Annotated in this window: 53 protein-coding genes (2 of these 53 cut by a window edge); 28 read left to right on the top strand and 25 right to left on the bottom strand. The window is 66.4% G+C overall.

What is annotated here, in order from left to right; translation table 11 throughout:
• Both NX784_RS09485 and NX784_RS09480 read left to right on the top strand, forming a co-directional pair.
• Window positions 1–1,707: the 3' portion of a TonB-dependent receptor gene (locus NX784_RS09485; protein WP_258816395.1), read on the top strand. It extends 663 nt beyond the left edge of the window; only the last 1,707 of its 2,370 coding nucleotides appear in the window; its start codon lies beyond the left edge, outside the window; the stop codon is at window positions 1,705–1,707.
• A gap of 20 nt (window positions 1,708–1,727) precedes the next feature.
• Window positions 1,728–2,405, top strand: coding sequence for a Fe2+-dependent dioxygenase (locus tag NX784_RS09480; protein WP_258816394.1), 678 nt, complete (start codon window positions 1,728–1,730; stop codon window positions 2,403–2,405).
• Window positions 2,406–2,606: 201 nt separating this feature from the next.
• Here NX784_RS09480 and acnA read toward each other — a convergent pair whose 3' ends face one another.
• From acnA to NX784_RS09460, 4 genes are all read right to left on the bottom strand, one after another.
• Entirely contained in the window at window positions 2,607–5,315 is a 2,709-nt protein-coding gene (acnA, locus tag NX784_RS09475; protein WP_258816393.1) for an aconitate hydratase AcnA, read from the bottom strand.
• A gap of 63 nt (window positions 5,316–5,378) precedes the next feature.
• Complete coding sequence (locus tag NX784_RS09470) at window positions 5,379–5,939, bottom strand: hypothetical protein (protein WP_258816392.1); 561 nt, start codon at window positions 5,937–5,939, stop codon at window positions 5,379–5,381.
• Window positions 5,939–6,928, bottom strand: coding sequence for an HpcH/HpaI aldolase/citrate lyase family protein (locus NX784_RS09465; RefSeq protein WP_258816391.1), 990 nt, complete (start codon window positions 6,926–6,928; stop codon window positions 5,939–5,941). The genes NX784_RS09470 and NX784_RS09465 overlap by 1 nt, the downstream gene beginning before the upstream one ends.
• A gap of 190 nt (window positions 6,929–7,118) precedes the next feature.
• The gene (locus tag NX784_RS09460) at window positions 7,119–8,111 is read right to left on the bottom strand and encodes a malate dehydrogenase (protein ID WP_258816390.1); all 993 of its coding nucleotides are present in this window, start codon (window positions 8,109–8,111) and stop codon (window positions 7,119–7,121) included.
• A gap of 274 nt (window positions 8,112–8,385) precedes the next feature.
• Here NX784_RS09460 and NX784_RS09455 point away from each other — a divergent pair, with 274 nt between their 5' ends.
• The 7 genes from NX784_RS09455 (at window position 8,386) to gltA (ending at window position 14,704) form a co-directional block, all read left to right on the top strand.
• On the top strand, window positions 8,386–9,183 hold the full coding sequence (locus tag NX784_RS09455; protein WP_258816389.1) for a GntR family transcriptional regulator: 798 nt from the start codon (window positions 8,386–8,388) through the stop codon (window positions 9,181–9,183).
• 205 nt (window positions 9,184–9,388) lie between these two features.
• Window positions 9,389–9,811, top strand: coding sequence for a succinate dehydrogenase, cytochrome b556 subunit (gene sdhC, locus NX784_RS09450; protein ID WP_258816388.1), 423 nt, complete (start codon window positions 9,389–9,391; stop codon window positions 9,809–9,811).
• Window positions 9,812–9,816: 5 nt separating this feature from the next.
• A complete protein-coding gene (gene sdhD, locus NX784_RS09445) occupies window positions 9,817–10,188 on the top strand; it encodes a succinate dehydrogenase, hydrophobic membrane anchor protein (protein WP_166861573.1) in 372 nt (123 codons plus the stop codon).
• 2 nt (window positions 10,189–10,190) lie between these two features.
• Complete coding sequence (gene sdhA, locus NX784_RS09440) at window positions 10,191–11,969, top strand: succinate dehydrogenase flavoprotein subunit (RefSeq protein WP_166861574.1); 1,779 nt, start codon at window positions 10,191–10,193, stop codon at window positions 11,967–11,969.
• Between the two features lie 68 nt (window positions 11,970–12,037).
• Entirely contained in the window at window positions 12,038–12,748 is a 711-nt protein-coding gene (locus NX784_RS09435; RefSeq protein ID WP_056132068.1) for a succinate dehydrogenase iron-sulfur subunit, read from the top strand.
• A 297-nt stretch (window positions 12,749–13,045) separates the two neighbouring features.
• On the top strand, window positions 13,046–13,312 hold the full coding sequence (locus NX784_RS09430) for an FAD assembly factor SdhE (RefSeq protein ID WP_047823985.1): 267 nt from the start codon (window positions 13,046–13,048) through the stop codon (window positions 13,310–13,312).
• A 90-nt stretch (window positions 13,313–13,402) separates the two neighbouring features.
• Window positions 13,403–14,704 carry a citrate synthase gene (gene gltA / locus NX784_RS09425; RefSeq protein ID WP_258816387.1) on the top strand — a complete coding sequence of 434 codons (1,302 nt, stop codon included), beginning with the start codon at window positions 13,403–13,405 and terminating at the stop codon, window positions 14,702–14,704.
• 78 nt (window positions 14,705–14,782) lie between these two features.
• Here the strand turns inward: gltA and NX784_RS09420 are convergent, their stop codons facing one another.
• Both NX784_RS09420 and NX784_RS09415 read right to left on the bottom strand, forming a co-directional pair.
• Entirely contained in the window at window positions 14,783–15,049 is a 267-nt protein-coding gene (locus tag NX784_RS09420) for a hypothetical protein (RefSeq protein ID WP_258816386.1), read from the bottom strand.
• Between the two features lie 230 nt (window positions 15,050–15,279).
• On the bottom strand, window positions 15,280–15,531 hold the full coding sequence (locus NX784_RS09415; RefSeq protein ID WP_258816385.1) for a DUF3297 family protein: 252 nt from the start codon (window positions 15,529–15,531) through the stop codon (window positions 15,280–15,282).
• 137 nt (window positions 15,532–15,668) lie between these two features.
• On the opposite strand from NX784_RS09415, the gene NX784_RS09410 reads away from it, so the two are divergent.
• The gene (locus NX784_RS09410; protein WP_258816384.1) at window positions 15,669–16,646 is read left to right on the top strand and encodes a hypothetical protein; all 978 of its coding nucleotides are present in this window, start codon (window positions 15,669–15,671) and stop codon (window positions 16,644–16,646) included.
• 9 nt (window positions 16,647–16,655) lie between these two features.
• Here NX784_RS09410 and NX784_RS09405 read toward each other — a convergent pair whose 3' ends face one another.
• Window positions 16,656–17,012 (bottom strand): hypothetical protein, encoded by a 357-nt coding sequence (locus NX784_RS09405; protein ID WP_258816383.1) that lies wholly within the window; start codon window positions 17,010–17,012, stop codon window positions 16,656–16,658.
• 111 nt (window positions 17,013–17,123) lie between these two features.
• On the opposite strand from NX784_RS09405, the gene NX784_RS09400 reads away from it, so the two are divergent.
• Complete coding sequence (locus NX784_RS09400) at window positions 17,124–18,056, top strand: nuclear transport factor 2 family protein (protein WP_258816382.1); 933 nt, start codon at window positions 17,124–17,126, stop codon at window positions 18,054–18,056.
• Window positions 18,057–18,066: 10 nt separating this feature from the next.
• Here the strand turns inward: NX784_RS09400 and NX784_RS09395 are convergent, their stop codons facing one another.
• From NX784_RS09395 to NX784_RS09375, 5 genes are read right to left on the bottom strand one after another with little or no spacing between them, the layout of a single operon-like run.
• On the bottom strand, window positions 18,067–18,750 hold the full coding sequence (locus NX784_RS09395) for an SOS response-associated peptidase (protein ID WP_258816381.1): 684 nt from the start codon (window positions 18,748–18,750) through the stop codon (window positions 18,067–18,069).
• Window positions 18,751–18,762: 12 nt separating this feature from the next.
• The gene (locus NX784_RS09390; RefSeq protein ID WP_258816380.1) at window positions 18,763–19,959 is read right to left on the bottom strand and encodes a PepSY-associated TM helix domain-containing protein; all 1,197 of its coding nucleotides are present in this window, start codon (window positions 19,957–19,959) and stop codon (window positions 18,763–18,765) included.
• A 10-nt stretch (window positions 19,960–19,969) separates the two neighbouring features.
• Entirely contained in the window at window positions 19,970–22,078 is a 2,109-nt protein-coding gene (locus NX784_RS09385) for a TonB-dependent receptor (protein WP_258816379.1), read from the bottom strand.
• The gene (locus NX784_RS09380) at window positions 22,075–23,274 is read right to left on the bottom strand and encodes an MFS transporter (RefSeq protein ID WP_258816378.1); all 1,200 of its coding nucleotides are present in this window, start codon (window positions 23,272–23,274) and stop codon (window positions 22,075–22,077) included. Before NX784_RS09380 ends, NX784_RS09385 begins: the two co-directional genes overlap by 4 nt.
• Window positions 23,271–25,127 (bottom strand): IucA/IucC family protein, encoded by a 1,857-nt coding sequence (locus NX784_RS09375; protein WP_258816377.1) that lies wholly within the window; start codon window positions 25,125–25,127, stop codon window positions 23,271–23,273. Before NX784_RS09375 ends, NX784_RS09380 begins: the two co-directional genes overlap by 4 nt.
• 136 nt (window positions 25,128–25,263) lie before the next feature.
• Here NX784_RS09375 and gluQRS point away from each other — a divergent pair, with 136 nt between their 5' ends.
• Window positions 25,264–26,157 carry a tRNA glutamyl-Q(34) synthetase GluQRS gene (gene gluQRS, locus NX784_RS09370; RefSeq protein ID WP_258816376.1) on the top strand — a complete coding sequence of 298 codons (894 nt, stop codon included), beginning with the start codon at window positions 25,264–25,266 and terminating at the stop codon, window positions 26,155–26,157.
• A gap of 55 nt (window positions 26,158–26,212) precedes the next feature.
• Window positions 26,213–27,175 (top strand): hypothetical protein, encoded by a 963-nt coding sequence (locus NX784_RS09365; RefSeq protein ID WP_258816375.1) that lies wholly within the window; start codon window positions 26,213–26,215, stop codon window positions 27,173–27,175.
• An 18-nt stretch (window positions 27,176–27,193) separates the two neighbouring features.
• On the opposite strand, the gene NX784_RS09360 is transcribed toward NX784_RS09365, so the two are convergent.
• The 10 genes from NX784_RS09360 to NX784_RS09315 all read right to left on the bottom strand — a co-directional run bounded on the left by NX784_RS09360 (window position 27,194) and on the right by NX784_RS09315 (window position 34,389).
• The gene (locus NX784_RS09360) at window positions 27,194–27,700 is read right to left on the bottom strand and encodes an arsinothricin resistance N-acetyltransferase ArsN1 family B (RefSeq protein WP_258816374.1); all 507 of its coding nucleotides are present in this window, start codon (window positions 27,698–27,700) and stop codon (window positions 27,194–27,196) included.
• A 41-nt stretch (window positions 27,701–27,741) separates the two neighbouring features.
• A complete protein-coding gene (locus tag NX784_RS09355) occupies window positions 27,742–28,068 on the bottom strand; it encodes a DUF4349 domain-containing protein (protein WP_258816373.1) in 327 nt (108 codons plus the stop codon).
• 17 nt (window positions 28,069–28,085) lie between these two features.
• Entirely contained in the window at window positions 28,086–29,090 is a 1,005-nt protein-coding gene (locus NX784_RS09350) for a hypothetical protein (RefSeq protein ID WP_258816372.1), read from the bottom strand.
• Between the two features lie 93 nt (window positions 29,091–29,183).
• Complete coding sequence (locus NX784_RS09345; RefSeq protein WP_258816371.1) at window positions 29,184–29,612, bottom strand: hypothetical protein; 429 nt, start codon at window positions 29,610–29,612, stop codon at window positions 29,184–29,186.
• Window positions 29,613–29,754: 142 nt separating this feature from the next.
• Window positions 29,755–30,213: a hypothetical protein gene (locus NX784_RS09340; protein ID WP_258816370.1), complete on the bottom strand. Its 459-nt coding sequence runs from the start codon at window positions 30,211–30,213 to the stop codon at window positions 29,755–29,757.
• 209 nt (window positions 30,214–30,422) lie between these two features.
• A complete protein-coding gene (locus NX784_RS09335; RefSeq protein WP_258816369.1) occupies window positions 30,423–31,088 on the bottom strand; it encodes a thiol:disulfide interchange protein DsbA/DsbL in 666 nt (221 codons plus the stop codon).
• 271 nt (window positions 31,089–31,359) lie between these two features.
• The gene (locus NX784_RS09330) at window positions 31,360–31,566 is read right to left on the bottom strand and encodes an oxidoreductase-like domain-containing protein (protein ID WP_258816368.1); all 207 of its coding nucleotides are present in this window, start codon (window positions 31,564–31,566) and stop codon (window positions 31,360–31,362) included.
• A 54-nt stretch (window positions 31,567–31,620) separates the two neighbouring features.
• A complete protein-coding gene (locus tag NX784_RS09325) occupies window positions 31,621–32,082 on the bottom strand; it encodes a hypothetical protein (protein ID WP_258816367.1) in 462 nt (153 codons plus the stop codon).
• Window positions 32,083–32,170: 88 nt separating this feature from the next.
• Window positions 32,171–32,857, bottom strand: a complete 687-nt coding sequence (locus tag NX784_RS09320) for a response regulator (RefSeq protein WP_258816366.1) — start codon at window positions 32,855–32,857, stop codon at window positions 32,171–32,173.
• Entirely contained in the window at window positions 32,854–34,389 is a 1,536-nt protein-coding gene (locus NX784_RS09315) for an ATP-binding protein (RefSeq protein ID WP_258816365.1), read from the bottom strand. The genes NX784_RS09320 and NX784_RS09315 overlap by 4 nt, the downstream gene beginning before the upstream one ends.
• 193 nt (window positions 34,390–34,582) lie before the next feature.
• Between NX784_RS09315 and NX784_RS09310 the strand changes: the two genes are divergently transcribed.
• The gene (locus tag NX784_RS09310; RefSeq protein WP_258816364.1) at window positions 34,583–36,022 is read left to right on the top strand and encodes a methyl-accepting chemotaxis protein; all 1,440 of its coding nucleotides are present in this window, start codon (window positions 34,583–34,585) and stop codon (window positions 36,020–36,022) included.
• Window positions 36,023–36,153: 131 nt separating this feature from the next.
• Here the strand turns inward: NX784_RS09310 and NX784_RS09305 are convergent, their stop codons facing one another.
• Complete coding sequence (locus tag NX784_RS09305) at window positions 36,154–37,566, bottom strand: OmpP1/FadL family transporter (RefSeq protein ID WP_258816363.1); 1,413 nt, start codon at window positions 37,564–37,566, stop codon at window positions 36,154–36,156.
• A gap of 143 nt (window positions 37,567–37,709) precedes the next feature.
• The gene (locus NX784_RS09300; protein WP_258816362.1) at window positions 37,710–38,915 is read right to left on the bottom strand and encodes an SGNH/GDSL hydrolase family protein; all 1,206 of its coding nucleotides are present in this window, start codon (window positions 38,913–38,915) and stop codon (window positions 37,710–37,712) included.
• Window positions 38,916–39,100: 185 nt separating this feature from the next.
• Between NX784_RS09300 and NX784_RS09295 the strand changes: the two genes are divergently transcribed.
• The 7 genes from NX784_RS09295 to NX784_RS09265 all read left to right on the top strand — a co-directional run bounded on the left by NX784_RS09295 (window position 39,101) and on the right by NX784_RS09265 (window position 48,985).
• Entirely contained in the window at window positions 39,101–40,543 is a 1,443-nt protein-coding gene (locus tag NX784_RS09295; RefSeq protein ID WP_258816361.1) for a carboxylesterase/lipase family protein, read from the top strand.
• 309 nt (window positions 40,544–40,852) lie between these two features.
• Complete coding sequence (locus NX784_RS09290; protein ID WP_258816360.1) at window positions 40,853–43,708, top strand: 2-oxoglutarate dehydrogenase E1 component; 2,856 nt, start codon at window positions 40,853–40,855, stop codon at window positions 43,706–43,708.
• A 70-nt stretch (window positions 43,709–43,778) separates the two neighbouring features.
• Complete coding sequence (gene odhB, locus NX784_RS09285) at window positions 43,779–45,038, top strand: 2-oxoglutarate dehydrogenase complex dihydrolipoyllysine-residue succinyltransferase (protein WP_258816359.1); 1,260 nt, start codon at window positions 43,779–43,781, stop codon at window positions 45,036–45,038.
• 64 nt (window positions 45,039–45,102) lie between these two features.
• Window positions 45,103–45,435 carry a PspC domain-containing protein gene (locus NX784_RS09280; protein ID WP_258816497.1) on the top strand — a complete coding sequence of 111 codons (333 nt, stop codon included), beginning with the start codon at window positions 45,103–45,105 and terminating at the stop codon, window positions 45,433–45,435.
• A 149-nt stretch (window positions 45,436–45,584) separates the two neighbouring features.
• Complete coding sequence (gene lpdA / locus NX784_RS09275; RefSeq protein WP_258816358.1) at window positions 45,585–47,018, top strand: dihydrolipoyl dehydrogenase; 1,434 nt, start codon at window positions 45,585–45,587, stop codon at window positions 47,016–47,018.
• A gap of 143 nt (window positions 47,019–47,161) precedes the next feature.
• Entirely contained in the window at window positions 47,162–48,259 is a 1,098-nt protein-coding gene (zapE, locus tag NX784_RS09270) for a cell division protein ZapE (protein ID WP_258816357.1), read from the top strand.
• An 18-nt stretch (window positions 48,260–48,277) separates the two neighbouring features.
• Window positions 48,278–48,985 carry a hypothetical protein gene (locus NX784_RS09265; RefSeq protein ID WP_258816356.1) on the top strand — a complete coding sequence of 236 codons (708 nt, stop codon included), beginning with the start codon at window positions 48,278–48,280 and terminating at the stop codon, window positions 48,983–48,985.
• 71 nt (window positions 48,986–49,056) lie between these two features.
• Here the strand turns inward: NX784_RS09265 and NX784_RS09260 are convergent, their stop codons facing one another.
• Entirely contained in the window at window positions 49,057–49,827 is a 771-nt protein-coding gene (locus NX784_RS09260) for a PP2C family protein-serine/threonine phosphatase (RefSeq protein ID WP_258816355.1), read from the bottom strand.
• Window positions 49,828–49,997: 170 nt separating this feature from the next.
• Between NX784_RS09260 and NX784_RS09255 the strand changes: the two genes are divergently transcribed.
• The 7 genes from NX784_RS09255 to NX784_RS09225 form a co-directional block, all read left to right on the top strand.
• Window positions 49,998–50,198, top strand: a complete 201-nt coding sequence (locus NX784_RS09255; RefSeq protein ID WP_166865309.1) for a YdcH family protein — start codon at window positions 49,998–50,000, stop codon at window positions 50,196–50,198.
• A gap of 68 nt (window positions 50,199–50,266) precedes the next feature.
• Window positions 50,267–52,285, top strand: a complete 2,019-nt coding sequence (yoaA, locus tag NX784_RS09250) for a DNA repair helicase YoaA (protein ID WP_258816496.1) — start codon at window positions 50,267–50,269, stop codon at window positions 52,283–52,285.
• Between the two features lie 86 nt (window positions 52,286–52,371).
• Window positions 52,372–52,980, top strand: a complete 609-nt coding sequence (locus tag NX784_RS09245; RefSeq protein WP_258816354.1) for a toll/interleukin-1 receptor domain-containing protein — start codon at window positions 52,372–52,374, stop codon at window positions 52,978–52,980.
• A gap of 8 nt (window positions 52,981–52,988) precedes the next feature.
• Window positions 52,989–54,509 carry a hypothetical protein gene (locus NX784_RS09240; protein ID WP_258816353.1) on the top strand — a complete coding sequence of 507 codons (1,521 nt, stop codon included), beginning with the start codon at window positions 52,989–52,991 and terminating at the stop codon, window positions 54,507–54,509.
• Window positions 54,510–54,602: 93 nt separating this feature from the next.
• Entirely contained in the window at window positions 54,603–55,340 is a 738-nt protein-coding gene (gene surE / locus NX784_RS09235; protein WP_258816352.1) for a 5'/3'-nucleotidase SurE, read from the top strand.
• The gene (locus NX784_RS09230; protein ID WP_258816351.1) at window positions 55,337–56,206 is read left to right on the top strand and encodes a protein-L-isoaspartate(D-aspartate) O-methyltransferase; all 870 of its coding nucleotides are present in this window, start codon (window positions 55,337–55,339) and stop codon (window positions 56,204–56,206) included. The genes surE and NX784_RS09230 overlap by 4 nt, the downstream gene beginning before the upstream one ends.
• Before the next feature lie 32 nt (window positions 56,207–56,238).
• On the top strand, window positions 56,239–56,700 hold the 5' portion of the coding sequence (locus tag NX784_RS09225; RefSeq protein ID WP_258816350.1) for a peptidoglycan DD-metalloendopeptidase family protein. The gene runs 429 nt beyond the window's last position; 462 of the gene's 891 nt are visible here — the first part of the coding sequence; it begins with the start codon at window positions 56,239–56,241; its stop codon lies beyond the right edge, outside the window.

Raw genomic sequence — 56,700 nt, 5'->3', positions numbered from 1 at the left:
TCGGACAAATACCGCCGCCTCACGGGCGATTTCAACCGCAACATCGGCAGCGACAGCGCGTTCCGCCTGAACGTGATGGCGCACGAGAACGACGTGCCGGGCCGCGCCATCGTCGGCGGCAAGCGCTACGGCGTGGCGCCCACGGTCACCTTCGGCCTGTCGGGCCCGACGCGGGTCATCATCGGCGTCTACCGCCTGACGACGCACGAGATCCCGGATACGGGCATCCCGTTCAACAATCCCCTCACGACGGGACCGGACGTCGCAAAGAACGGCAACGGCCGGCCGTTCGACGTCGACCGCAGTACGTTCTACGGCCTCGCCAACCGCGACTTCCGCGACACGAAGAGCGACATCGTCAACATCGACCTGCGCCACCAGCTGGCGGGCGGCATCGTGCTGCGCAACGTCACGCGTTACGGCAAATCGAACAACGACTACGCCTGGACCCAGCCCGACGACTCGAAGGGCAACACGGTCCTGTACGGCACCGTCTGGCGCCGCGCGAACACGCGCGTGACACAGACGCGCACGGCGACGAACGTGACGAGCATCTCGGGCGAGCTGCAGGCGGCGGGCATCAAGCACACGTACAACGCGGGCATCGAGTTCGACCGCGAGACGACGGACCGCAGCAACTACGTCTTCACGCCGGGCACGAACAATCCGCTGACGGGCACGTTCACCTGCCCGACGTCGGGCAGCGCGACGCTGTACAACTGCACCACGCTGGTCGATCCGAACCCGTACGATCCGTGGGTCACTACGCGCACCGTGTCGCCCGCGCTGACGCACGTGAGCACGAAGACGAAGGCCGCGTACGCATTCGACACCATCGAATTCGATCCGCACTGGCAGCTCAACCTGGGCGCGCGCCACGACGACTTCAAGAGCGTCCTGAACACACTGACGACGGCGACCCGCGCCGCGGTCGACAGCGGTTTCTGGAGCCTGCAATCGGGCCTCGTGTATAAACCGGCGGAGAACGGCAGCGTCTATCTGGCCTATGCGACGTCCGCGACCCCGCCCGGCAACGACGGCGGCGATGGCCTGGATGCGCTGACGGTGGCCGTGCAGAACCTGCAGCCGCAGCGCAGCCGCAACGTCGAGCTGGGCACGAAGTGGGACGTGATGCCGGGCGGCCGGCTGTCGCTGACGGCGGCCGTGTTCAAGAGCACGATGAACAATGCCCGCGTGACGGCGCCGGACGGCACGACGCAGAACGTCGGCCGCAAGGGCGTGAAGGGCGCCGAGCTGGGCTTCTCGGGCAAGCTGTCGTCGCAGTGGAGCGTGTTCGGCGGCTACACGTACCTGGATGCGACCGTGGCCGACAACGGCTACCTGAACGTGGGCACGACGGCGAATCCCGTGTACGTCGTCTCGCCGTACAATGGCAACCGCTTCCCGGCGACGCCGAAGCACTCGGCCACGCTGTGGACGACGTACGCCGTCACGAAGGACTTCTCGGCCGGCTTCGGCGTGAACACGCTGTCCAAGGTCTACGGCAACGTGAACAACAACAAGTGGGCGCCGGGCTATACGCGCGTCGACGCGATGGCCAGCTATGCGCTGAACCAGGACGTCAGCCTGCAACTGAACGTGCAGAACCTGACGGACAAGTTCTACTTCGACCGCGTCTCGTCGCCGCACTATGCGGGAGTGGGCCCGGGCCGGTCGGCGACGCTGGCGGCCAACGTCAAGTTCTGACCCCGCACGAGGAGGCGACGATGATGCTGCACATTCCGGGCGTCCTGACCCCGGACCAGGTGAACGCGATGCGCGCGCGCCTGCAGGCGACGGACTGGGTCGACGGCCGGGCCAGCGTCGGTACGCAGGGCGCGCAGATCAAGCGCAACCGCCAGCTGGCGGAGGGCTCGCCGCTGGCCGTCGAACTGGGGCAGATCGTGAGCGCGGCGCTGATGGCGCACCCACTGTTCTTCTCGAGCGTGCTGCCGCTGCGCATCCTGCCGCCGTTCTTCAACGGTTACGCGGGCGGCGAGCATTACGGCCCACACGTCGACGGCGCCATCCGCGCCCGGCGGGGCGGGGCCGCGCTGCGTGCGGACGTGTCGTGCACCGTGTTCCTGTCCGACCCGGCCGACTACGACGGCGGCGAGCTGGCCGTCGTCGACACGTACGGCACGCACGAGGTCAAGCTGCCGGCGGGCGACGCGGTCGTCTACCCGTCGTCCAGTGTGCACGAGGTGAGGGCGGTGACGCGCGGCGAGCGGCTCGCGTCGTTCCTGTGGGTGCAGAGCATGGTGCGTGACGACGGGCGCCGCGCCATGTTGTTCGAACTCGATACCGCGATCCAGGCGCTGCGCGCGAAGCATGGCGACGGGGCGGAGCTCGTGGCGCTCACGGGGCATTATCACAACCTGTTGCGGATGTGGGCAGAGACGTGAGTGGTGTGCATGGTGGGCTCGGGGAGCCCACCATACGAGTGGGCGGACACGTAACGAACGGAGTAGGGTGGACGGCTCGACCGCGAACGACGATTTGACGGGACGTATGCGCCGTCCACGCGTCCAACGAACGCGAACATGTCGCGACGAATCAGGTAATGATTGAACGCGTGGACGGCATAGCCGTCCACCCTACGCAGATTACGCGGCCAGCAGCTGGCGCAGCACGAACGGCAGGATGCCGCCATGCTTGTAGTAATCGACTTCGATCGGCGTGTCGATGCGCAGCAGCACCGACGTTTCCTTGGTCGAGCCGTCGGCGCGGTGGATCACGAGCGTCGCCTGCATCTGCGGGCGGATCTCGCCTTCCAGGCCCTTCAGGTCGAAGGTCTCGTTGCCGGTAATGCCCAGCGTGTCGACGCTGTCGTCGGCCAGGAACTGCAGCGGCAGCACGCCCATGCCGACGAGGTTCGAACGGTGGATGCGCTCGAACGAACGGGCGATCACGGCCTTCACGCCCAAGAGCTGCGTGCCTTTCGCGGCCCAGTCGCGCGACGAACCGGTGCCGTACTCTTCGCCCGCGAAGATCATCGTCGGCGTGCCTTCCGCGATGTACTTCATCGCGGCGTCGTAGATCGACAGCTGTTCGCCGCTCGGCTGGTGGAGCGTGATGCCGCCTTCGACGGCGGAACCGTCGGCCTTCGGCGGGATCATCCTGTTCTTGATGCGGACGTTCGCGAACGTACCGCGCATCATGATCTCGTGATTGCCGCGGCGCGAGCCGTACGAGTTGAAGTCGGCCTTGATGACGCCGTGGTCCTTCAGCCATTTGCCGGCCGGGCCGTCTTCCTTGATCGAACCGGCCGGGGAGATGTGGTCGGTCGTGATCGAGTCGCCGAACACGCCCAGCGCGCGCGCGCCCGCGATGCCGGCGGCCGCGGCCTTCGGCGTCATCTCGAAGTCGGCGAAGAACGGCGGTTCGGCGATGTACGTCGACTCCGGCCAGTCGTAGACCTGGCCCGACACCGACGACACGGCTTCCCACAGCGCGCCCGGATTGCCCTTGACGTCCGCGTAGTTGGCCTTGAAGACGTCGGAATTCATCGCGAGCTTCATCAAGTCGTGGATCTCCTGCGAGGTCGGCCAGATGTCGCCCAGGTAGATGTCGACGCCGTCGGCGCCCTTGCCGACCGGTTCCGTCATCAGGTCGCGCGTGACGTTGCCGGAGATCGCGTAGGCGACGACCAGCGGCGGCGATGCGAGGAAGTTCGAGCGGATGTTCGGGTGGATGCGCGCCTCGAAGTTGCGGTTGCCCGACAGGACGGCGGCGGCGATGATGTCGTTCGACGTGATCGCGGCGTTCAGTTCCGGCGTCAGGTCGCCGGCGTTGCCGATGCAGGTCGTGCAGCCGTACGCAGTCACGCCGAAGCCCAGCTGCGTGAGGTACGGCAGAAGGCCGGCCGCTTCCAGGTAGTTGGTGACGACGCGCGAGCCCGGCGCGAGCGACGTCTTGATGTGCGGTGCGACTGTCAGGCCTTTTTCGACGGCCTTCTTGGCCAGCAGGCCGGCGGCCAGCATCACGCTCGGGTTCGACGTGTTCGTGCACGAGGTGATCGCGGCGATCAGGACGTCGCCGTTCTTCACGCGTAGGCCGTTCGTCGTTTCGTAGACCTTCGACAGGTCTTCCGGGGCCTTGTTGAAGCCGTTCGCGCTCGTCGGCTTCGAGAACAGGTCGGTGAAGTTGCCCTTCACGTTGCCCAGTTCGATGCGGTCCTGCGGGCGCTTCGGGCCGGCCAGCGACGGGGTGACGGTCGACAGGTCGAGCGACACGACGCGCGTGTAGTCGATCTCGCCGTCCTTCGGGATGCCGAACAGGTGCTGGGCCTTGAAGTAGTTTTCGAAGGCGGCCAGTTCCTCTTCCGTGCGGCCCGTGCCGCGGAAGTAGTCGATGGTCTTGTCGTCGACGGGGAAGAAGCCCATCGTCGCGCCGTATTCCGGCGCCATGTTGCCGATGGTGGCGCGGTCGGTGGTCGACAGCGACGCCGTGCCTTCGCCGAAGAATTCCACGAACTTGCCGACGACCTTTTCTTTACGCAGCATCTCGGTGATGGTCAGCACGAGGTCGGTCGCGGTGCAGCCTTCGCGCAGCGCGCCGGTGAGGTTGACGCCGATGACGTCCGGGGTCAGGAAGTACACGGGCTGGCCCAGCATGCCGGCTTCCGCCTCGATGCCGCCCACGCCCCAGCCCACGACGCCCACGCCGTTGATCATCGTCGTGTGCGAGTCGGTGCCGACCAGCGTGTCGGGGTAGTACGTGGAACCGTTCTTCATCACGCCGCGCGCGAGGTACTCCAGGTTCACCTGGTGCACGATGCCGAAGCCCGGGGGCACGACGCCGAACGTGTCGAACGCCTGCATGCCCCACTTCATGAACTGGTAGCGCTCGTTATTGCGCTGGAACTCGATCTTCATGTTCAGGTCGAGCGCGTCCGGCGTGCGGAAGTGGTCGATCGTGACCGAGTGGTCGACGACGAGGTCCACCGGCACGAGCGGCTCGATCTTCTTCGGATCGGCGCCCGTCTTGGCGGCCACGTTGCGCATCGCGGCCAGGTCGGCCAGCAGCGGCACGCCGGTGAAGTCCTGCAGGACGACACGGGCGACGACGAACGGGATCTCTTCGGTGCGGGCAGCGGTCGGGCCCCAGTTCGCCAGCTGGCGGACGTGTTCTTCGGTGACCTTCTTGCCGTCGCAGTTGCGCAGCACGGACTCGAGGACGATGCGGATCGACACCGGCAGGCGCGACAGGTTCACGCCCAGGGCTTCGCCCAGCGCCGGCAGCGAATAGAACTGGCCGGTCTGGCCCGCCGCGAGCGGGAAATCCTTGAGCGTGTTCAGGGTATTGCGAGACATAAAAGCTCTCCTTAGTGAGATTTTGTTGTTACCTACAACTCGGTCAGCCTTGCCGGTCAGGCATCAGCTCGTTTTGTCGCCCGGGGCGGCTGCCATGGCTGGCTTGGCCTGTTCGGCGTCCTTGCATTCGTTGGCCAGCTGGCGGTTCTGTTTCGAGTCGAGCAGGATACCCTTCGACGGGATGCCGATCCAGACCAGCCCGGTCTTCGCGCTCTCGTAGCGGCGCGCGCCCGTCGTTGTGCCCACTTTTTCCATGCGGCGCAGGTGGTTCTGCCAGCGCAGGATGATGTAGCTGTCGTCCATCAGGTTGCGGTACACGGAGACCTTGTTGTTCAACTCGCACGAGAACTCGGTCAAGGTCGTGTCCGTGACGTCCGGGATCGGCTCGTCGTCGGCGACGTCCGGCTTCGGTTCTTCCTTGTGCGTCTTCGCGTCTTTCTTGTCTTTCTTGTCTTTCTTGTTTTCCTTCTTGTGCTTGGCCGGCTTGGCCTTTTCTTTTTGTTTCAGGACCTTGCTGGCCTTGGGGTGGGTGTCGCCGGTGGCGCCGGATGCGGACGCGCACAGGCTTGCCGCCGCGAGCGCGAGGGCGCAGGCGGCGAGCGGTTGTTTCAGAGTGATGGCCATCAAATGGATTCCGGTTGATTGACGAGTGCCGCCGCGGCCTCCGGCAGCGCTAGGCCGGCCAGCTTCGCGCGCTGCAACACCGTCCAATAATATCGGTAGCTGGCGCGGTCGTGCAAGCGGCCTCCATGGGCAATCGGTCCCCAATCCTTCGCCATCGCCGCCTGCAGGATGCTCGTCGCTTCGTTCACTTCCGCGAGGCGCGGCGTGAAGGCTTTCACGATGGGCTTGATCTGGTCGGGATGGATGCTCCACATGCGGGTGAATCCGAACTCGGCGGCGGCGCGCTGGGCATCGTTGGCGACGACGGCGCTGTCCTTGATCTCGGTCGTCACATTGTGCGACGGGACTTTGTCATGCGCGTGACAAGCCGCCACCATCTCCAGTTTCGCGCGGACGACGAGCGGATGGGTGAACTGGCCGGGCGTGCGCATCGCGGCGGACGGAATCGCGCCGTGGTGCGCCGAGACGAAATCCATGATGCCGAACGACAGGCTTTCGACCTGGGGCAGGGCGGCGATGGCGTACGCGTCGTGCAGGGCGCCGTGCGTCTCGATCAGCACGTGCAGCGGCAGCACGGCGCGCCCGGCCTTGGCGGCGGCCTGGTTGACGACGTCCTGCGCGCGCAGCACGTCCTCCAGGCTGTCGGGCTTCGGGAGGACGACGTAGGCGAGCGTCTGCGCGGCGGCCCCGACGATGATCTCGACGTCCTGCGCGAAGTGCGGGCTCGTGACGTCGTGCAGGCGGGCGCCGATGCGGTGCGCGCGGTTGTCGGGGCTGTCGACGAGGGTCGCGACCAGCTCGGCGTGGGCGCGTTCGTTGCCGGCGGCGGCGCCGTCCTCGCAATCGAAGGTGATGTCGAACAGGGGGCCAAGTTCTTGTTGCAGGGCCATCGACTTGCGCATCAGCTTCTCGCTGCCGGCGTAGTGGTCGCAGGCGGGGAGGAGCAGTGGCTGGCGTTGGCCCTGGAATAAAACCTCGGAAGGGTGCATTGTCTCGCTCTGGAAGATGGAACGATGGGCTCGTAGGGTGGGCAGCTCCACCTATTATCGCAGCGCCGTCGAAACATGAGCGCTGCCCACGCGGTGATTGTTGGCGGCTCCGTGCTCGTGCGCGATATCGAAGCCGCCAACAATCACCGCGTGGACGGCAGAGCCGTCCACCCTACGTGACAGATGAGCCTTAGTTGCCCAGCAGGTGCGCGACGCCAGCGCGCTCTTCGTTCAGCTCGTTCAGCGTCAGGTTGATGCGCTCCTGCGAGAACTGGTCGATCGGCAGGCCTTGCACGATCGTGTACTCGCCGTTCTGCGTGGTCACCGGGAAGCCGAAGACGATGCCTTCCGGGATGCCGTACGAACCGTCCGACGGGACACCCATCGTGGTCCACTTGCCGTTCGTGCCCAGGACCCAGTCACGGACGTGGTCGATGGCGGCGTTGGCGGCCGAGGCAGCCGACGAGGCGCCGCGGGCGTCGATGATGGCCGCGCCGCGCTTGCCGACGGTCGGCAGGAACGTGTTGCGGTTCCAGTCGTCATCGTTGATCAGGTCCTTGACCGACTTGCCGTCGACGGTGGCGAAGCGGTAGTCGGCGTACATGGTCGGCGAGTGGTTGCCCCAGACGACCATCTTCTCGATGTCGCCGACGGCCTTGCCGGTCTTGGCAGCCACTTGCGACAGGGCGCGGTTGTGGTCCAGGCGCAGCATGGCGGTGAAGTTCTTGGCCGGCAGGTTCGGGGCCGATTTCATCGCGATGTGGGCGTTCGTGTTGGCCGGGTTGCCGACCACCAGCACCTTGACGTCACGCGAGGCGACGGCGTCCAGCGCCTTGCCCTGCACCGTGAAGATCTGGGCGTTGGCTTCCAGCAGGTCCTTGCGCTCCATGCCCGGGCCGCGCGGACGGGCGCCGACCAGCAGGGCGACGTCCGCGTCCTTGAACGCGGTCATCGGGTCGCTGTGCGCGGTCATGCCGGCCAGCAGCGGGAATGCGCAGTCGTCCAGTTCCATCATGACGCCCTTCAGCGCCTTCTGTGCCTTTTCGTTGTCGATTTCGAGCAGCTGCAGGATGACCGGCTGGTCCTTGCCCAGCATGTCGCCGTTGGCGATGCGGAACAGCAGGGAATAGCCGATCTGGCCGGCCGCACCGGTGACGGCAACGCGCTTAGGGGTTTTTGCCATGATGAATCTCCAAATAAGAGGGAAGAAGCGTACTACTGAGCGGACGACGCAGAAGGATACGCCTGTTTGGGAAAACTGCAATCATACCAAAAGCGCCATCGCCAAGCGGGCGTGCGACGCAATGCCGGCAGGCGGGCGCCCACGCTCGATCGACCGCGAGTGTAGTCCCGCGCTATTCCATCTGTCAATTCATATCATATGTCTTATATAAGACACATAATTGAAGGGTTTCTCCACTGGACGGACCCTTGGATTTATGAAAAAATCGCTGTCTATGAACCAAGCCCCGTCTAATCCGAACAGCAATGGTGCCACGACAAGCGGCGCCGGCAGCGCTGTCGGCGGCGCGGCCCCTTCGCCCACGTTCTCTCCACTGTACCAGCAGATCAAGGCGCTCATCACGCAAAGCCTGCAATCGGGCGAGTGGAAACCCGGCGAACTGATCCCCAGCGAAGTCGAGCTGGCCGGCCGCTACAAGGTCAGCCAGGGTACCGTGCGCAAGGCCATCGACGAGCTCGCCGCCGAGCACCTCGTCGTGCGCCGCCAGGGCAAAGGGACGTTCGTCGCGTCGCACAACGAGGCGCGCGCCCACTTCCGTTTCCTCAAGCTGATGCCCGACGAGGGCGTCCCCCAGCATTTCGAGCACGACTACCTCGAGGTCAAGCGCATCCGCGCCCCGGCCGAGGTGGCGCGCCTGCTCGACTTGAAGTCGGGCGACGCCGTCGTGTACATCAAGCGCCTGATGAGCGATACCGGCGCGCCGACGATCCTCGAGGAATTGTGGCTGCCGGGGCAGCTGTTCAAGGGGCTGACGGCCGAGCGCCTGGCGGAATACAAGGGGCCGATGTACGGCTTGTTCGAATCGGAATTCGGCACGCGCATGATCCGCGCGACGGAGAAGATCCGCGCGATCGCGGCGGACGCGCCCACGGCGCAGGCGCTGAAGGTGGCGGAGGGTACGCCGCTCTTGTGCGCGGACCGGGTGTCGTTCACGTATGGGGACAAAGCGGTGGAATTGCGGCGCGGTTTGTATCTCACCGCAAAGCACCATTACCAGAACGAATTGTCCTGAATAGTTTTTGCGCCGAGCCTATGCTGGGTGCAGGAATCGCTGGCAGCGATTACAATGCTTTGATTTTGGGAAAGCGTCGGAGAGGCCCGGCCGACGTGTTCCAGCAAGGATCCGGGACGATGACATCCAGGTCCGGCGCAGGTCACAAAATCGGCGAAGTGCGGGTTCCAACATAAAATCAGTCAGTTTTAAGGGAGGTGTTCCAATGTCCGAAGCCGTGAAAAACGTGCAAAAAAGAGGGCAGCCGATCCGTAATGTGAGCATTACGGACATTACGATGAATTACAAGCAGCCGCCATCGGCCATCGTGTCGATCCTGCACCGTATCAGCGGCTTCGTGCTGTTCCTCTTCCTGCCGTACCTGATCTACCTGTTCGGCGAGAGCATCCGCTCCGAGATCTCGTTCGCCCACTGGGCCGGCATCGTCAGCCACCCGTTCGTCAAGATCATCCTGCTGGGCCTGTCCTGGGCTTACCTGCACCACTTCTGCGCCGGTATCCGCCACCTGTTCATGGACAACCACATGGCCCTCGACAAGGACGCCTCGCAGCGCACCGCGCGCTACGTGCTGGCCGTCGGCCTGGTCCTGACCCTGCTGGTCGCTCTCAAACTGTTCGGAGTGTTTTAATTATCATGGCTACTACCCCCAAGAACATCGGACAGCGCCGTCTCGTCGTCGGCGCGCACTACGGCATGCGCGACTGGCTCGCGCAGCGCGTGACGGCCATCGTGATGGTCATCTTCACGGTCATCCTGCTGGTCTCGTTCCTGACCGGGCAGAACTTCACCTACGAAGGCTGGGCCGGTCTGTTCGCCCGCCAGTGGTTCAAGCTCTTCACCATGGTCACGTTCTTCGGCCTGTTCTACCACGTGTGGGTCGGTATCCGTGACATCTGGATGGACTACGTCAAACCGGTCGGCATCCGCCTGACCCTGCAGATCGCCACGGTGCTCTGGCTGCTCGCCTGCGCCGCCTGGACTGTGCAAATTCTCTGGAGCGTGTAATCGTGGCAGCAATCAACACCAATATCCCTGTCCGCCATTTCGACGTCGTCATCGTCGGTGCCGGCGGTTCCGGCCTGCGCGCCGCGCTGCAATTGTCCGAAGCGGGCCTGAACGTGGCCGTGCTGTCGAAAGTCTTCCCGACCCGTTCGCACACCGTCGCCGCACAGGGCGGCATCGGCGCGTCGCTGGGCAACATGAGCGAAGACGACTGGTACTGGCACATGTTCGACACCGTCAAGGGTTCGGACTACCTGGGCGACCAGGACGCCATCGAATTCATGTGCCGTGAAGCACCGAAGGTCGTGTACGAGCTGGAACACTTCGGCATGCCGTTCGACCGCAACCCGGACGGCACGATCTATCAACGTCCGTTCGGCGGCCACACCGCGAACTTCGGCGAGAAGCCGGTGCAGCGCGCCTGCGCCGCCGCCGACCGTACCGGCCACGCGCTGCTGCACACGCTGTACCAGCGTAACGTCCGCTCGCGCACGCACTTCTTCGTCGAGTGGCAGGCGCTGGACCTGGTGCGCAATGCCGACGGCGACGTCCTCGGCGTCGTCGCGCTGGAAATGGAAACGGGCGACGTCATGATGCTGCAGGCGAAGACCACCGTGTTCGCCACGGGCGGCGCCGGCCGTATCTTCGCCGCGTCGACCAACGCCTTCATCAACACCGGTGACGGCCTGGGCATGGCGGCACGTGCCGGCATCCCGCTGCAGGACATGGAATTCTGGCAGTTCCACCCGACCGGCGTGGCCGGCGCAGGTGTGCTGATCACGGAAGGCGTGCGCGGCGAGGGCGGTATCCTCATCAACAGCAATGGCGAACGCTTCATGGAGCGCTACGCGCCCACGTTGAAAGACCTGGCGCCGCGCGACTTCGTGTCGCGCTCGATGGACCAGGAGATCAAGGAAGGCCGCGGCGTCGGCCCGAACAAGGACCACGTGCTGCTGGACCTGCGCCACATCGGCGCGGACACGATCCGCAAGCGCCTGCCGTCGATCCTGGAAATCGGCCACAAGTTCGCCAACGTCGACGCGACGAAGGAACCGATCCCCGTCGTCCCGACCATCCACTACCAGATGGGCGGCATCCCGACCAACATCCACGGCCAGGTCGTCACCCCGGACGGCACCGGTTCGCAGAAGGTCGTCAACGGCCTGTACGCGATCGGCGAATGCTCGTGCGTGTCGGTGCACGGCGCGAACCGCCTGGGCACGAACTCGCTGCTGGACCTGGTGGTGTTCGGCCGCGCGGCCGGCAACCACATCGTCGCGCAGAACCTGAAAGAGCAGGGCAACCGCGCGCTGCCGAAGGACTTCGCCGACTACGCGCTGGGCCGCCTGAACCGTCTGGAAAATTCGACGGGCGGCGAGAAGGTGCAGGACGTCGCGAATGCCATCCGCGCCACGATGCAGAAGCACTGCGGCGTGTTCCGTACGCAGGCGCTGATGGACGAGGGCGTCAAGGAAATCATGGCACTGGACGAGCGCCGCAAGCACGTGTCGTTCAAGGACAAGTCGAAGGTGTTCAACACGGCGCGCATCGAAGCGATCGAGCTGGACAACCTGATCGAAGTGGCCAAGGCGACCGTCGTGTCGGCCGCGGCGCGCAAGGAATCGCGCGGCGCCCACGCCCACAGCGACTACGAGCAGCGCGACGACGAGAACTGGATGAAGCACACCCTGTTCTACTCGGAAGGCAACCGTCTCGACTACAAGCCGGTCGTCACGAAGCCGCTGACCGTCGACACGTTCAAACCGAAGCCCCGTACGTTCTAATCCGGCGCCGACACAACACGATATTTTGCGGACGGGGCACGGCCCCGTCCCCGACAGATAGGTAAAACATGGCACGCACAGTCCACCTGAAGATCTACCGCTACGATCCGGACAAGGATTCGAAGCCCTATATGCAAGACGTCACCGTCGAGCTGAAAGACACCGACAAGATGCTGCTGGACGCCCTGCAGCGCATCAAGTCCGACGTCGACGACTCGCTGGCGCTGCGCCGCTCCTGCCGCGAAGGCGTGTGCGGTTCGGACGCGATGAACATCAACGGCAAGAACGGCCTCGCCTGCACGACGAACCTGAACGAGCTGACCCAGCCGATCGTGCTGCGTCCGCTGCCGGGCCTGCCGGTCATCCGCGACCTGATCGTCGACATGACCAACTTCTTCAAACAATACCACTCGATCAAGCCGTACCTGATCAACGACTCGATCCCGCCGGAGAAAGAGCGCCTGCAATCGCCGGAAGAGCGCGAAGAGCTCGACGGCGTGTACGAGTGCATCCTGTGCGCATGCTGCTCGACGTCGTGCCCGTCGTTCTGGTGGAACCCGGACAAGTTCGTCGGCCCGGCCGGCCTGCTGCAGGCCTACCGCTTCATCGCCGACTCGCGCGACGAAGCGACGAACGAGCGCCTGGACAACCTGGAAGATCCGTACCGCCTGTTCCGCTGCCACTCGATCATGAACTGCACGGACGTGTGCCCGAAGGGTTTGAACCCGAACAAGGCCATCGGCAAGATCAAGGAATTGCTGGTCCGCCGCGCGATCTAAGCCAGGCTGCACGATGCGTAGGGTGGACGGCTCCGCCGTCCACGCGGTGATACGCGACGTTTGCCTAGGGGCGCTGGCTATCGAAGGTGTGATAGGGTAGGCCCGCCATAGGCGCCAACGATGTATCGGCGTCACGCGTGGACGGCGCATCCGCTGCCGGCAACGCAATATGCCCGGTTCAGCCGTCCACCCTACGCCGGTAATCCGCGCCAAGTATTGCCTTAAATACAGTAAAACTACCGTACTGTCGCGAACCGGCAGCCGGAGTATAGTGTTGACCCAACAACGGACTCTAGTGTGAAAACGCATCAATCCGACCCTGCCAACCGTGCCCGCCTGCGCTGGCGCGCGCGCCGCGGCCTGCTCGAGAACGACCTGATCCTCACGCGCTTCCTGGATGCGCATGAAGAAGAATTGACGGACGAGGAAGTCGATGCGCTGACCCGTTTGCTGGACCTGGCGGACAACCCGCTGATGGACCTGCTGCTGGGCCGCGCCGAGCCCGAAGGCGAGGTCGACCTGCCGCACGTGCGCGCCCTGGTGGCGCGGCTGCGGCAAGCCTGAGGCGCCCGCGCCGTCGCGGACGCCGGTAACGAAACCGGAAGATTTCGTTTTATTTTATCTTGTAGACCCACTCCCACAGAAGGAAGTGCCATGAACATCTCTGATACCAAAGCCACCCTGTCGTTCTCGGACGGCAGCCCGTCGGTAGACATGCCGATCTACAAGGGCACGATCGGCCCGGACGTCATCGACATCCGCAAGCTGTACGGCCAAACCGGCAAGTTCACCTACGACCCGGGCTTCATGTCGACCGCCGCCTGCCAATCGGCCATCACCTACATCGATGGCGACAAGGGCGAGCTGCTGTACCGCGGCTACCCGATCGAGCAGCTGGCCGTCAACTGCGACTTCCTGGAGACCTGCTACCTGCTGCTGAACGGCGAACTGCCGAACGCCAAGCAGAAGGAAGAGTTCGTCGGCACCGTGACCAAGCACACGATGGTCCACGAGCAGATGCAATTCTTCTTCCGCGGCTTCCGTCGTGACGCGCACCCGATGTCGGTGCTGGTGGGTACCGTCGGCGCGCTGGCGTCGTTCTACCACGACTCGCTGGACATCAACGACGCCAAGCAGCGCGAGATCTCGGCTATCCGCCTGATCGCCAAGCTGCCGACTCTCGTCGCGATGGCTTACAAATACTCGATCGGCCAGCCATTCGTGTACCCGCGCAACGACCTGTCGTACAGCGCGAACTTCATGCGCATGATGTTCGGCAATCCGTGCGAAGAGTACAAGGTCAACGACGTCCTCGTCCGCGCCCTCGACCGCATCCTGATCCTGCACGCCGACCACGAGCAGAACGCATCGACGTCGACCGTCCGCCTGGCCGGTTCGTCGGGCGCGAACCCGTTCGCGTGTATCGCAGCCGGTATCGCCTGCCTGTGGGGCCCGGCACACGGCGGCGCGAACGAAGCCGCACTGAACATGCTGAAGGAAATCGGTTCGGTCGAGAACATCCCTGGCTTCATCGAGAAGGTCAAGGACAAGAACTCGGGCGTGAAGCTGATGGGCTTCGGTCACCGCGTGTACAAGAACTTCGACCCGCGCGCCAAGCTGATGCGCGAAACCTGCCACGAAGTGCTGAACGAACTGGGCCTGCAGGACGACCCGCTGTTCAAGCTCGCGATGGAACTGGAAAAGATCGCCCTGAACGACGAATACTTCGTGTCGCGCAAGCTGTACCCGAACGTCGACTTCTACTCGGGCATCGTGCAGTCGGCACTGGGCATCCCGGTCTCGCTGTTCACCGGTATCTTCGCGATGGCCCGTACCATCGGCTGGATCGCCCAGTGGAACGAGATGATCGCCGACCCGGAACAGAAGATCGGCCGTCCGCGCCAGCTGTTCGTCGGTTCGACCGTTCGCGACGTGCCGGCGATGGACAAGCGTTAATTCGTTCTGTCGTTAAACGAAAAAGCGGGCCTGCGGGCTCGCTTTTTTTCGACGTTCGAGCCCGCTGTGCTCGCGAGATCAGAGCTCGTATTCGCTACGTTTGGCCTTGCGCTGCGCGAGGTAGACGCCCAACATCAACACCGGTGCCTGAATCAATCCGGCGGCAATCAGTAGTCCAATGTCGGGAAGCGGATGACCGGCGGAAAGCAGCATCGGCAGCACGATACTGGTCACTGCATATATCAAGAAGCTGACAGGCAAGCACAAGGCATAGATCTTCCAGCTTTTTGCGAGGAAGGTTCCGAGCGCATAGCCGCTCATCAGAGCAACCAACAAATAGATCAAAATATTCTCCACCAAGTCTGTTGTGGCAATCGGGCGCCATGGTGATTCCGCAGAGCGGGCCTACGCCGTATTTTTCGCGTACATATTACTGAACAGCACAGTAGCACATTCTAATTGCAAAAAATCATCGCTTTGTAACGCAGAGCAACTGCCGCACTTGACGGACAGACGAATGAAAACGGCCGCGGGATTGCTCCGGCGGCCGTTGCAGGGACGTTATCGGTGGATGATCAAACGGCGTAATACGCCTCGACCGTGCCTTTCAGCTTGATCAGCATCGGACGGCCCTTGCGGTCGAGGGTCTTGCCGGCGGCGACCTTGATCCAGCCTTCGCTCAGGCAGTATTCCTCGACGTCGGTGCGGTCCTTGCCGTTGAAACGGATGCCGACCGGGTGCTTGAAGACTTCCGCGTTGTGGTGCGGGCTCTTCGGGTCGATGGACAGGCGGTCGGGCAGGGGTGGGAGTTGGGTAGTGTCGTTCATGGCCAGAATTATCCACGATTCCGCGCGCGCACGCGAGCGCGGGATGATCGCGGTCATTGCTGGGTTGAACTTTCTGTATGGACGCGCCAGCGCCGTTTCGCTATGCTCGACAGAATGTGAATTCGACGGGGTGCGCCATGGCACGACAAGCGGGCAATGTCTACCGGATACCCCGGCGCTTCAACTGGCCATTCGTGATCGGCGGTTTCGCCGTGCTTGCCCTCGCCATCATGCTCGGGCGCTGGGGCGGCGCGGTCGGCGACTCGATCGCATATTCCGACACCGCCGGTTGGCTGCGCGGCGACGCGCCGCTGTCCGCGTTGCGCGCGCCGTTCGCCTACCGCCTGGCCGTGCCGGCGCTCGCGGCGGTGCTGCCCGGTGCCCTCCAGAACACGTTCGCGGCGCTGAACTGGATCTGCGTCACCGCGACGGCCAGCCTCGCGACGGCCGCCGTGCGCCGCATGGGATTCGGCGCACGGCGCGCGCTGGCGGCGGGGCTGCTCGTCGTGCTGTCGCTGCCGACGTTCTGGTACGCGCCGTGCCCGCTCGTCGATCCGGCGTCCGTGTGCATGCGCATGCTCTTCGTGTTTGCCGTGCTGACGACACAGCCCCGCCTCGCCCTCGTGGCCGCGCTCGCGGCGACGGCGGTCCTCGAGGAGAATATCCTGCTGCTGGGCTGGCTGCTCGTGACGCGCCGGGTGGCCGTCAACTTCGGATTGGCCGCGCTCGCGGCCGCGGCCGGCTGGCTCGCCGCCGTGCGCGGCGCGATCGTCCCGGGCCTGACGCAGGCCGCCTGGCTGCCCGGTATCGGGGCGATGGGCGCCCGCCTGGGCGACACGCGCGGCCTGCTGGCGCTCGCCGGTTGCGCCTGTGTCGTGCTGCCGCTGGCGCTGGCCGGCATCTGGCGCGCGCCGCCACGCATCCATGCGCTCAGGAGCCTGCTCGGATTGATGGCCTTGCCGGCGCTGTACGGTGCCGTCAATCTGCGCGTGGACGGGACCGGCGTGTGGGCGCTGTATCCGTTCCTCGTCCCGTTCGCCGTCTCGTTGGGCCTGCCGCGCCGGTCCAGGACGGTGCCCGACGTGCGCCCGCTGCGCACGTCGCGGCGCGCCTGACCCTTCAGGCTACTGGCACTTGCCCCTGACCTTCGCCACCGCGATGAAGGGCAGGGCCAGCAGCCCGCCGAGGAAGAACGTGGGCTGGCGCTTCAGGCCGTCCTCGTGGAGGCAATCGGGCACCGTGGCCTCCTCGACCTTGCGCGCGAAGATGTCGTAGTGGTTCGCGCGGAAGGTGTCGGCCTCGTGCAGGCGGGGATGGTCCGGCCTCTCGGCCAGCGTCTCGCGCACGGCGGCGCGGATCGCGTCCTCGCTGGGCAGCGCGGTGGGCTTCACCGGCGCCGGCGCGGGACGGTCCGGCAGCGGTTCCAGGGCGACGGCGGCTGCGGCGGCCGTCAGCACGCCCGCGAAGACGATGGTTCTCATGGATCATGCGTTCGTGGCAACATTAGCAAATGTACACCAACGCCACCCGCGTTGTTGAACTTGCACATTTCGTTACACAATGTGCGTCACCACCCATCCAAGGACTCAAGCATGAAATCGCTCATCCTCGCGTGCTGCCTGTTCCTCGCGCAACTCGCGCACGCCGCCACCGACCCGGTCCTCGTGCAGCAGGTGAACGCGTTCGTCGACGGCTGGCATGACGACGCCGCCCACGCGCGCATGCGCTACTTCGACAAGATGGCGCCGGACGGCGTGTACATCGGCACGGACCGCAGCGAGCTGTGGCAGCGCGACGCCTTCCGCGAGTGGGGCCGCACATACTTCGAGGGCAGGCAGGCGGCGTGGGTATTTCACCCCACGCGGCGCAACGTGTATGCGACGCCGGACGGTGCGCTGATCTGGTTCGACGAGCTGCTCGACACGGAAAACATGGGGCATTGCATGGCCAGCGGCGTCATTCGCCGGACGGCGGCCGGGTTCGAGATCGTCCATTACCAGCTGTCGCTGGCCGTGCCGAATGAAGTGGCGAAGCAGGTGCTCGGGATCGTGACGGCGGCGGAGGCGAGGGCGGCTGCGCCGGGACAGGCATCCGTACCGGCACAAACGTCCACAGTTGCACCTGTACCGGCGACTGCGTCCGCGGCAGCACCAGCGCCAGCAGCCGCACCCGCTGCGACGTCCACAGCTGCAGCTGCCCCGGTGCCTGCGTCCGCAGCTGCGCCCGCGCCACCACCCGTATTCAGGCCGGCGGCGACGCCTGCGGTGGCACCGGCGTCCGCGCCCGTACCGGCGCCCGCATCTGCACCCACCGCGACGCCCGCGGCGGCACCGGCGTCGGCGCCCGCAGCGTCACCCGCGGCAGCACCCGTACCGGCGTCCGCACCCGCAGCGACACCCACGGCTGCACCCGCACCCGCAGCGACACCCACGGCTGCACCCGCACCCGCAGCGGCACCTGCACGCGCTCCCGCTGCGCCGCCGGCAACCACGCCCGCGCCCGCGCTGGAACCCACGTCGTCGTAACGCGCCGTCCCTACCAAAGGCTCTGCTGTTCCGGCTGCGCCTTCACGACGGGCGCTTTCGGCGCCGCCCACGCCTTCATCGCCTCGGCCGGATACGCGCGCAAAAAGCTGCGCGCCAGCTCCGGATCGCGGCAGTGCAGCCAAGCGTCGACGTCTTCCGGCGGCAGCACGACGAGCGCGCGCTTTTCGTCGTCCGGCTTGTGGAAGCGCCGCATCAGCGGGTGCTCGTCCGCGTTGATCGTGATCTGCGTGAACGATGCGCCGAGCGTCCCGTCGGCCTCCGACCACTCGCGCCACAGGCCCGCGACGAAGAACACGCTGTCATCTTGCATGCCGATGCCGAAGCGCTCGGCGCGGCCGCTTTCGTAGCAGGGTTCGTAGAAACAGGTCATCGGCACGGCGCACAACTGGGCGCGGCGCCAGGCCGGCGCGAACGAGCGCTTCTCGCCCAGCGATTCGGCGCGCGCGTTCATCGTGTCGAACGGCTTGACGCCGGCCGGGATATAGCGACGCGGCACCATGCCGTAGCTCGCCAGTTGCAAGGTACGTTCGCCGTGCGCGCCCGCGCGCACGATCGGGGCCGTGTAATCCTTCCACGTCTCGGTGGGCCAATCCCAGTCGCGGTAGAGGTCGACGAGGGTGCCCAGCACCATGTCGAGTTGTTCGGGCAGCGGGGGGCGGTAGTTGACGCACATGGCGGTCGATGGTCAGTGGCAGACCGGTGAAGTTTGACATAAACGCGCAGACTGCGCGCGGCGTCTTGCCTTCCTGCGCTGCCACCACATGGCCAGTCCCGTGATGAGGAACGCGGCCGGCGCAAGGCCGACGACGGTGATGACAATTCGCCCGGCCGTGCCGAATGCCTCGCCCGTGTGCAGCGGGAATTGCCAGTCGAGGAAGGCGTCGCCCGCGCGTGCGCGCAGCGGGTCGCGCACGCGCAGGATGCGGCCCGTCGATCCGTCGACCGTGACGCGGGTATTGCCGTCGCCCTGGCGCACTTCGCCCGGCTGGCGCAGCCGGACTTCGTACGGCAGGCCCGCCCGTGCAGGCAGCACGACGCGCGATACGCGCGCGGCCGGGAACACAGCGGCGGCCGCCTGCGTCGCCTGAGCCGCGCCGATCGGACCTCGGCCCGCCGCCGCATCGGGCCTGGGCTTGTCCTTTGGCGACACCGCTGCGACGCCGGCCACGATGGGCGTGATCCACTGCGGCTGGTTGAACAGGCAGCCGGAAAAGCCCAGCACCGCGAGCACGGGCGCGACGACGGCGCCGGCCGCGCGGTGGAAGCTGTAATTGAAACGCGGCCACGAGCCCCGGTGCGCGACGGTGAACGCCTTGCGCCAGGCAGCAACGGTCGCCCTGGGCCACCACAGCACGACGCCCAGCACCGACATCGACAGCAGCGCGAGGCCCGAGACGGCGATGACGGTCTTGCCCACGTCTCCGGCGAGCAGGTAGCGGTGCAGGTGGAACAACGTGGGCATCAGGAGGGGCCGCGACAGGCCCGGCTCGCCCCACACGCGCTCGCCCGTCACGGCAAGAGTGGCCGGATCGACCATCACTTGGCGCGAGCGGTCCGTCGTGAACGGCCCGCGCCCGCCGGGCGGCGTCAGGCGGTACCACGCGACGGCCACTTCGCCGGCGCGCTCCGGCAGCGCCAGTTGCGAGGGGCGGCCGTACGCCGGATCGGCAGCGAGCCGGTCGACGATACGTCCGACGTCGGCCGCAAGCACGGGCGCGCGCGTCGTCGCCTGGAACAGCGCGGGGTTCAGCATGCCGTCGAGTTCATGCATCCACGCGAGGGCGCAGCCCGTGAGGCCGGACAGCGCGAACAGGCCGCCGAAGACGAGCGCCACGCCCAGGTGCACGCGCCGGAACAGGGCGCGGAGGGAACCGCTTACCATCGCGCGGCCGTCAGAAGCGGTAGCGCGCGCTGACCAGCACCGTGCGCGGTTCGCCCGGCATGTTGTAGTCGTTGGCGCCGCTGTGCGCGGAGACGAAATACGTCCGGTTCGCGACGTTGCGCACGGTGACCGTCACGTCGACGTTGCGGCCTTCGTAACCGACGCCCAGCTGCAGCACGCCATAGCCAGGCAAGGTGGTCAGGTCGTCCGGCGACGCGTAGCGGGCCGATTCCGCGCGCGTGCCGCCCGCGACGTAGAACCCGCCGTCCAGGCGATGCTTGATCCACGCGTTGAACGTGTGGCGCGGCGTCAGCGCGGCCGTGTTGCCCTCGAACGGCTTGCCGGCGGACGTCAGCTCCGTCGAATCCTCGATCGTGCCGCGCATGTTCGCATAGCCGGCGATCGCGTCCCAGCCGGGGGCGAGCTCGCCCGAGAAGCTCACTTCGAGGCCGCGCGTGCGCTGGCGGCCGACCGGAAGCGAGAAATTCGTATTGGTCGGATCGGCGACCTGGATGTTCGACTGCGTCATGTCGAACAGCGCGGCCGTCAGGCTCGAACGCGCCGACAGGTCGAGCTTCACGCCCGCTTCCTTGTTGACGGTCTGCGTGGGCTTCAAGGTGTCGCTGTTGGCGCGGAACGTGAACGAATCGGAGATGGGCTGGAACGACCGGTTCCACGACGCGTACACGGCCACGCGGTTCGTCGGCTGGTACACGGCGCCGAGCCGCGGCGACCACGTGTCGTCGACGCGGTGCAGGTCGAGGTTCTTCGCCGTGCGATCGTCGCGGTCCTGCTTCAGGCGGTCGTAGCGCACGCCGGCCAGCACCTTCCACTCGGGCGTGAGCGCCACGAGGTCCTGCACGTACACGCCGGCGATGTCGACGCGGTTCTGGTTGTCGGCGCTCGGCGTGACGGTATCCGGCAGCACGGGCAGGTCGACGAGCACGGGGTGGAACAGATCATAGGTCGCCACGTTGTTCTTCGAACGCAGTACCTCGCGCTTGTTCTGGCGGCCGAGCTCCAGGCCGTACAGCAGCTTGTGGTTCGTCGCGCCCCAGTCCACGGTCTGCGACAACTCGTTCTGCAGGTAGCGGCCGTCCTCGTCGCGCAGGCGGTGTGTCTGGCCGATGGAGACCGTGGGATTCGCGCCGTCCTTGATGGTGCCGATCGACGTGTAGTTGCGGTCGAGCGCGAAGTCGTAGGCGCGCAGCACCGTGTGCAGTTTCAGGTCGGGCGAGAACGCGTGGTCGAGGGTGACCGTCGCGCTTTTCACGTCGCTTTGCACGAACGCGCGCTCGGTGCCGTTCGCGGCGCCGAAATACGTGTCGATCGGGACGTCGACGGGGCGGCCGTGGTAGCTCGGCACACCCTGGTCCGCGAGGCGCTTGTCGTGCAGGTAGTCGGCCTGCAAGGTCAGGGTCGTCGCCTCGGAAAGCTTGAACGTGCCCGACGGCGCGAAGGCCTGGCGGCGCAGGAAGTAGCGGTCGCGGAATCCGGTCGAGTCCTCGACGGCGCCCGTCAGGCGGAACAGCGCGTCCTTGTCGCTGCTTGCCGTGCCGACGTCGAACTCGCCGCGGCGCTGGCCGCGCGAGCCGAGCATGATGCCCGCTTCGAGCAGCGGGTCGGCCAGCGGCTTCTTCGTGACGCGGTTGACGAGACCCCCGGCCGAGCCGCGGCCGTACAGCACGGACGCCGGGCCTTTCAGCACTTCGACGCGCTCGATATTCGAGAGGTCGCGGAAGTACATTGCGTCGTCGCGCACGCCGTCCACGAACTGGTCGCTGATGGCGGTGAAGCCGCGGATCGTCACCTGGTCGCGCTGGCCGTCGCCGACGGAAAACGACAGGCCCGGCACGTTCTGCAGCGCGTCCTGCAGCGACAGCGCGTTCTGGTCGTGCAGGACGACGGCCGGCACCACGTAGACGGTCTGCGGGATGTCGCGCAGCGGCACGTTGATCTTGGTGGCCGTCGTGCTGTCCGTGACGTCGTACGAGCGGGTGTCGATTTTCTTGTCCCTGACGATCACCTCCGGCATCGCGGGTTCTTCGGCATGGGCCTGCGCGGCGACGCTGCAGGCGAGGGCGACGAGGTACGGTAAAGGACGAAGTGCGTGATTCATGAAATCCCTGTTGGTGTTTGGAGTTGTTGGAAAAAATTCGAGTGGGTGCGGATGACGCGCAGGCCGACGGCCGCGAGCGCATACAGCAGCGCGACGGTCCAGAACATGGCGGCCAGCGGCACCCAGGCCAGCGCGAGTCCGCCCGCGCCGGCGCCGAGCAGCGCACCGGCCTTCGCGGCCGCATTGCCGGCGCCGAGCACGCGGCCTTGCTCGTCGTCCGGCGCTTCGCGCGACAGCAGGCCATAAAAGACGGGCAGCAGCGCGGCGAGGCACACGCCCCACAGCACGCGCGCGGCCACGAACAGGACGACGTTCGTGGCGAGGGCCTGCACCGCGACGATGGCGACGCACGCCCAGCAAATCCACTCGACCTGCGCCAGCACGCGCGCATGCGGCAGGCGCGCGAAGCGGCGCGCCCAGAACGGCGCGGCCGCGCACAGGCCCAGCGCGGTGCCGGCGTAGCACAGGCCCGTCACACGGTTCGATACGTGCAGGACCTCGGCGGCGTACAGGCCGAAGAACGTCTGCGGCATCATCTTCCCGGCCTGGACCAGGACGATGCCGAGCAGCAGGCCGAGCACCGTGCCGTGCAGCCCCACGGGCCGCACACGCGCCCCGGTCGGAGCGACGACGGCCAGCGGCGCGGCTGGCGGCAGGACGAGCGCTGCCAGCACGAAGCACAGCAGACAGGCGGCGCCCGCCCACACGTTCACGCTCGTGAAGCCCCACGCATCGAACAGCCAGCCGCCGAGCACGGGACCGGCGACGGAGCCGATCGCGGTCGCGGCCTGCAGCTGCGCCATCAGCGCGCCGCGTGCGTCGCGCGCGACGAGCCGGGCGCCGTAGGCCTGGGCGGCCGCGATGAAGCCGGCGAGGGCGCCCTGCAGCAGGCGCACGGCCAGCACGACGGCCACGCTGTCCGTCGCGGCGATCCACCATTGCGTAGCGGCTAGCGCGAACAGGGCGCGCAGCAGCATCGGCTTGTGGCCGGTGCGGTCGCCCAGGCGGCCCCACCATGGCGTCGTGCACATCGCCATGAACATGGGGCCCGCGTACGCGACGGCGCTGACCCACGCCAGCGTCGCCGGCGACAGGCCGCCCAGGTGGCGCAGGTGCAGGGGCCAGAACGGGCCGCTCATCTCCATGGCACCCATCGCCACGAGCTGCAGCGCGAACAGCCAGCGCGTCGTCGTCATGCGAGTGGGTTGGCCATGGTGCCGTGCACGTCGTCCTGCGTGTCGGACAGGCGCATGCGCAGGAACGCTTTCGCGGGCCAGTCGTGTTCCAGCAAGGCCGCGCGTTCGGCATGCCAGCGGCGGGCGTCGACACGTGGACGAAGTGCCGAGAAGACGCCGTCGATTTCACGCCGCAGCACGTCCCAGAAATAGTGCTCGGGATGGCCGTACGCGCGCGCCAGCAGCAGCGCCAGTTCCGCGAGGTGGCACAGCAGCACGGCGTGCAGCAGCTTGTCGCGCACGGGCGCGTCGTCGTCGTACACGGTGAAGCCGGCGCGGTAAGGTTCGATCGCGAGGCCGGCGCCAGCCAGCGTCGGGCCGTGGATGCGCAGGTCGCCGAAGTCGCGCGCCAGCAGCTGCATGGGCGCATAGCCGGCGTCCACCACGATGAAGCTGTTCTGCTGGTGCGCCTCGAACGCGATGCCGTACACGAGGTAGGCGGACAGCAGCGCCGTCAGCACCGTGCGCGCATGCTGTTCGAAATAGGCGACGGCGCCGTCGGCATGGTCGCCGTAGGCCAGCGCGACGAGCTCCGTCGCGAGCGGCCGGCCGCTGAATGGCGATTCCGCGAACAGGGCGCCGACCGGCATGGGGAACCGTGCGTGGCCGGCCTTGGCCATCGGATTGTCGCGGTACAGGATCGCGAGATGGCGCGCGCGGTCGTCATCGCCTTGCGGGTCGATGTAGTGCAGGCCGACTTCCTCGCGCACGACGTCGAGCGTGCCGCCGAAGCCGTCCTCGAGGTCGAGGACCGTGGCGAGCAGGCGCGTGATGCGCGGGCCCATCACGGCGGACTTCGGCGACACCGTGCGCTGGACACTCGTCAGCCGCAGCGACACGGGCAGCTTCAGATGCGGCAGCGACGCCGAGCCGCCCGGGACGACGGTACGGAACGACATCGTGGGCGTCGCGTCGAGGGTGGCGCCGTCCGGCAGCAGCAGGTCGCCGCGCGCGATCTCGGCCGCGAATTTTTCCGGCAGCACGCGGCGCGCCTGGAATGGATGGGCGGGTAGGGGCAGCCATTCGGCCGGGTTCTCGCCCTGTCGTTCGAGCGCGTCCTGCCAGCGACGCAGGCCGTCCGGGAAGTGGCGCGCAAACCAGGCGACGTAATCGCCGGCGCCGTCCGCGAATGTCACGCGGGCCTTGGTGGCGCGCAGCGCGGCCAGGGGCACCTGCAACGTGGGCTGGAATTCCGGCGACAGCGCGAGCACCTCGTCCGGGGACAGTCCGAGCTTCGTCTTGAACGTCGGATGCCACGGGTGGCCCAGCGTGCCCCACTGTTCCAGCAGCAGCGCCGGATTCGCGTGGCCGCCATGGCGCAGCGCCGCGATGAAGTGCTCGCCGGCCGCGCCGAATTGGGCACGCAACGCGCGCGCCCACGTCCGGCGGTAGCTCAGGCACAGGACGTCGTTCTCGAGGCTGTTGTCGAGTTCGTGCACGAGCCGCTGCAGGTCCGCGCCGCGTTTCCCGTCCGGCAGCGACGGCACCAGGCAAGCCAGCAGCGCGCAGGCATGCGATACCGGCTGCGGCCGCTCTCCCGTCGCGTAGTACGACACGCCGCCCGCGAGCCGGCAATCGCCGATGCGGCCGAAGTGCAAACCTTCGAAGCGCAGCATGCCCTGCTGCGACCATAGCGGCAGCCACGACACGGCGCCTTCCGTGATCAGTTGATCGCGGTTCAGCAGGCGTTCGCGGAACAGTGCCTGCAGCGTGCGCTGCAGGCTGCGCTTGCGCGCGTCGGACCAGGCCCGCTCCGCGGAGACGGCGTCGAGCAGGGCATCGTGGGAATCCAGCGGTTTCGGTATCGCGTTCATGTCTTGCCTCGTCAATAACGGAAACGAAGCATAACGTAAACGCGAATCATTCTCAATACGATTCTCAACTGCGCGTCAAAAATCTGCGTGGGGCGGGGTATGCTAAGGTTGCGCCTTCGACATTCGCAGTCCGTCCATGAGCACCCCATCCACCCCTGGCTACGTCGGCCGCTTCGCGCCTTCTCCGACGGGCCCGCTGCACGGCGGCTCGCTGGTCGCCGCGCTGGCCAGCTACCTCGATGCGCGCGCCCACGACGGCACGTGGCTCATCCGCATCGAAGACATCGACGAAGGCCGCAGCGTGCCCGGCGCCGCCGAGGAGATCCTCGATCTGCTGCAGCGCCTCGGCATGACGTCCGACCGCGACGTCGTGTGGCAGAGCCGTCGCAAGCATTTGTACGCGGCCGCCTACGATCGCCTGGCTGGCCACGTGTACCCGTGCGGCTGCAACCGCCGCGAGATCGCCGATTCGCGGCTTGGATTCGCGCCCGACGGCGCTGCGATCTACCCGGGCACGTGCCGCCACGGCCTCACGCCGGGCCGCAGCCCGCGCAGCCTGCGCCTGCGCGTGCCCGACGCGGGCGAGGACGTCATCACGTTCCACGACCGCATGGCGGGCACCGTCACCCAGCGGCTCGCGAGCGAATCGGGCGACTTCGTGCTGAAGCGGGCCGACGGCTATTGGGCGTACCAGCTGGCGGTCGTCGTCGACGATGCGGAGCAGGGCGTGACGGAGGTCGTGCGGGGTGCCGACCTGCTCGACTCGACGCCGCGCCAGATCTTCCTGCAGCGCCTGTTGGGCGTGCCCACGCCGCGCTATCTGCACGTGCCGGTCGTGCGCAACGCGGCCGGCGAGAAGCTGTCGAAGCAGACGGGCGCGCTCGCGGTGCGCCCGGGGGACGAGGCGGGCGCCGTGGCCGCGCTGCGCGACGCGGCGGGGTTTCTCAGGCTGGACGTGCCGCCGGCGGGCTCGCTGGCGGAATTCTGGCGGCTCGCGGTGACGGCGTGGAAGGCATCGGTCGCGTTGTAGGCGCCGCAGAATCGGAAAGCTTGGCATACTCAGCAAAAAACAAGAGGACACGACCATGCGCTCCTTCCTTGCCGTTTTGCTTTTGACATCCGCCACCGGCGTGTGCTGCGCACAGGACGCGTCCCTGCTGGCCGGCGCGATGCGCGTCGACAAAGACCACGGCGACGCCTCGTTCGCCGTCAACGTCGGCTACACGCAGCGCGTGACGCCGTGGCTCGCACTGAGCGCCGACTACCTGAACGAAGGCCACCCGCGGCTGCACCACCGGGACGGCCTCGGCGCGCAGGTGTGGCTGCACACGCGGGTGCCGGAGCGCGGCTGGTCGTTCGGCGCCGGCGTCGGGCCCTACTATTATTTCGACACGACGACCGGCAACGGCTCGCTGAGCGACTACCGCAACGAGCATGGCTGGGGCGAGCTGGCGAGCGTCAACGCCATCTATCACCTGCATTCGCGCGCCTACGTCGAAGCGCGCCTGTCGCACACGAGCGGCCTGCGCGACCGCGACACGACGGAGCTGATGGTAGGGATGGGCTACGAGCTGGGCACGGTACCGAACTGGGAGCGCCGCGAGAACGCGAACCGCGGCGACCGCATGGTGTTCGCGCTGGCCGGCCGCTCCATCGTGAACAGCTTCAAGTCGGAAAAGGCGACGTCATATGGCATCGAATACCGGGACACGATCAATCCGAATACGGAGTGGAGCGTGATCCTGATGGACGAGGGCAAGGTCGGTGTGGCAGAACGCATCGGTGTCTCGAGCCAGGTGTGGCTGCTGCGCCCGTTCACGGACCGCACCGTGCTGGAGCTGGGCTTCGGTGCCTACGGCGTGCGCGACCAGCTCGATCGAACCGACGCGGAAGCCGAGCGCGTGACGCGCCTGGCCGGACTGGCGTCGATCGGCATGCGCTACCGCATCAACGACACGTGGCGCGCGCAGCTGACGTGGAACCGTGTGATCACGGACTATCACCGCGATTCGGACGTGTTCCTGCTGGGGGCAGGCGTGGTGTTCTGAGACGCCGCCGCCGTCGGCTTAGTGCTGGCCGAGCTTGAGTTCCCAGTATCCCACGTCGAGCCAGCGCCCGAACTTCTTGCCGACTTCGGAAAAATGCGCGACCTTGCGGAAGCCGAGCGCTTCGTGCAGCCCGGCGCTGGCGTCGTTCGGCAGCGCGATGCCGCCGATGACGATGTGCAGGTCGCGTTCGCGCAGCCGGTCGAGCAGGGCGCCGTACAGCGTCCGCCCCAGGCCGCGGCCGGCGTAGGCCTGGTCGAGGTAGACCGAGCTTTCGACGGAATAGCGATACGCCGGCCGCACGCGCCACTTGGTGGCGTACGCGTAGCCGGCGAGCGCGCCGTCGACTTCCACCACGAGCCACGGCAGGCCGGCGGCGCCGACGTCGGCGATGCGTTGCGCCATCTCGGGCTCGCTCACCGCTTGTTCCTCGAAGCTTACCGTCGTCGTCGTGACGTAGTGGTTGTAGATGGCGCAGATACGGGCGGCGTCGGCGGGCGTGGCGGGGCGGATGTGAGTGGTGGACATATGTATCGTCGTGGAGGGGCGTGTCTGTCGGGGCGTTGCGATCAGCGTCGATCCGGCACGGGCTTGGCGCGGCGCCGGCCCGCGCGCACGCGCACGCGGCGCCACACAAGATAGCCGCAGATGCCTGCCACGGCAAAGGGAATCGTCGATGCGACGAAGGTGATGAGCATCGCCACGCCATGCAGGAAGTCGTCGCCGAAATCGTCGACGGCCCGCTTGATTCCGCTGGCCTGGCTGGCCGTCGCATGTTCGCGTATCTCGACCGTCAGCAGTTCGGTGTCCACGCGCCGGCGCAGCTGCGCCTGCGCCGTGGCCGCGTTGTCGATCTCGCTCTGCACCTCGGCCAGTGCGCGGTGCAGCTTGATCAAAGGAGGACTCGACCTGCTCAGGCAATCGGCAGGTTAGAGCGGGCTTGGCAAAATTGATCGTGCAGCTCTTGCACTGCGCGCGCGGCGGGTGCGCTGACGCCACTGCCGATCGACTCGATAAATTGGCACGCGGCAAACCCAGCGGCCCTACGGTCGTAGCGTTCGAGCCACGCGCGGCGCTGCGGTAGCCGCTCGGACGAAACCGGCCAGACCCCTGGCCGCGGCGTGAGCCTGTCCTCAATGCCGATGCGCCATGGTTTCGCGGACACGCGTGCCCTGAAGCAGTGCTGGTTCAAACACATGGCCACGTACACAGGATCCGTACCCAGTTCGCGGAAGCATTCGGCCACCTCGGCTTCCCGCGGATCAAACAGGCGATGCGTTGCGAGCAGGCGCAACCCGGCCGGCGTCCGATAGACATGGACAAACCAGTCGGAACGTTTACTCATGAAGCGCTGAACATTCGCGCGTGCGATTGTCTCTGGTCCGCCTGCGACCCAGACCATCATTCGCCGGATGAGGTTCGCCATGGGGGAAGCAAGCAAAAGAATCAGCAGCGCGCCAATCACACCCGTTATCCAGAACATACCGCGGTTCTGGCCGGGCGCCGCTAACAGAAACATTGCACCTGCATCGACTGCGAGCAGGAACAGCGCGGTGGCCCGCACCATGCGTGGGCTAGGAGCGTCAGGGAAATCGATATCGGCAAATAGCACTCCTGGCGTATTCAGGCACCGCGCACCGTACGAATTGCGGGTGATGACGGTTTCGTCGAAGCGGGCGATGACTTCCTCCCGGATCGGAAGTCCGTTGCCACCGTTGTACGGAACTTTGCGCTCGCGTCGAGGTAGCGTTTCGCCTGAGATAGCGCGTGCAAGCGCTTCGTCGACGCGCGCTTGCGCGTTGCCTTGCGCGTCCTCCATACTTGCGTCAGACCAGCCGAAACGCCTGATTGTGATCTGCTTCCCTTTACGGCGATATTGAGCCCTCGCTTCGGCCCAAAAACTTGGGACGATCATCATTCGCTGGCCAGTCCCATTGCTTGTAGATTGGATGTCATTTGGTAAGTCGTCATATCACCAGCCCCGTCAAAGCGCAGTGCACGCCCGTTGTTGCTAGTGAATTTTCGTTAACCGAAAATCTCCCATCTCCTCACTAAACCCGAGACCAAACGCGCGATAGGTACCAAAAATGGTGTCATCGTCAAGCTTGCCGCTCAAGAACGCATAGTCATCACATATTCTCGTCCGACCGATCGTGATGTTGCCGTTTTCGATTTCGTACGCGAGCGGTTCCGTCAATGGGAAGAATTTTTGATCGTTCACAGTCGTTGCCTCAACGACAGCGATCTTCCAATGACCTGCCATGCAGGACCTGGTTTCGGGTTCCTCCGTAAGCCGAACCGTGCCTTCGGCCTTCAACTGATGTTTCGAGTCCATGACGCGCAGTTGCCAACGCGTTCCGGAGACTTGTGCATGGCCGGTAAGCAGTACGCAAGCCATGGCGATACCGGCGCAGAACTTGCTAAGAGTAGCAATAGGCATTGGACTCATCGGGTGGCTGAACTCATATGTAAATAAATGCGATTAGTGAATAGAGGGCGCTCAGCTGCGACTGCTGGAACCGGTGGAAATGAAATGTGAGTCAAGTCGCAGCTCCACATTAATCGAGTAAAACAAACTCCACTTATTGCGGTGTCATCGCAGATGCGTAGGCTTCAATATCAGGGATCAAGCGTTCGAGCATGAGCTGGGCAAGCTTTTCCCTCGCTTCGGCGCCGTTCGTGTTCATCTTTGTCCAGAGCGAATCTTTCTCCGACGATACGATGTGGTAGTGCTGGCGGAACGGCTGTTTCCCGCCGGTGATCGACATCGTGATATCCAACGTGTATTCCACGAAGTCACTCTTCAGCACCGCGCGGTCGATGTTAACCGCGGCAACGATGTCGGTCCTTTCGTCGGCGTCAGTCGTCGCCGACTTGACGACGCCTAACCGTACGAGCTCCTTGCGCAGCGATTGCGAAAACTCCTGCTGATCCTTGACGTCGAAGGGCGATTGCCCCGAATTCTTCGTCATCGCAATAAAGGTCCCGCCCGCAGGCATCAGGTACGTGCTGTTGCTATCTCCCAGTCCGCTGGAAGTCATGACGATTCTGGCGGTCTTGTCAGTCCTGACGCTCGCCGTGCCCTTGTATGTGAGGTTGTCGATTGGTATCGGTGTGACGCATGCGGCGAGCAGGGTGGCGACAGTGATGAAACCTAAAAGTCGAGTTATTCTTGTCATTTGGACGCTATATCAATGAATGGAAGGGCAAGTTTTTGGTTGTTCCAGAAGACTGCACATCAGCAGCCCCACTACTTGGCGGCAGCTGCCTTCGCCACCAGCGCATCCATGATCTGCAACGTCGCGCCAAGAACCTGCGGTTCGCTCGTCGCCCGCACTGCGGCTTGCGCCATCGCCGGGCTGGTCTGGTATTTCCCGTCGATGACGACGGTCGGGACGGATTCCACTTTGTATTCGGCGACGGTTTGCGGAAGACGGCGCAGCTTGGTTTGAACGCCGAACGAGTTCCAGGCGTCGAGGAATTTGGCGCGGTCGATGCCGTTCTTGCTCACCCAGTCGATGATCGCGTCATCCTTGTTGAGGCGCAGCCGATCGACGTGGAATGCCTTGAAAACTTTCGGCTGCATCTCTTCCGATTTACCGAGCGCCTCCAGCGTGAGGAATAAACGCGCTTCCGGATCGTTCGGGCCGCTGTACGGGTAATGCACTCTGCGGAACTTGATCTTGTTACCCTGCTGTTTCACCCACCGTTCGAGGTCCGGCTCGAACGCGTTGCAATGGGGGCAGTGGTACATGAAGAATTCGATGACCTCGACTTTTTTCCCGGCGGTCTGCACCGGTTGCGGCGTATTCAGCGTAATGTACTCGATGACGCCTTGTTGAGGCGCAGTCGGAGATGCGATGGCGGCGCTGGCGCACAGCAAGGCCGCGACCAGGGCGAAAAACGGTAGACGCATGGCGGATCAGAAGTGGGTGATGAAAACATCGAGATCGAACCATGCGCTGGCAAATGGTCCGAGGCCAGCGTAGATGTTATCACTTTGATTCGGCCGGGAAACTATCTAATAGTCACTGGGCCGGAGAGAACCACTTCGATGAGACGGCAGAGGCATGGAGCTTATCCCAGTAGGGTGGGCGCCCTGTGCCCGCCATGCATGATCGCGACGCATACGGTTGGTGGGCGGAGGCAATGCCCCCGGCATTACCTCCCCGCCCACCCTACTGATTTTATTGATCGGCTGGTGTGCCGGCCTGGTCCGGATGCCTGGCTTCCCACCCGGCCAGCGCCTGCTTGTAATTCTCCAGCAGCATCTGATAGACGTCGAAGATGCAGTTCGGGCAGCCGGAGCCGCAGCAATCCTCGAGCGCCGGTTCGATGGGCGGCAGCGGGCGCGGGTCGGGGTCGGGTGTGGTGGATGGTACGGGATCGGACATGCGCGCAGCATACCCATTCGCGCCGCGAAAGTCGAGGCGCGCCCGTCCCGGCGGTCAGCCGTTCAGTTCATAGCTGCGCAGCACGAACACCATCTTGCCGTGCTCCTTCGCGCAGACACCTTCCATGACTTCCCCTTCGCCCAGGCGCCACGTGAGGGCGCTGCCGGCCGGCTTGCTCGCGCACGCCGCGTGCGCTCCGGCCGGGATCGGCGGCAGTTTCGGTGGCGGAGGCGGCGCGGGCACTGCCGGCATGGCGGGCATGGCGGGGAGGGCAGGCAGCGCGGGCGGCACGCCTGCCTCGGCGCTGTCCATCGGGGGCGGCGCGGGAGGTGCCGGCGGTGCGGGTGGGGCCGGTGGTGCCGGCGGGGCGGGCGGCGGCGGGCACTTGTCCGTGTACTTCTCGCAGTGGATGCGCACCTGCACGCGCGCGTCGCGGTCGTGGTCGTCCGTCGTCGTCTGCGCCAGCGCGGGCGCCACGGCGGCACCCAGCAGGATGCCGAAAATGGCAGTCTTCATGTCGTTCTCCTCGTCGCGGCCCGCGCCACGCGGCGGGCCATGCGTGCATCGTGCATCCCGATTGTGGAGAAAAAATGAAGGCCGCGCGTCAGAGGTCGAAGCGGTAGCCGAGGCCGTAGATCGCGTGGATCGCCTCGACACCCGGCAGCACGGCATCGAGCTTGCGCCGGAGGTTCTTGACGTGGCTGTCGATGGCGCGGTCCGTCACGTCGAGGCTCGCGTTGCCCTCGCGCGCGAGGTCGAGCAGCTGCGCGCGCGAGAACACCTGGCCGGGACGGCGCGCCAGCGCGGCCAGGATGCCGTATTCCGTCGGCGTCAGGTCGAGCGGCTTGCCGTGGACGGCGATGCGGCGCGCGGCCGCGTCGATCGCGACGGCAGGCACTTGCGGGGCGGCTTGGCCCGCGCGGCGCAGGATCGCCTTGACGCGCGCGATGAGTTCGCGCGGGCTGAAGGGCTTGCACAGGTAGTCGTCCGCGCCCGCGTCGAGCCCCAGCAGGCGGTCGATTTCTTCCACGCGCGCCGTCACCATCACGATGGGCAGCGCGGCCAGCACAGGGTCGGCATCGGCGCGCAACGCGCGGCACAGCGACAGGCCGTCGAGGCCCGGCAGCATCAGGTCGAGCACGACGAGCGCGGGCGGGTGCTGGCGCAGCGCGGCCAGCGCGGCGGCACCGTCGCCGTGCACGTCGGCCGTGTAGCCGGCCGCGCGCGCGTAGTCGGCCACGAGCGCGGCCAGTTCCGGTTCGTCCTCGACGATGGCGATGCGTGCGCTCATGTCGCGTCTCCTTCCAGCGGCAGCGCGATCGTGGCGCGCAGGCCGCCCTGCGGCGCGTGCGCGAAGGCGAGCGTGCCGCCTTGCGCTTCCAGCAGGCGGCGGCTCAGCGCGAGTCCGAGCCCGGCGCCGCCGTGCGCGCGGCTGCGCGATGCGTCGACGCGGTAGAAGCGTTCGCCCAGGTGCGCGAGCGCGGCGTCCGGCACGCCCGGCGCGCCGTCGTCCAGGTGTACGAGGAGGCGATCGCCGTCCGCGTGCGCGTGCAGGCACACGCGGCCGCCGGGCGCCGTGTAGCGCAGGCTGTTTTCGAGCAGGTTGTCGAGCACTTGCCGCATGCGATCGGGATCCGCGCGCACCGAGGCTGCCGCGGGCGCGTCGCCGATGTCGAGCACCAGGCCGGCCTGCGCGAACCGTTCCGCGAAACCTTGCGCCTCGGCGCGGGCGAGCGTCCACAGGTCGACCGGTACGGGCTTGCAATCGAGCGCGCCGACGTCGGCGCGGGCCAGCACGTACAGCTCGTCGATCAGCTTGTTCAGCGCGAGTACCTGGCGCAGCATCGCGTCGAGCGTGTCCGGCGTGGCGCTGCGCACGCCGTCCTGCAGCGCTTCCAACTGGGCGCGCAACACCGCGAGCGGCGTGCGCAGTTCGTGCGACGTGTCCGCGACCCATTGGCGGCGCGCCGCTTCCGCGCCGGCCAGGCGGCCCGCCAGCGCGTTGAAGTGGCGCGCGAGGTCGCCCAGTTCGTCGCTGCGGCCGGCGTCCAGGCGCAGGTCGAACCGGTCTTCGGCCAACGCGCGGCTGCCCGCGGCCAGTTGCCGGATCGGGCTGCGGAAGTGGCGCGCCAGCAGCACGGCGGCGACGGCGCTGAGCAGCACGGCAAGCGCCACGATCTGCCACAGGCTGCTGGTGAGCTGGCGCAGGAACGCGTAGGCCAGCGCGTCGCTCGGCCGGGCACTGCGGGCGACGGCAAGATAGCCGACCGTGCGGCCACCGACGTCGAGCGCGCGCCGGGCCAGCACGGCGTCCGGGCCGGGACGGCGGCCGGCAAGCCAGACGCCGTGCGCGTCGAGCAGCGAAATGCGGCGCGCCAGCGGCAGCGGGGCGGGATCGACGTCGGGCTCGGGGGGCGTGGGCGGCGCCGCGGCGACGTCCGGACCGGGCAGCGGCGGCAACGGCGGCGGTGCGGGCGGCGCAGGTGGCGCGGGCGGGGCCGGTGGCGCGGGCGGAGCGGCCGACGCGAGGGGGACGGGCGACGCCGGGACCCCGTCCGCGCGCTGGCGCTGCAGGCGCGCGAGCTCCTGCGCGATCCAGTCGGCGCGGGCGTCGTCCGGGATGAACTCCCAGCCGCCGCGGGCGCGGTATTGGCGCGCGAGCGCGTTGGACAGGTCTTCCAGTCGGTCCAGTTCGATGCCGACAGCATACTCGCCGAAGCCGGCCAGCACGTTCTGGCGCAGCAGGAACACGGCGGCGGCTGCCACGGCGAGGATCGCGAGCAGGACGGATGCGAACAGGCGGTGGCCGATCGAGAGTTTCATGAGAGCAGATTGACAGTCGTCATGTCATTCTAGGATATTTCGTGTGGTAAATACGACGTGGTAGCGCTGCCTACGGGAAATGGCTGGACAGGGTATTGATTTTGCCGAATGATGATATGTGTCCAAAATGCAGTTATATTTTCCACGAATTAAGTCGTTGGTCGAACTAATAAGGTAAAACCGGGAGACAAGCATGTTGAATTGGTTGAGGGCGACGTTCGTACCGTCCGCCTCGGCATTCGCGCCCACGGGCAGGTCGGGCATGACGGCACGGGTGCGCAGCCTCGTGCTGAATGCGCGCGACGGCAGCATCCGCACGGCGATCAACGCGGCGCGCCTGCGCAAGGAAGTCGACCAGTCGCTGGACAAGGCAAAGGCCCAGTACGAGGCGTCGCGCGAGCTGGCCGCGTCGGCGCGCGAGGTGACGACGCTGTCGGCCAACGTCAAGGCAGGCACGGACGAGATCGCGGGCACGGCGGACCGCAACCTTGCCGTCGCGCGCGCGTCGATGGACGAATTGCAGCGCCTGGAAGCGCGCATGCGCGCCATCGAGGAAAAAGTGGATGGCTTCGCGCGCACCGTCGGGCAGCTGGACCACCACGCGCGCTCGATCAGCGAATTCGGCGGCATCATCCAGCGCATCGCCAACCAGACGAACCTCCTGGCCATCAACGCGGCGATCGAGGCGGCGCGCGCGGGCACGGCGGGCCGCGGGTTCGCCGTCGTGGCGGCCGAAGTGCGCCGGCTGTCGCAACTGGTGAACGAAGAGACGTCGAAGATCGCTGGTGTCAACAGCGAGATGCTCGCGCTGGTGGAGTCGACGACGGGCGCCACCCACGCCATCCTCGAAGGCGTGAACGTCTCCGCGCGCGAGGTCGGGCAGGCGGCCGGCCACTTCAAGACCTTCGTCGCCGACTTCGAGCGCATGACGGGCACCGTCAACGAGATGGCCGTGGCGATGCAATCGCTGGACAGCATCAGCCAATCCATCGGCCGCCAGGTGGGCGACATGGCGGCGAATGCGTCCGAGACGGGCAAGGCGATGGCCGACGCATCGCGCCGCGTCGACGAGGTGCGCGCGACGACCGAGGAAATGCAGGGCGTGCTGGCCGAGTTCCGCACGGGCGGCACGCCGTTCGACGGCCTCGTGGAGGCGACGACGCAGCTGCGCGGCGCCGTCAGCCGCTGTCTCGACGGGCATCTGGCGCGCGGCGTCGACATCTTCGACCAGGCATACCGGCGCATCGAGGGGTCCGACCCGCCGCGCTTCACGACGGGCTATGACCGCGCCGTGGAGAGCGACCTGCAGGCGCTGTACGACCGCGTGCTGAAAGACCTGCCGGGTTGCGCGTACGCGCTGGCCGTCGACACGCGCGGCTATGCGCCGACCCACAACAGCAAGTTCTCGCAGGCGCCGACGGGGCGCCGCGAGCACGATCTCGTCTATTGCCGCAACAAGCGCATCTTCGACGACCCGGTCGGCGCGAAGCTGGCCGCGAACCGGAAGCCGTTCCTGTTCCAGACCTATCTGCGCGATACCGGGGAGGTGATCAACGACCTGTCGATGCCGCTCGAGATCGGTGGCCGGCATTGGGGCGCGGTGCGCGTCGGGTTCGATTCGTCGAAGTTGTAACCCCGGGCGCGCCGTAGATTCAACCGGAGTTGGACGCGTGGACGGGGGACCCGTCCACCTTACGGGCATGGCGCGGGTAGGGTGGACGGCTTGGCCATCCACGCGTTCAACGATCGGGTGCGGGCGTTACATCAGAACTTGTAGTTGTACGCCAAGCCAATCAACTGCATACGCGTCTTCCACGTCCCGCGCGTCGTCTCGCCGTTACCGGTGCAAGTCGTCATCGTCGGGTTGCAGTTGTTCGTGTAGTTGCCGCTCGCGTCGTTGAAGTGCAGCCAGCTGTAGGCGAGATCCAGTGACGAGGCCGGGGTCAGCTTCCAGTTCGCGCCGAACGACAGTTGCAGGCGGTCGGCGTCCGGCAGCGCGGCGTGGCGCAGCGTGTCGCCCTGGATCGGTGCGTCGTCGTGGGCGATGCCCGCGCGCAGCACGGTCGTGTCGTTCAGCTGGTAGTTCGCGCCGAGCGCCACGCGCACGGTGTTCTTCCACTGCTGGCGGATGACGAGGTCGCCCACGCCGGCGCCGACGAACTGGATGTTGATGTCCTGCAGGCGCGAGTTGCGCGTCCACGTCACGTCGGCCATGCCCGCCCATTTCGGATCGAACTGATGGAACGCGTTGATCGACAGCGTCTCGGGCGTGCTCACGTCCACGCGCGACGCCGAGTTGGCGTGGTGCGAGGCGCCTTGCAGCACCTTGTTGACGACGGCGTCACTCGTGACCGTCGAGAAGTCCCACACGGCGCCGCCTTTCAGCTCGTGCTTGATCGACGAGCGGTACGCGATGCCGAAGCGCGTGTTCGCGTCGGGCGAGTACAGGTAGCCCACGTTGAAGCCATAGCCCCAGTCCTTGCCGTCCACGCCCGCGTGCGCGTCGCCCGCCGTCGCCAGCGCGGCCGGGTTGCCGCCCAGCGCCATGATCTGGCCGACCAGTGCGGCGCCTGCACCCGCGACCTTCGCGGCGGCGATGGAGCCCGGCACGTCCACGGCCTGGCCCAGGCTCGCCTTCATGTATTCGATGTCGATGCCGAAGCCGAAGCTGTGCTGCTCGGAGAGCTTGAACGCCACCGACGGGTTGATGTTCACGGATTCCAGCTTGATGTTCGTGAGCGAGTAGCGGCCCGACCAGTTGTTGTCGTAATCGAGCTTGGTGCCGTACGGGACGAACACGCCCACGCCGGCCGTCCACTGGCCGTCGATCTTCTGGCTGTAGTACAGCGACGGGCCGGCGACGACGCCCGGCGCGTAGGAGTCTTGCGACGTCTTGCCGCCCGTGGAGGTACCGGTGAAGCGGGTCGAGCCGCCGTCCTGGAACGTCGAATGCGGCACGACGGCCGTGATGCCGCCCATGATCTGGCGGCCGTCCAGGCGCGACAGGCCGGCCGGGTTGGCGAAGATGGTGGATGCGTCGGCTGCTTCCGCGCCGTTGGCCTCCGCCGTGCCCTGTGCGGACACGCTCTGGGAGCCGAAGCGGTAGCCGGAGGCGGTCGCGTCGAGCGACGTGCCGAAGGCCAGGGCGACGAGCAGGGTCAGGTGTTTCTTGTTCATCAGGTCTCGCTCCAAATAATGATTCTCGGTCCGCCCCCCGGGTCCGAAGCTGGCCGGGGTCGGCGGGTGCCGAAGCATACACTATTTGGCACGACCGTTCTATTTCTGTTGTATCACCGACACGTGCGGCGGGACGCGCCGGCTCAGGAGCGCAACAGGCGCAGATCGATCTGGTGCGCCATCACGCGGTAGCCTTCCTCGTTCGGGTGCAGGTGGTCGCCGCTGTCGTACGCCGGGTTCAGGTGCGTCGGGTCGGACGGGGCGCGCATGGCCGCGTCGAAGTCGATGACGGCATCGAACACGGCGGATGTGCGGATCCATGCGTTGATGGCCTGGCGCTGGCGCTCGACGTCGTCGGAATAAAAGCGCTTGGCGCCGGCCAGTGGCATCAGGGTGCCGGCCCAGATGCGCACGCCGCGCGCGTGCGCGCGTGCCGCCAGCGCGCGCAGGCCGGCTTCGAGCTGTTCGACCGTCACGTGCTGGGCCGGATCGGTCAGCAGGTTCGTGGCCGTGAAGTCGTTCAGGCCAGCGTGCACGAGAATCCAGCGCACGCCAGGCTTGTCGAGACCGTCGCGGTCGAACCGCGCGACTGCGCTCGGGCCGATGTACGGGTCGGCGCCGTCGTGCAGGATCCGGTTCCCCGCGATGCCGCCGTTGGCGATGCCGATGCCGGCGAGTGCGGGATCGAGCTGCAGCCGGGCGGCCAGTGCGTCGGGCCAGCGCGCGTCGTGGTCGGTGCCCGCGCCGACGCCGTCCGCGATCGAGTCGCCGACGATCGCCAAGGTGCGGGCCGGGCGCGGACCCTCGACCTCGACGTCGCTGAGGAAGTAGCGGCTGTCGTCCGTGGCGGCCGAGGGGAGGTCGGCGGCGGCCGTCGCGTCGCCCGGCACCTTCATGTACACCGTCTGCAGCGCGAAGCCGTGGATCGTCGAGACCTCGACCTTCCGCGGCACGTACAGGCTGACGGCGAGCGGCTGCAGCGCGCCGACGGGCAGGGCGGCAGGGTCGCTCAGTGCGCTGGCGCCGGGCGCGATCGTGACGGTGGCCTTGCCGCCGAACGTCAGCGCGCGGTCGCTGCCGGGCGCCACGCGCGCGCCGCCGGCGGACAGGGCGACGTGCGCCGCGCCGATCACCAGCGGCTGCGTGCCGAACAGGTTCGAGAGGCGGATGCGCACGCGCGTGCCGCTCGTTGCCGTGCGGACGACCTGGCGCAGCGTCTGCGCGTCCAGCGCCGGTCCGGTGGAATCGGGCGCGGTGGCCCAGGCCGTGCGCCAGCCGTCGTGAGGCGCCGCGGTGGCCGCACCGAGGAAGGAGAGGAACAGCAGGGCGGTCAATACGCGTTTTAGCATGGCGGGAAACACCGGAGTGAACGAGGTACCGCATGCTCACATTCTGTTGTCGCCGCATCAACTATTACATGTGCTAGCCCGGCGCGGCGCGGACGCCCATTGACGGGTTGCCATCCTCTCTTTAGCATCGGGACGCGTTTGCCTCATCCCCGGCCACTATCCCCACACCAAAAAGGAGACGTTCCATGCCCAGTCCACGTGCGCTGCCCCTGTTGATGTTAGCGTTATCGCCCATGTTCGCCGCGGCCCCGGCGAGCGCCGGCAGCGGTCCCGTCGTCGCCATCGACACCGGCAAGGTGCAGGGCGCCGTCGCGGGCGGCGTGGCCAGCTGGAAGGGCATCCCGTTCGCCGCGCCGCCCGTGGGCGCGCTGCGCTGGCGCGCGCCGCAGCCGGCCGCGGCGTGGTCCGGCGTGCGCCAGGCGCAGGCATACGGCAACGACTGCATGCAACTGCCTTTCCCCAGCGACGCGGCGCCACTCGGCACGCCGCCGGCCGAGGACTGCCTGTACGTGAACGTGTGGCGTCCGGCGGCCGTGCGCGCGACGCAGAAGCTGCCCGTGATCGTGTGGATCTACGGCGGCGGCTTCGTCAACGGCGGTTCGTCGCCGCCGACCTACGCGGGTGCCGCGCTGGCAAAGCAGGGCGTCGTGCTGGTCAGCTTCAATTACCGCCTGGGCCGCTTCGGCTTCTTCGCGCATCCGCAGTTGACGCAACAGGCAAACGGCGCCGGCGAGCCACTGGGAAACTACGGTTACATGGACCAGCTGGCGGCCCTGCGCTGGGTGAAGCGCAACGTGGCGGCGTTCGGCGGCGATGCGGCCAACGTGACGATCATCGGCGAATCGGCGGGCGGCATGTCCGTCAATGCGCTGCTCACGTCGCCGCAGGCGCAGGGCTTGTTCGCGAAGGCCGTCGTGCTGTCCGGCGGCGACGGCAAGTCGCCCGACCCGGGCCTGGCGGCCGTCGAACGGATCGGCGCCAACTTCGCGGCGGCGAAGGGCATCGCCGCGGACGACCCGCACGCGCTCGACAAGCTGCGCGCGTTGCCGGCCGACGAGGTCGTGGACGGCATGAACCTGGCCAACCGCGCGCCGCAGGACCCGGCCACGTATTTCGGTCCGTTCGCCGATGGCAAGGTGGCCGTCGACTCGGGCGCCGCGTTCGCGTCCGGGCGGTTCATCAAAGTGCCCGTGATGATCGGCGCGACGAGCGCGGACATCGGCGGCAAGACCGGTTTCATGGTCGCGGGCGCGCGCAGCCTGGCCGGACGCCTCGCCGCGCAGGGCGTGCCCGTGTACGCCTACCGCTTCTCGTACGTGGCCGACAGCATCGGCAAGCCTGGCGCGCAGCACGCCAGCGACATCCCGTATTTCTTCGCCACGGTGGACGTCAAGTACGGCGCCGAGGCCACGAAGAAGGACGTCGCCATGGGCCGGACGATGAGCGCCTACCTCGTGAACTTCGCGAAGAAGGGCGATCCGAACGGCGGCGGCCTGGCGGCATGGCCGCGCTATGCGGGCGACAAGGATGTCATCATGGATTTCGCCGCGGACGGCAAGCCCGGCGCGCTGCGCGACCCGTGGGGCGCGGAGATCGACGCGACGACGGTGGCCGCCGCCGGGCGCTGAAGGCGGGGATGTTCAAACGATAACGATCGCCATCCGGCGGGGCTGTCCGGCCCCGTCACGTTGTTGTTGACAAATTGAATAAAAACGTTGGAAACCCCGAAAAACACGGCCTGAGGCCTGTCGCTTCGCACTCCTTGCGTTACAATACCGTGCGCAATTGGGCAGGTCGGCCGCATTGATTTGCCTGCAAAGTCCTTCCCCCACAACTTGATATGTAGTAAGTGCGATCCGCTAACCGGTCAGGCCGTGTCGCGGAAGGTTAGATTAACCCGCCCTAAAATCGCGAAACGCGAAGAAAGGTGAGCAAGAATGATGCAACAATATAACGCCAACTCGTACCTGTTCGGCGGTAATGCGCCGTACGTGGAAGAGTTGTACGAAGCGTACCTGAACAATCCGGGTTCCGTGCCGGACAACTGGCGCGCCTATTTCGACGCGATGCAGCACATGCCCGCCGTCGACGGTACCGCCAAGCCGGACGTGGATCACTCGTCCGTGATCGCTTCGTTCGCCGAACGCGCCAAGCAGGGCCCGATCCGCACCGTGACCGCGTCGCCGGACGCTGAGCTCGGCCGCAAGCGCGTCGCCGTGACCCAACTGATCGCCGCCTACCGCTACCTCGGTTCGCGCTGGGCCAACCTCGACCCGCTGCAGCGCCAGGAGCGTCCGCCGATCCCGGAACTGGAACCGTCGTTCTACGGTTTCACCGAAGCCGACCTGGACACCAAGTTCAACGTCAGCAACACGTACTTCGGCCAGGAGACCGCCTCGCTGCGCGACCTGCTGAACATGTTGCGCGACACTTATTGCCGTTCCATCGGCGCAGAATTCATGTACGTCAGCGATCCGACCGAGAAGCGCTGGCTGCAGGAGAAGCTCGAGTCGATCCGCTCGACCCCGACCTTCACCGCTGAAAAGAAAAAACACATCCTCGAGCGCCTGACCGCGGCCGAAGGCCTGGAGCGCTACCTCCACACCAAGTACGTCGGCGCCAAGCGCTTCTCGCTGGAAGGCGGCGAATCGTTCATCGCCTCGATGGACGAAGTGATCCGCCGCGCCGGCGAGCAGGGCGTGCAGGAAATCGTCATCGGCATGGCCCACCGCGGCCGCCTGAACGTCCTGGTCAACACGCTGGGCAAGGCCCCGTCCGAGCTGTTCGAGGAATTCGAAGGCAAGCACGCCGACGACCTGCCGTCGGGCGACGTGAAATACCACCAGGGCTTCTCGAGCGACATCTCGACCCCGGGCGGCCCCGTCCACCTGTCGCTGGCGTTCAACCCGTCGCACCTGGAAATCGTCAACCCGGTCGTCGAAGGCTCGGTCAAGGCGCGCATGGAGCGCCGCGGCGACCGCAAGGGCAAGGAAGTCCTGCCGATCCTCGTGCACGGCGACGCGGCCTTCGCCGGCCAGGGCGTCGTCATGGAGACGCTGAACCTGGCGCAGACCCGCGGCTACGGCACGGGCGGCACGGTCCACCTGGTCATCAACAACCAGATCGGCTTCACGACGTCCGACCCGCGCGACGCGCGCTCGACCCTGTATTGCACCGACGTCGTCAAGATGATCGAGGCGCCTGTGCTGCACGTGAACGCGGACGATCCGGAAGCCGTCGTGCTGGCCTCGCAGATCGCGATGGACTACCGCACCGAGTTCCATAAAGACGTCGTCGTCGACATCATCTGCTACCGCAAGCTGGGCCACAACGAGCAGGACACGCCGGCCCTGACCCAGCCGCTGATGTACAAGAAGATCGCCAAGCACCCGGGCACCCGCAAGATGTACGCGGACAAGCTGGCCGCACAGGGCACCATCGCCGCCGACGGTGGCGACCAGCTCGTGGCCGACTACCGCGCCGCGATGGACGCCGGCAAGCACACGGTCGACCCGGTCCTGACCGACTTCAAGAACAAGTACGCCGTCGACTGGGCGCCGTTCCTGAACAAGAAGTGGACGGACGCCGCCGACACCGCCGTGCCGCTGACCGAGCTGAAACGCCTGGCCCAGCGCATCACGACCGTGCCGGAAAACTTCAAGCTGCACTCGCTCGTCGAGAAAGTGCTGGCCGACCGCGCCAACATGGGCAAGGGCGAGGTGAACCTCGACTGGGGCATGGGCGAACATCTCGCCTACGCGTCGCTGCTGGCATCCGGCTACGCCGTGCGCCTGTCGGGCCAGGACGCCGGCCGCGGCACGTTCGTGCACCGCCACGCCGTGCTGCACGACCAGAACCGCGAGCGCTGGGACCAGGGCATCTACCTCCCGCTGGCCAACGTGTCGGACAACCAGGCCAACTTCACCGTCATCGACTCCGTGCTGTCGGAAGAAGCGGTGCTGGGCTTCGAATACGGCTACTCGACCGCCGAGCCGAACACGCTGACGATCTGGGAAGGCCAGTTCGGCGACTTCGTGAACGGTGCGCAGGTCGTGATCGACCAGTTCATCGCGTCGGGCGAAGTGAAGTGGGGCCGCGCGTCGGGTCTCGTCATGATGCTGCCGCACGGCTACGAAGGCCAGGGTCCGGAGCACTCGTCGGCCCGCATCGAGCGCTTCCTGCAGCTGTCCGCCGACCACAACATGCAAGTCGTGCAGCCGACGACGGCCGCGCAGATCTTCCACCTGCTGCGTCGCCAGATGGTGCGCCAGTTCCGCAAGCCGCTCGTCATCTTCACGCCGAAGTCGCTGCTGCGTAACAAGGACGCCGGCTCGCCGCTGACCGACCTGGCCAAGGGCGGCTTCCAGACCGTCATCGGCGAACTGGACGACAAGATCGACGCCAACAAGGTCAAGCGCGTGATCGTCTGCTCGGGCAAGGTCTACTACGACCTCGTCAACGCACGCAAGACGCGCGGCACGGCCGACACGGCCATCATCCGTATCGAGCAGCTGTATCCGTTCCCGCACAAGGCGTTCTCGGCCGAACTGAAGAAGTTCCCGAACGCGACGGAAGTGGTATGGGCGCAGGACGAGCCGCAGAACCAGGGTCCGTGGTTCCAGATCCAGCACAACGTGTTCGAAAGCATGGAAACCGGTCAGCGCCTGGCATATGCCGGCCGTCCGGCTTCCGCGTCGCCTGCCGTCGGCTACACCGACAAGCACGTGGCGCAGCAGAAGGAACTGCTGGAAACCGCGTTCTCGAAACTCAAGGGTTTCGTCCTGACCAAATAAGCAGCGCTCATTGACCCCGCGCCGACCGCGCGGGGTTTTTTGCACAGAATACAAAAACGGAGTTTTTTAAATGGCACAAATCGAAGTCAAGGTCCCCCAGTTGTCGGAATCGGTCGCCGAAGCGACCCTGCTGTCGTGGCACAAGAAAGTCGGCGAAGCCGTCTCGCGCGACGAGAACCTGATCGACATCGAGACCGACAAGGTGGTCCTGGAACTGCCGGCACCGGCTGCCGGCGTGATCGTGCAAATCATCAAGAACGACGGCGGTACCGTCGTCTCGGGTGAAGTCATCGCTGTCATCGACACCGAAGCCTCCGCCGGCGCCAGCCCGCAGCAAGTGTCCGCCGCCCCGGTCGCCGCCGCTGAAGCGCCTGCCGCCGCTCCGGCAGCTGGCGCATCGACCGGCTCGAAAGGCGACGTCGCCATGCCGGCCGCCGCCAAGATCCTGGCCGACAACAACATGACGGCTCTCGATGCGACCGGCACCGGCCGCGATGGCCGCGTGACCAAGGGCGACGCCCTGGCCGCCGTCGCGAACAAGCCCGCAGTCGCCGCACCGGCACCGCTGGCCGCCGCAGCACCGAAGGCAGCCCTGCCGCAAGTGGCAGCACCGGCCGTGAACCTGGGCGACCGTCCGGAAGAGCGCGTGCCGATGAGCCGCCTGCGCGCCCGTATCGCCGAGCGCCTGCTGCAATCGCAGTCGACCAACGCCATTCTGACGACGTTCAACGAAGTCAACATGGCGCCCGTGATGGAAATGCGCGCCAAGTACAAGGACAAGTTCGAGAAAGAGCACGGCGTCAAGCTGGGCTTCATGTCGTTCTTCGTCAAGGCTGCCGTCGCCGCACTGAAGAAGTACCCGATCCTGAACGCGTCGGTCGACGGTAACGACATCATCTACCACGGCTACTTCGACATCGGTATCGCCGTCGGTTCGCCGCGCGGCCTCGTCGTCCCGATCCTGCGCAACGCCGACCAGATGTCGATCGCCGAGATCGAGAAGAAGATCGGCGAATTCGGCCAGAAAGCCAAGGACGGCAAGCTCACGCTGGAAGACCTGACGGGCGGTACGTTCTCGATCTCGAACGGCGGCACCTTCGGTTCGATGCTGTCGACCCCGATCATCAACCCGCCGCAGTCGGCGATCCTGGGCGTGCACGCGACCAAGGACCGCGCCGTCGTCGAGAACGGCCAGATCGTCATCCGCCCGATGAACTACCTGGCGATGTCGTACGACCACCGCATCATCGACGGCCGCGAAGCCGTCCTGGGTCTGGTTGCGATGAAGGACGCGCTGGAAGATCCGGCCCGCCTGCTGCTCGACCTGTAATCACGCGCTTCGGGAAGGGCGCGCCGGCTCGGCGCGCTCGTGCCGTGTCTGATGGAAGGGAATGATGATGATCTCCGATGAAATCAAGCGTCTGCACGAGCTGCACCAGGCCGGTGCCCTGACCGACGCCGAATACGAACAGGCGAAGGCGAAGGTGCTGTCCGGCGCCTCGTCGACGGTGAACCTGAACAAGGGCGAGGGCGACTTCGCCTCCGAGCTGAACACCCTGCGCCGCTCGCGCACCGACCGCTGGCTCGGTGGCGTGTGCGGCGGGCTCGCCCGCATCTCGGGCGTGGATGCGTGGGTGTGGCGGCTGGTGTTCACGCTGTTCACCGTCACGTTCGGGTTCGGCATCGTGATTTACCTGTTGTTGTGGATTTTCGTACCCGAAGAATAAATTCGAAAACCTGATCGTACGACGTAGGGTGGGCACCCCGTGCCCACGCGGACGCATGCGGCACGCCGGCTTTCGCGTCGGCTCGGGGAGCCCACCCTACCAAACCGGGTGTCCCGGTTCGGCGGTCAGGATAAACAAGGAATCGATTAATGAGCACTGAAAAACAATTCGACGTCGTCGTGATCGGCGGCGGCCCCGGCGGCTACGTGGCCGCGATCCGCGCAGCGCAGCTGGGCTTCAAGACCGCCTGCATCGACGAATGGCAGAACGCCAAGGGCGCCCCGGCACTGGGCGGCACCTGCACCAACGTCGGCTGCATCCCGTCGAAAGCACTGCTGCAATCGTCGGAACACTTCGAGCACGCGGGCCACGCGTTCGCCGAGCACGGCATCGACGTCGCCGGCCTGTCGCTGAACCTGCCCCAGATGCTCAAGCGCAAAGAGGGCGTCGTCAAGGCCAACAACGACGGCATCGTCTACCTGTTCAAGAAGAACAAGGTCACGTTCTTCCACGGCCGCGGCACGTTCGCGGGTAAAGCGGGCGAAGGCTACACGATCAACGTGTCGGGCCCGACCACCGATTCGATCACCGCGAAAAACGTGATCATCGCGACCGGCTCGAACGCCCGCGAACTGCCGGGCGCACCGTTCGACGAGAAAGTCATCCTGTCGAACACGGGCGCGCTGACCATCGACGCCGTCCCGGCCAAGCTGGGCGTCATCGGCGCCGGCGTGATCGGCCTGGAGATGGGTTCCGTGTGGCGCCGCGTCGGTGCCAAGGTCACCGTGCTGGAAGGCCTGCCGACGTTCCTGGGCGCGGTCGACGAGCAGATCGCCAAGGAAGCGCACAAGCTGTTCACGAAGCAGGGCCTGGACATCCAGCTGGGCGTGAAGATCAACGGCGTCACCAAGGGCGACAAGGGCGTCACCGTCGACTACGCCGACGCAGCGGGCGCCGCGAAGAGCGAAACGTTCGACCGCCTGATCATCTCGATCGGCCGCGTGCCGAACACGAACGGTCTGGGTATCGAGACCGTCGGCGTGCAGCTGGACGAGCGCGGCTTCGTGGCCGTCGACGACGAATGCCGCACCAACGTCCCGGGCATCTGGGCCGTGGGCGACGTCGTGCGCGGCCCGATGCTGGCGCACAAGGCGGAAGAAGAGGGCGTCGCTGTTGCCGAGCGCATCGCCGGCCAGCATGGCCACGTCAACTTCAACACGATCCCGTGGGTGATCTACACGTCGCCGGAAATCGCGTGGGTCGGCAAGACCGAGCAGCAGCTCAAGAAGGAAGGTGTTGCGTACAAGGCCGGCACGTTCCCGTTCATGGCCAACGGCCGTGCGCGCGCGCTGGGCGACACGTCGGGCATGGTGAAATTCCTGGCCGACTCGACGACCGACGAAATCCTGGGCGTCCACATCGTGGGTCCGGTCGCGTCGGAGCTGATCTCGGAAGCTGTCGTCGCGATGGAATTCCGCGCATCGGCGGAAGACATCGCCCGCATCTGCCACGCCCACCCGTCGCTGTCGGAAGCGACCAAGGAAGCCGCGCTGGCCGTCGACAAGCGGTCGCTGAACTTCTAAAGCAGTAACGACATGTCGCCCTGCCGCCGGCTGGGCGATGTGCGCCGTAGGGTGGGCACCCCTGTGCCCACGCGAACGTTTGCGTCATGCCGGCGTACGCGTGGGCACGGGGTGCCCACCCTACGTTTTAATCGAAGCCCTCCATGAACGTCCAAGAGTACTACCAGCACGCGCTGACCGAGCGCGGATTCAAGTCCGATCCCGCGCAGCAGCGCGCCGTCGACCGCTTGCAAGAGGCGTACGACGACTGGGTCGCGTACAAGTCGCAGCGCTCGTCCGCGTTCAAGCGCCTGCTCAACCGTCCCGACGTGCCGCAAGGCGTCTACATGTGGGGCGGGGTGGGGCGCGGGAAGTCCTTCCTCATGGACAGCTTCTACTCGGTGGTGCCGGTCGTGCGCAAGACGCGCCTGCACTTCCACGAATTCATGCGCGCGGTGCACCGCCAGCTCGACGAGCTGAAAGGCATGGAAGACCCGCTGATCGAGGTCGCCCGCCGCATCGCCAAGAAATACCGCCTGATCTGCTTCGACGAATTCCACGTCAGCGACGTCGCCGACGCGATGATCATGTACAACCTGCTGTCCGCGCTGTTCGAGAACGGCGTGTCGTTCGTGATGACGTCGAATTACGACCCGGACAAGCTGTACCCGGACGGCCTGCACCGCGATCGCATGCTGCCCACGATCGCCCTCATCAAAGACAAGCTGGACGTGCTGAACGTCGATGCCGGCATCGACTACCGCCACCGCGCGCTGGAGCAGGTGCAGGCCTATTACACGCCGCTGGGCGCGGCCGCCGACCATGCGCTGCGCGACACGTATGCCAAGGTCGCCGACACCGCGGACGAAGACCCGCGAGTGCACATCGAGCAGCGCGAGATCCGTGCGCTGCGGCGCGCCGGCGGCGTCATCTGGTTCGACTTCGCCACTTTGTGCGGCGGGCCGCGCTCGCAGAACGACTACCTGGAACTGGCAAGCCAGTTCCACACGGTTATCCTGTCCGGCGTGCCGCGCATGTCGGCCGCGATGTCGTCGGAGGCGCGCCGCTTCACGTGGCTGATCGACGTGTTCTACGACCACAAGGTCAAGCTGATCATGTCGGCCGAGGTCGAGCCGGAGCAGCTGTACACGGAGGGCGCGATGTCGAACGAGTTCCATCGCACGGTGTCGCGTATCATTGAGATGCAGTCGCGCGAATACATGCTGGCCGAGCGCCGTGGCGCCGCCGACGCGCTGGCCTGACACGATCAAAGGAACCGAATGAAAGCTGACTTCGTAACAGACACCCGCACCGTGCGCGCAGGCGCCGCGCTGCTCGCGGCCGCGTTGCTGGCGGCATGCGCCGGCCCGGACGTGGCGCCGCGCGAGGTGCCGCCGCCGCCCGTGACGTCCGTCGCGCAGGCCGACCAGCAACTGGCCGCGGTGGCGCGCGAGCGCGCGGCGATCGAGGCCCGCTTTGCCGAGCGCGAACGCGTCTGCTACGACAAGTTTTTCGTGACGAACTGCCTCGACGAAGCCAAGGAACGCCGCCGCAACGCCCTCGCGGCCCAGCGTGCGATCGAGGTGCAGGCCGCGCGCTTCAAGCGCCAGGCCATCGTCGAGGAACGCGACCGCAATCTGGCGGAAGCGGACCGCCGCTTCAAGGAACAGGAAGCCAAGCTGGCGGCGGAACCTTTGACGCCTGCACCGGAACCGACGCCGGCACCGCCGCCGCGCAAGCCGACCGTGGCCGACCGCACGGCCCAGCGCGACGCGCGCCTGCGCGCGGAGCGCCAGCAGGAAGCGGCCGACGCCGGCAAGCGCGCGCAGAACGTGCGCGACTACGAGGCGCGCAAGGCGGAATCGGCGGCGCGCCAGCGCAAGGTCGCCGAGCGCAAGGCGGAGAAGGCTGCCAAGGCCGAGAAGGACGCTAAAGCGGCGAAAGCAGCCGAGGACGCGAAGGCGGCGCCGGATCCGGCCAAAAAATAACAACGTATGCGGTTTGCGGAGGTCCGCGTGGGCACATGGTGCCCGCGCGCGACAGCCGTGTCGCGCCGGCGTTACGCCTGATCGAGCGTGGGCTTGACGAGCTTGACGATCGCCATGCTGCAATTCCCGCCCTTGCCGCGCGAGCGCTCGCCGGCCTTGTTGATCAGCATTTCCGACGCCTGACGCGGGCTGGACTTGGCGATCGCCGACCCCAGCTCCGCATCCGTGAAGAAATGCCACAGGCCGTCCGAGCACAGCAGGAATGAATCGCCCGCGCCCAGGTCCGTGCGGTGACCGAACGTGATGAACGGCTCCTTGCGGCTGTTGCCGATGACGTTCACCAGCAGCTTGGACTTGCGGTGGTTCTTCGCGGCGTCCAGCGGCAGGCGGTCGCTCGACACGAGGTGTTCGACGTAGGCCGCGTCGCTCGTGCGCGCGAGGCATTCGCTGCCGTGGAAGTAGTACAGGCGCGAATCGCCGACGTGGGCCCAGACGGCGTCGCCGTGCGGCGTCAGCACGAGGCCGACGAAGCTGGCGTGCGCCTGCGTTTGCGTCGTCACCGCGTTCATGTTGGTGACGATGTGGGTTTCCTGCACGATGTCGCGCAGCAGGTCCTGCTGGCGCTCCACGCTTGCGCGGTCGCCCGGCTTGAATTCGTCGAATACGTGCTTGGCCGTGTGCAAGACCTGTTCCGATCCGACCGACCCGGCGATGCCGTCGGACAGCACGGCCAGCACATGGCCGGGCGCGCGCGCGCCGGTCATCAGGGCGACCCGGTCGTTCTGCTGTGGGCGATTACCGACGTGCTGTGCGGTTCCCGCTTCTAACTTGTATGAGGTCATAAACGTGGCTTTCCGATGCCGCCCTGCCGGACTTTGTTGGCGGCAACGACGGTGTAGTTTAAACTATGCACCGGTTTGCAGTGGAGTTGCAAGCCGTAATGACGACGCGCCCCGGGCCAGCGGGCAGTGTTCCCATCCCCTTTACGCTTAACTGTTCGGAATTGCCTACCATGATCGACGTCCAGGAGATCCAGCGCCGTATTATTGAACTCGACGTGGAACATCGCGACCTCGACGCTGTCATAGAAATGTTGACCCGCGACGGTCATGCCGACCAGTTGCAGCTGCGCCGCCTGAAGAAGCGCAAGCTGCAGTTGAAGGACCATATCACACTGCTGAAGATGCAATTGGTGCCGGACGTTCCGGCATAATCTGCTCCGGCATCAGCCCTGTCGTTTCTCAGTTCACTAAGCAGTCCACCTTGACCGATCACCTTCCCCTGTCCGGCGCCGACGCCGGCGAGCCCGACACCGCGCAGGCACCCACCGAGCCGGCCGGCAAGTACGACGCCGAAGTCGAACGCATCTTCGGCGCGGGCGGTCCGCTCGCGCCGGCCGTCGGCACATTCAAGCCACGCGAGTCCCAGACCGAGATGGCGAAGGCGATCGCGCACGCCATCAGCGAGCAGGGCACTCTGATCGCCGAGGCGGGCACGGGCACGGGCAAGACCTTCGCCTACCTCGTCCCCGCGCTGCTGTGGGGCGGCAAGACGATCATTTCGACCGGCACCAAGAACCTGCAGGACCAGTTATTTTCGCGCGACATCCCGACCGTGCGCGCCGCGCTGCGCGCTCCGGTCTCGGTGGCGCTGTTGAAAGGCCGTTCGAACTATCTGTGCCACTATCATCTGGAACGCACGCTGTCGAACGGTCGCCTGACGTCGCGCGACGACGTGGGGCATTTGCGCGAGATCTCGCGCTTCATCAAGATGAGCCAGTCGGGCGACAAGGCCGAGTTGACGAAGGTCCCGGAAACCGCGTCCGTATGGAACCTCGTCACGTCCACGCGCGAGAACTGCGTCGGCCAGGAATGCCAGTACTACCAGGACTGCTTCGTGATGAAGGCACGCCGCGAAGCGCAGCAGGCCGATGTCGTCGTCGTCAACCACCACCTGTTCTTCGCCGACGTGGCGCTGAAGGAAGGCGGCATGGCCGAGCTGCTGCCGTCCGCGAACACGATCATCTTCGACGAGGCGCACCAGTTGCCGGAAGTGGCGACCTTGTTCTTCGGCACGACCGTGTCCACCGGACAGGTGCTGGAACTGTGCCGCGACGTGCTGGCCGAAGGCCTCGCGCATGCGCGCGGCGGCGTCGACTGGGCGAAGGTCGTCACGGTCGTCGAGAAGGCGGCGCGCGACCTGCGTTTGACGTTCCCGGAAGGCGGCACGCGCCTGTCGTTGCCGCAGATTCCGCCCAGCTCCGAATTCTTCCCCGCGCTGGAAAAACTGAAGGAAGAGCTGGAAGGTCTCATCGACGTGCTGGAAGCGCAGGCCGAGCGCGCCGAGACCATCGAGCAATGCCGCGTGCGCGCCGTCGAGATGCTCGAGCAGTACAAGGCGTGGAAGTCGGAACCGAAGAAGGGCAAGGAAATCGAGGGCGACGATGCCGTGCTGTGGGTCGAGGCTTTTTCCTCGTCGCTGCAATTGCACAAGACGCCGCTGTCGATCGCGCCGATCTTCGCCGGCCAGCGCGCCGGCACGCCGCGCAGCTGGATTTTTACCTCTGCCACCTTGGCGGTGAAGAACGACTTCAAGCATTTCACGGCGCAGTTGGGCATGACGGGCGAGCCGGCGCAAAGCTGGCCCAGCCCGTTCAACTACCAGGAGCAGGGCATCCTGTACGTGCCGACCGGCCTGCCGGAACCGAACACGTTCGGGTACACGGACGCCGTCGTCGACATGGCGCTCCCCGTCATCGAAGCGGCCGGCGGCCGCTGCTTCTTCCTGTGCACGACGATCCGCGCCGTCAACCGCGTGGCCGAACGCTTGCGCGAGGAGTTCGCTGAGCGCGGCCTCGACTTTCCCCTGTTCGTGCAGGGCGAGCGGGGCCGCACGGAACTGCTCGACTCGTTCCGCAACGCGGGCAACGCCGTGCTCGTCGGCAGCCAGAGTTTCTGGGAAGGCGTGGACGTGCGGGGCGAGGCGCTGTCGCTCGTCATCATCGACAAGCTGCCGTTCGCCCCGCCCGACGACCCCGTGCTCGCGGCGCGCATCGAAGTGATGGAAAAGAAGGGCATGAACGGCTTCGTCCACCACACCTTGCCGGAAGCCATCATCAACCTGAAGCAGGGCGCGGGCCGCCTGATCCGCGACGTCGAGGACCGCGGCGTGCTGATGCTGTGCGATCCGCGCGTGATCAGCAAGCCGTATGGCCGCCGCGTCTGGCAGAGCCTGCCGCCGTTCCGCCGCACGCGTGTGCAGGCGGACGTGATCGAGTTCTTCAAGCAACCCAAAGACTGACCCCTCTGCGCTTCCACAACATGCACCATGGGTGCGTTGTTTAGAGTCTTGTAGGCCCGGCCGACGGCAGACTACAAGGGGGAGCAATGGCGATTCGTTACGGCTGCTTTTTCAGCTATGCCCATGGTCGGCATGAGCTGATGCAGCGCTTCAAGGCCACGCTGGCCGATGCCCTGCGCTGCTACCTCGAACCGTATTTCGACAACGAACACGAACTGTTCATCGACACCGAACAACTGGGCGGTGGTGACGACCTCGACCGCAAGATCGCGCGCGCGCTGTGCGAAAGCGCGTGCATGGTGCTGATCTACACGCCCAAGTACGAAGCCCACGCCTACACGCGGCGCGAGTACGCCGCGATGCGCCTCATCGAAACGGAGCGCGCCACCTGGTACACGCTGCCCAGCCAGCTGATCATTCCCGTCATCATGACGCAGCACCCCGACAGCCTGCCCCCGCAGGTCAGCGAGTCCACGTTCTACGTCGACTTCTCGCGCTTCACGATGGCCACGGCCGACCTCAAATCGAATCCCGATTTCTTGCCGGACATCGACAAGATGGTCCGGCGCATCGTCACCCATTACCAGTATCAGAAAAAAACCATGCCGCCGGGGCACGATTGCAACCAATTCGTCCTTCCCGCTGTCCCACCCGCATGGCGTGAGTTACCGGAACCTACCTTCCCCAAAAAATGAGGAGCCTTATGGAAACCAACCGCATCACCGCAGCACCGGCCGGGCAGGCCGGCGAGGTGACGACGTTCTACTCCTACGACAGCGCCCCCGTGCGCAGCCTCGCGCTGGCCCATGCCGCCTGGCTGCTCGCCGGGCGCGCGCATGCGAAGACACCGGTGCTGATGATCGACTGGGACCTGGAAGCGCCAGGGCTCCACCATTATTTTTCCCGCGCGGACGACGTCCATAGCGGCGCCGGCCTGCTCGAACTGTTCGAAACGTGCCGCGAGCAATTGCAAGGCAGCACAGCGGGTGACGATGCCGAGGCCCTCGCGGCACGCGTGCTCGACGCCGTCGACTGGGACCACTATATCGTGCGCGTCGACGACAGCCGGCCGCTGTACCTGATGCGCGCCGGCCGCTTCGACGACAGCTACGGCGAACGCGTCGACCGGCTCGACTGGGACGCGCTATTCTGCGCCTGTCCGGCCCTGTTCCGCACGTTCGCGGCCCGCGTCGCGCGGCGCTTCGCGCACGTCCTCATCGATTGCCGCAGCGGGCGCTCGGCGGCGGCCAGCGTCTGCACGGCGCTGTTGCCCGACAAGATCGTGGGCCTGTTCACACCGGATGCGCGCAGCCTCGACGGCTTGCGGGGCGTCGTCTCGCGCGCGCTCGACTACCGCTGCAGCCACGAAGACGAGCAGCGCCCGCTGCTCGTGTATCCGCTGCCTTGCCCCGTCGACGGGACGGGCGAGGCGCGGCTGCGCTGGCGATTCGGCGACGGCACGCGCGGCCAGGCGGGCCCGTCCGGCTACCAGGCCGCGCTGGAGCGCATGCTGGCCGAGTGCTATGGCCTGTCCGGCGTCGTGCTCGACAGCTACCTCGACGAAGTGCAGCTGCCGCAGGCAGCCGTCGTCGGCATGGCGCCGGCCGGCGGGCGGGCGCTCGCCGGCGCATCCGACCGGCTCGGGCCGCAACGGGCCATCGAGGCGCTGCTCGAATGGCTGGAACCCGGCCATTTTCCGTGGCGCCCGCTGCCTGAAGTGCGGCTCGTGCAGGCCGTCGGCGCGTTGCGCGACCGCGCCGCCGATGCCGACGCCCCGGCGCTCGTGCGCGAACTGGCTCGGCTGGCACAATTGTATTTAGGGCAACAGAACGAGCTGGAGGCGGCGCGCCGCATCGAGCAGCACGTGATCGCGCTGGAGCAGGGCCTGCACGCGATGGAGGAGGGCAAGCGCGGCCACCTGGCGCCGCGGCGTCCCGGCGAGCCGCCGCCGGATGCCCTCGACGACAAGTTGTCGCGCCTGCAGGAATTGATCGACAGCCGCAGCCCGCGCGAGGCGCGCGCGCTGGCCGACAGTCTGCGCTCGACGATCCTGCGGCCGAGTGTGGCGCATCCGCTACGACGACGCGGCGCCGCGATGATCAAGCAGGTCTACCTGCAGGAAGGCGACAAGGACGCCCTGCTGGCCTTCACCCTGGACGAGGTCTCGTCCCTCGAAGGTGCCCTGATCCAGGCGGCCGAAGGGCAACCCGTGGTGACGGGCTGACGCTGCGCGGGGCGCGCCGGTCGCCTCGCCGGGAGCCAATAAATGTGCATTCCGACAGATCGATCTCGCCGTTGCTTCAGGTAAAATCGCTGCATGCGTATCCTTATCAGTAACGACGACGGCTATCTCGCCCCCGGCATCAACGCCCTGGCCGACGCGCTGGCAAAGGTCGCCGACATCGTGGTGGTCGCCCCCGACAGCAACCGTTCGGGCGCGTCCAACTCGCTGTCGCTCGACCGCCCGCTGTCGGTGTCGAAGGCTGCCAATGGGTTTTATTTTGTCAACGGCACCCCCACCGACTGCGTACACATCGCATTGACGGGGATGCTCGACACGCGTCCGGACCTCGTCGTCTCCGGCATCAACAACGGCCAGAACATGGGAGACGATACCTTGTACTCGGGCACGGTGGCCGCGGCGACGGAAGGTTATCTGTTTGGCATCCCGGCCATCGCCTTTTCCCAGGTTCATGGCGGCTGGGCTGAAATCGATTCCGCGGCGCGGGTGGCGCGCGACATCGTGTTGCGTCGCTTCGAGATGCTCGACTCGCCGTTTTTGCTGAATGTAAATATTCCGAACGTGCCGTACGACCAGATGGGACCGCTCACACCGACGCGCCTGGGCCGGCGCCACCAGTCCGAGCCCGTCGTCCGCGGGCAAGACCCGCGCGGGCGCGAGATCTTCTGGATCGGTGCGCCGGGCGCCTGCCGCGACGCGGGCGAGGGCACCGACTTCTACGCGACGGCCAAGGGCTGCGTATCCGTCACGCCGCTGCAGGTCGATCTTACCCACCGCGACCAGCTCGACCAACTGCGGCGAGGCCTGGCATGAGCGAGAAGCGCAGCCAGTTTCCCCTGCCGCTATCGTCCGTGACGGGCGGCAACACACGCAAGACCACGCTGCCTTCGCCCGTCGCGACGCCACAGACGGCAACGCAGAACGCGCGCAACAATAGCCAGGCGCAGCCGCCCGGCGGCCAGCGCGGCGCGCAATCCGGCGTGCCGGGACCGGCCAAGCCGGCGCCGGCCCAGCCGCAGCAAACCGTCGCGCGGTCCGACCTGGCCGCGACCGAAGCGCCGCGCCGCGCGATGGCGGCCCGCGCGGCGCGCCAGGGTGTCAAGGATGCGCAAGTGCTGGGCGCGCTGGAAATCGTGCCGCGCCATATGTTCGTCGAGCCGGGCATGCTGGCGCAGGCGTACGTCGACATCTCGCTGCCGATCGGTCACAACCAGACGATTTCGCAGCCGTACATCGTGGCGCGCATGATCGAATTGCTGAAGGAGGGCGGCCAGCCGCTGCGCCGCGTGCTCGAGATCGGCACGGGCTGCGGCTACCAGGCCGCCGTGCTGTCGTGCGTGGCGCAGGAAGTGTATTCCATCGAGCGGATCAAGCCGCTGCACGAGCTGGCGAAGGCCAATCTGCGCCCGTTGCGTATCGCCAATCTGCGCTTGCAGTACGGAGATGGTATGCTAGGGCTCCCGCAGGTGGCCCCGTTCGACGGCATCATCCTGGCGGCGGCCGGTCTCGAGGTGCCCCGTGCACTGCTCGAGCAGTTGGCCATCGGCGCCCGCCTGGTGGCGCCCGTCGGTGCTCAGGTCCAGCACCTGCAGCGCATTACCCGTACCGGCAAGGCGGAATGGACCAGCGAAACGCTGGAAGCCTGTCATTTCGTCCCGCTGCGGCCAGGCACCGCTTGAGTGCCAGAATGTTGTAAAGAATTAAAGAGAGAATGAAACCCACACCCCGCTTAGCCCTGTTGATCATCAGTCTCGGTATCCTGTCCGCCTGCGGCACCGAGACCCGCGTTGCCCCCATCATCGACCGACCGGCCCCGACCGCTTCCTCGTTCCGCCCGCGCCCGCAACCGGCACCGGCCGTCGAGGAGCCGAAACCGGACGCGCGCGGCACCTACACCGTCCGCCGCGGCGACACGCTGCTGCGCATCGCGCTCGACCACGGCCAGAACTACCGCGATCTCGTCGCCTGGAACAACCTGGCCGATCCGGACGACATCAAGGTCGGGCAAGTGCTGAAGGTGGCGCAGCCCGAGCGCACCGCGAACGGCGTCGTCACGTCGCCCGTCACGATGCCGGGCGCCGAAAAGGTGCCGGCCGTGCCGAAGAAGACCGAGCCGAGCGGCGCCAAGAAGCCGTACAGCGAGGCGAACCTCGCGAAGGAAGACAATCCGAAG

Origin of the sequence: Massilia pinisoli (genome assembly GCF_024753285.1) — a bacterium.
GTDB lineage: Bacteria > Pseudomonadota > Gammaproteobacteria > Burkholderiales > Burkholderiaceae_D > Telluria > Telluria pinisoli.
Note: the sequence above shows the minus strand (reverse complement) of the source record. Positions and strands in the feature narration are given on the sequence as shown.

Excerpts from the sequence above, each read along its gene's own strand:
- NX784_RS09480 (WP_258816394.1), top strand. The coding sequence starts at position 1,728 with ATGATGCTGCACATTCCGGGCGTCCTGACCCCGGACCAGGTGAACGCG.
- acnA (WP_258816393.1), bottom strand. The coding sequence starts at position 5,315 with ATGTCTCGCAATACCCTGAACACGCTCAAGGATTTCCCGCTCGCGGCG.
- NX784_RS09470 (WP_258816392.1), bottom strand. The coding sequence starts at position 5,939 with ATGGCCATCACTCTGAAACAACCGCTCGCCGCCTGCGCCCTCGCGCTC.
- NX784_RS09465 (WP_258816391.1), bottom strand. The coding sequence starts at position 6,928 with ATGCACCCTTCCGAGGTTTTATTCCAGGGCCAACGCCAGCCACTGCTC.
- NX784_RS09460 (WP_258816390.1), bottom strand. The coding sequence starts at position 8,111 with ATGGCAAAAACCCCTAAGCGCGTTGCCGTCACCGGTGCGGCCGGCCAG.
- NX784_RS09455 (WP_258816389.1), top strand. The coding sequence starts at position 8,386 with ATGAACCAAGCCCCGTCTAATCCGAACAGCAATGGTGCCACGACAAGC.
- sdhC (WP_258816388.1), top strand. The coding sequence starts at position 9,389 with ATGTCCGAAGCCGTGAAAAACGTGCAAAAAAGAGGGCAGCCGATCCGT.
- sdhD (WP_166861573.1), top strand. The coding sequence starts at position 9,817 with ATGGCTACTACCCCCAAGAACATCGGACAGCGCCGTCTCGTCGTCGGC.
- NX784_RS09435 (WP_056132068.1), top strand. The coding sequence starts at position 12,038 with ATGGCACGCACAGTCCACCTGAAGATCTACCGCTACGATCCGGACAAG.
- gltA (WP_258816387.1), top strand. The coding sequence starts at position 13,403 with ATGAACATCTCTGATACCAAAGCCACCCTGTCGTTCTCGGACGGCAGC.
- NX784_RS09415 (WP_258816385.1), bottom strand. The coding sequence starts at position 15,531 with ATGAACGACACTACCCAACTCCCACCCCTGCCCGACCGCCTGTCCATC.
- NX784_RS09410 (WP_258816384.1), top strand. The coding sequence starts at position 15,669 with ATGGCACGACAAGCGGGCAATGTCTACCGGATACCCCGGCGCTTCAAC.
- NX784_RS09405 (WP_258816383.1), bottom strand. The coding sequence starts at position 17,012 with ATGAGAACCATCGTCTTCGCGGGCGTGCTGACGGCCGCCGCAGCCGCC.
- NX784_RS09400 (WP_258816382.1), top strand. The coding sequence starts at position 17,124 with ATGAAATCGCTCATCCTCGCGTGCTGCCTGTTCCTCGCGCAACTCGCG.
- NX784_RS09395 (WP_258816381.1), bottom strand. The coding sequence starts at position 18,750 with ATGTGCGTCAACTACCGCCCCCCGCTGCCCGAACAACTCGACATGGTG.
- NX784_RS09390 (WP_258816380.1), bottom strand. The coding sequence starts at position 19,959 with ATGGTAAGCGGTTCCCTCCGCGCCCTGTTCCGGCGCGTGCACCTGGGC.
- NX784_RS09385 (WP_258816379.1), bottom strand. The coding sequence starts at position 22,078 with ATGAATCACGCACTTCGTCCTTTACCGTACCTCGTCGCCCTCGCCTGC.
- NX784_RS09380 (WP_258816378.1), bottom strand. The coding sequence starts at position 23,274 with ATGACGACGACGCGCTGGCTGTTCGCGCTGCAGCTCGTGGCGATGGGT.
- NX784_RS09375 (WP_258816377.1), bottom strand. The coding sequence starts at position 25,127 with ATGAACGCGATACCGAAACCGCTGGATTCCCACGATGCCCTGCTCGAC.
- gluQRS (WP_258816376.1), top strand. The coding sequence starts at position 25,264 with ATGAGCACCCCATCCACCCCTGGCTACGTCGGCCGCTTCGCGCCTTCT.
- NX784_RS09365 (WP_258816375.1), top strand. The coding sequence starts at position 26,213 with ATGCGCTCCTTCCTTGCCGTTTTGCTTTTGACATCCGCCACCGGCGTG.
- NX784_RS09360 (WP_258816374.1), bottom strand. The coding sequence starts at position 27,700 with ATGTCCACCACTCACATCCGCCCCGCCACGCCCGCCGACGCCGCCCGT.
- NX784_RS09350 (WP_258816372.1), bottom strand. The coding sequence starts at position 29,090 with ATGATGATCGTCCCAAGTTTTTGGGCCGAAGCGAGGGCTCAATATCGC.
- NX784_RS09345 (WP_258816371.1), bottom strand. The coding sequence starts at position 29,612 with ATGCCTATTGCTACTCTTAGCAAGTTCTGCGCCGGTATCGCCATGGCT.
- NX784_RS09340 (WP_258816370.1), bottom strand. The coding sequence starts at position 30,213 with ATGACTTCCAGCGGACTGGGAGATAGCAACAGCACGTACCTGATGCCT.
- NX784_RS09335 (WP_258816369.1), bottom strand. The coding sequence starts at position 31,088 with ATGCGTCTACCGTTTTTCGCCCTGGTCGCGGCCTTGCTGTGCGCCAGC.
- NX784_RS09330 (WP_258816368.1), bottom strand. The coding sequence starts at position 31,566 with ATGTCCGATCCCGTACCATCCACCACACCCGACCCCGACCCGCGCCCG.
- NX784_RS09325 (WP_258816367.1), bottom strand. The coding sequence starts at position 32,082 with ATGAAGACTGCCATTTTCGGCATCCTGCTGGGTGCCGCCGTGGCGCCC.
- NX784_RS09320 (WP_258816366.1), bottom strand. The coding sequence starts at position 32,857 with ATGAGCGCACGCATCGCCATCGTCGAGGACGAACCGGAACTGGCCGCG.
- NX784_RS09315 (WP_258816365.1), bottom strand. The coding sequence starts at position 34,389 with ATGAAACTCTCGATCGGCCACCGCCTGTTCGCATCCGTCCTGCTCGCG.
- NX784_RS09310 (WP_258816364.1), top strand. The coding sequence starts at position 34,583 with ATGTTGAATTGGTTGAGGGCGACGTTCGTACCGTCCGCCTCGGCATTC.
- NX784_RS09305 (WP_258816363.1), bottom strand. The coding sequence starts at position 37,566 with ATGAACAAGAAACACCTGACCCTGCTCGTCGCCCTGGCCTTCGGCACG.
- NX784_RS09300 (WP_258816362.1), bottom strand. The coding sequence starts at position 38,915 with ATGCTAAAACGCGTATTGACCGCCCTGCTGTTCCTCTCCTTCCTCGGT.
- NX784_RS09295 (WP_258816361.1), top strand. The coding sequence starts at position 39,101 with ATGCCCAGTCCACGTGCGCTGCCCCTGTTGATGTTAGCGTTATCGCCC.
- NX784_RS09290 (WP_258816360.1), top strand. The coding sequence starts at position 40,853 with ATGATGCAACAATATAACGCCAACTCGTACCTGTTCGGCGGTAATGCG.
- odhB (WP_258816359.1), top strand. The coding sequence starts at position 43,779 with ATGGCACAAATCGAAGTCAAGGTCCCCCAGTTGTCGGAATCGGTCGCC.
- NX784_RS09280 (WP_258816497.1), top strand. The coding sequence starts at position 45,103 with ATGATGATCTCCGATGAAATCAAGCGTCTGCACGAGCTGCACCAGGCC.
- lpdA (WP_258816358.1), top strand. The coding sequence starts at position 45,585 with ATGAGCACTGAAAAACAATTCGACGTCGTCGTGATCGGCGGCGGCCCC.
- zapE (WP_258816357.1), top strand. The coding sequence starts at position 47,162 with ATGAACGTCCAAGAGTACTACCAGCACGCGCTGACCGAGCGCGGATTC.
- NX784_RS09265 (WP_258816356.1), top strand. The coding sequence starts at position 48,278 with ATGAAAGCTGACTTCGTAACAGACACCCGCACCGTGCGCGCAGGCGCC.
- NX784_RS09260 (WP_258816355.1), bottom strand. The coding sequence starts at position 49,827 with ATGACCTCATACAAGTTAGAAGCGGGAACCGCACAGCACGTCGGTAAT.
- NX784_RS09255 (WP_166865309.1), top strand. The coding sequence starts at position 49,998 with ATGATCGACGTCCAGGAGATCCAGCGCCGTATTATTGAACTCGACGTG.
- NX784_RS09245 (WP_258816354.1), top strand. The coding sequence starts at position 52,372 with ATGGCGATTCGTTACGGCTGCTTTTTCAGCTATGCCCATGGTCGGCAT.
- NX784_RS09240 (WP_258816353.1), top strand. The coding sequence starts at position 52,989 with ATGGAAACCAACCGCATCACCGCAGCACCGGCCGGGCAGGCCGGCGAG.
- surE (WP_258816352.1), top strand. The coding sequence starts at position 54,603 with ATGCGTATCCTTATCAGTAACGACGACGGCTATCTCGCCCCCGGCATC.
- NX784_RS09230 (WP_258816351.1), top strand. The coding sequence starts at position 55,337 with ATGAGCGAGAAGCGCAGCCAGTTTCCCCTGCCGCTATCGTCCGTGACG.